Here is a 49,547-nt window from a genome sequence, read left to right as displayed (position 1 = left end):
CGAGCGGGCGGGGGTGGCCGCGCCGCTCCGCGCGCGGACGGGACCGCGGGGTCGCGGGGCGCCGCGCGCCGGCGGGGCGAGCGGGGAGGCGCGCGGAGGGCGCGGGCCGCTTGCCCATGCACGGATGGTGCGCAGGTTCGTGGCATGCACGGGCTGCCTCCCTTCACGCCGGTCGCGTCGAGCGTGCGCGTCCGCGCGGTGAACATCGCGCTCGGGCTCTGGCTCTTCGCCTCGACCTTCCTGCTCCCGCGCGACGGCGGCGTCGGGTTCAGCACCTGGCTCGTGGGGATCTGGGTCGCGACCACCGCGCTGCTCGCCCTCTACGCGCCCGCCCTGCGCTTCCTCAACACCGCCCTCGCCGGCTGGCTGCTCGTGACGACGATCTGGTTCCCGCACACGCAGGCGTGGGTGGCGTTCCACGACGCCTTCGTGGCGGGCGTGATGCTGGTGGTCTCGCTCGTGAAGACCACGCCGCTCGAGCTGCGCCCGCGCGACGCGCCGGCCTGAAGCGACCGAGCACGACCCTGCGCGCGGGCCCGCGGAGCGGCGGCCGGCGCGCGAGGCGCCCGCCCCGCTGGCGCGCCGGAGTCGTCCGGAGCGGGCGGGTGCTGTAGAACATCCCGGTGCTGACGATCACCATCTCCGAGGACGCCGCCGGGCAGCGGCTCGACAAGCTCGTGCGCAAGGCGCTCCGCGACGTGCCGCTCTCGCACGTCTACAAGATGTTCCGCACGCGCAAGGTGCGGGTGAACGGCGCGCGGGGCAAGGCGGAGCAGCTCGTGCAGGCGGGCGACACGGTCGTGATCCGCGGCGACGAGGAGCGGCTCCTCGCGCGGCCGGAGCCGGCGCGCGGCGCGGCGCGGGGGGGTGAGGTCACCTTCGGCGTGCTGCACGAGGACGCCGACGTCCTCGCGGTGGACAAGCCGGCCGGCCTCGCCGCCCACCCCGGCACCGGCATCACCGGCGCGACGCTCGTGGAGATGGCGCGCGCGCACCTCCGCACGCCCGAGGACCTGCCGCCGACCGAGTTCAAGCCCTCGCCCGCGCACCGCCTCGACCGCGACACCTCCGGCGTCGTGCTGGTCGCGAAGACGCGCAAGGCGATGGTGGGGCTCACCGAGATCTTCACCAGCGGCGAAGGGGTGAAGAAGACCTACCTCGCCCTCGTGAAGGGGAAGATGCCGCGCGAGGTCGGCACCATCGACCTGCCGCTCTCCGAGCACGAGCAGACCGCGCGCTCCAAGGCGGCGCGGGGGGTGAACCTGCAGGAGGCGCTCACCCGCTGGAAGGTCCTGTCCTCCGGCAAGGAGGCCTCGCTCCTCGCCGTCGGCATCGAGACCGGGCGCACGCACCAGATCCGCCGCCACCTCGAGGCGATCGGGCACCCGGTGCTCGGCGACAAGCGCTACGGAGACTTCCCCGCGAACCGCGCCGCGAAGCAGCGCTGGGGCCTCCGGCGCATGTTCCTCCACGCCTGGAGGCTCGAGCTCCCGCACCCGACGGGCGGGCGGCGGCTCGAGCTCGAGGCGCCGCTCCCGGAGGAGCTCGCGGAGGCGCTCTCGCGCGCGAACCTCGCGGCGCCCGGGGTGGGCCCGGGCGAGCGGGCGGGGGCCAGGGCGCCGGCCCGCCCACACGGCGAGCGTTGAACTCACCCGGACCCGGGGCTTAGATTCGCCAGCCGATGAGCGACAGCCGCGATCCGACGGTCGAAACCGGGGGCACGACGGACGCCCCCTCCCGCGTGGTCCTCGACGGGGTCCCGCCCCCCCGGCCTCTCGTCCGGCGGCTCCTCCGCTGGGCGATCTTCCTCGCCATCGTGGCGGTGAACGCCGGGGTGGTCGCCGGGATCGCGGGCTACCTGTACTTCTCGCGCAGCCTCCCGGAGCTGCCCAGGATCGCCGACTACCGGCCGCCCATCATCACCGAGCTCACGAGCGGCGACGGGCAGATCGCCGGCGAGTTCTTCGTCGAGCGGCGCAAGGTCGTCCCATACGCGCGCATCCCGCGCCAGCTCGTGCAGGCGTTCATCTCCTCGGAGGACCAGGACTTCTTCGAGCACGGCGGCATCGACTGGAAGGGGACGCTCCGCGCCGCGGTGAACACCTACGTGCTGCGGCGCCGCATCCAGGGCGGCTCCACCATCACCCAGCAGACCGCGAAGTCGCTGCTCATCAGCGCGGAGGGCTTCGAGTCGGGCACGAAGCGGAGCCTCGCCCGCAAGATCCGGGAGTTCATCCTCGCGAAGCGGCTCGAGCGCGCGTTCACGAAGGAGGAGATCCTCTGGCTGTACCTGAACGGCGTCTACCTCGGGCACCACAGCTACGGGGTCCAGACGGCGGCCGAGAACTACTACCGCAAGAACGTGGAGGAGCTCACGCTCGAGGAGGCGGCCCTCATCGCCGGGCTGCCGCAGGCGCCGTCGCGCTACTCGCCCTTCTCCCACCCGGAGGCCGCCAAGGAGCGGCGCCGCTACGTGCTGCGCCGCATGGCGGAGGAGGGCTTCATCACGCAGGAGGAGCGGCGGCGCGGCTCCGAGGCGGAGGTGAAGGTCTTCGGGGTCGACGACGTGTTCCGCGAGACGGCGCCGTTCTACGTCGAGCAGGGCCGCCGCTACGTGGTGGACCGCTACGGCAACGACCGGCTCCTCCACGACGGGCTCCGCGTGGAGCTCGCGATGGACCTCGAGAAGCAGCGCGCCGCCCAGGCGGCGATGCTCTCCGGGCTGATGGAGGTCGACCACCGCCAGGGCTACAACGGGCCGGTCGCCAACGTCGCCCCCGGGAGCGACGAGCGCAGGGAGCTCGCCAGCCGGCTCGCGCGCGCCTGGCCGAAGGGCTCGCTCGAGCCCGGCGACTACTGCGTGGGGATCGTGGCGCGGGTGGGCGCCGACGCGGCCGAGGTCGAGATCGGCGAGAACCGCGGCCTGCTCCCCGTCTCCGGCATGCGCTGGGCGCGCCGCCCGAACCCGGAGGTCTCCTACCCCGACGCGCTCATCTCCCGCCCCTCGGTGGCGGTGAAGGCGGGCGACGTCGTGCTCCTCCGCCGCGTGACGCGGGAGCAGCTGCAGAGGCGCGAGAAGGAGCTCGCGGTGGGGAAGGCCTCGGCGGTGCCGGAGGCGGAGCTGCTCTTCTCGCTCGAGCAGGAGCCCAAGCTGCAGGGCGCCCTCGTCTCGGTGGACCCGTGGACGGGCTACGTGGTGGCGATGGTGGGCGGCTACGACTTCGACGCCTCCGAGTTCAACCGCGCGTTCCAGTCCTGCCGCCAGCCGGGCTCCGCGTTCAAGCCGCTCGTCTACTCCGCCGCCATCGAGAAGCTCGACTATACGCCGGCGACGATCCTCACCGACGCGCCCATCGTCTTCCGCGACGACGAGAACAGCTGGAAGCCCCAGAACTACGGGCAGGACTTCAAGGGCGACGTGACGCTGCGCACCGCGCTCGTCAACTCGATGAACATCCCCGCGGTGAAGACCGCCGAGGCGCTCACCGCGAAGGCCGGCGCCCTCGCGCTCGCGCAGTGGGCGAAGGCGCTCGGGCTCACCACGCCGGTGAAGCTCGAGCTCGGCAGTGCGCTCGGCTCGTCCTGCGTGAACCTGTGGGAGCTCACGAACGTGTACGCGCTCTTCGCGCGCTACGGCGAGAAGCGCCCCGCCGCGCTCGTGAAGCGCGTCCTCGACCGCGACGGGAACGTGCTCGAGGATCGCGCCGACTGGCGCGACCCGTGGGTCGGGCTCGACGAGCGGCTCGCGGCGGGGTTCGCCGAGGTGACGCGCCCGCGCGAGCGGGTGATGGACGAGCGGACCGCGTACATCCTCGTGCGGCTGCTGCGCGAGGTCGCGACCGTCGGCACCGGCGCCCGGGCGGCCGCGCTCGGCAAGCCCGCCGCGGGCAAGACCGGCACGACGAACGACTCGTTCGACACCTGGTTCATGGGCTTCACCCACGACCTCGCGACCGGGGTGTGGCTGGGCTACGACGTGAACGTGACGCCGCTCGGCCGGTACGAGACCGGCGGTCACGCGGCGCTGCCCATCTGGCTCTCCTACATGCGCACCGCGCTCGAGGGCCGGCCCCAGCCGGAGTTCGCCGCGCCCCCCGGCATCGTGGAGGTGCGGATCGATCCCGAGACCGGGAAGCCGTCGGGGGACGGGCGCGGCGTGCTCGAGCCGTTCAAGCAGGGCACCGAGCCGACCGCCGTGAAGGAGGGCCAGCAGAAGGTCGAGGTGCAGGACCTGTTCATGCAGTAGCGCCCGCGGGCGAGCGGGCGCTCGCCGAGCGGCCAGGGCGGCGTGCTTCAGAAGCGCTCGTCGGTGCGGAGGCCGCCGGTCTTGGCGATGATCTCCGCCACCCCGACGAGATCGCGCCACTCCGCCGGCGAGAGCGGGACGACGGAGAGCCGTCCCTGGCGGAGGAGCGCCGAGCCCTCGAACGTGGGCTCCTGCTTCAGCGCCTCGAGCGGGACCGGCGCGGGGAGCGGCCCCACCGCCCGCACGTCAACGCAGACGGTCCCGCTCCCCTCGGGGTCGGGGTAGGCGGTGCGCACCACCACCGCCACGCCCACGGCGCGCTTCTCGCCCGAGTGGTAGATGACCGCGTGGTCGCCCGCCTGCATCGCGCGCAGGTTGGCCTGCGCCTGCGCGTTCGAGACGCCGGTCCAGGCGGTGGTGTCCTCGCGGACGAGGTCGTCCCACGCGTACGCGCTGGGCTCGGTCTTCAGGAGCCAGTAGGCCATGCGCCGGAGAGTTAGGCGCGGCGAGCCGGCGCCGCAACGACCGCGCGAAGCCTTCCGGATTCGCCCGTGTTATATGGGCGACGCATGTTCGGCCTCGGCTTCGGCGAGATCGTGATCATCGCCATCCTGGCGCTCCTCCTCCTCGGGCCCGACCGCCTGCCGGAGGCGGCCAAGACCCTCGGGAAGACGCTCCGGGAGGTCCGCAAGGCCACGGACGACATCAAGGACCAGATCGAGACCGAGCTCTACGCGGACGAGCGGAAGGCCGCGAAGCCCGCCCTGGTCCCGCCGGTCCCGGCCGCGTCGCTCCCGCCCGCCGGGCCACCGCCGCCCGCCACGACCGAAAACGTCCCGGGCCTCGAGGCCGCACTCGCCGAGCCCGCCGGCACGGCGCCCCCGCCCGCCGCGGAGGAGCCCGCCGCGGCCCCCGAGGCGCCTGCGCCCTCCAGGACCGCATGAGCTCGACCGCGCCGCAGCTCCCTCCCGCCGGCGGTGCGCCGGAGCCGGAGGGCGAGGTTCGCCTCACGTTCATGGAGCACCTCCGCGACCTGCGGAAGCGGCTCATGCACGCGCTCCTCGGCGTGCTCGTGGGCATGGTCGCGGTGGGCGGGTTCGTGGAGCCCATCTTCCACTGGCTCATGAACCCGGTGCGCGCGGCCCTGCCGAAGGAGCAGCAGGTGCTGCACTACACGAGCTCGATCGAGCCGCTCATGGTCTACCTGAAGGTGGCCGTGTACGGCGGCGTGTTCGTGGCCGCGCCGTGGGTGCTCTGGCAGGTCTGGCAGTTCATCGCCCCCGGCCTCTACCGCAAGGAGAAGCGGCTCGTCGTCCCGTTCCTGTTCTTCGGGACCCTGCTCTTCTACGTCGGCGCGGCGTTCTGCTACTTCCTCGTCATGCCCCCGGCGTTCCCCGCGATGCTCGCCATCGCCGGCGACGCGAGCCTCGTCCCGATGCTCACCATGAGCTCCACCCTCGGGCTCGTGCTCGGGATGCTGCTCGGCTTCGGCGTGGTGTTCGAGGTGCCGGTCATCATCGCGTTCCTGGCGCTCATCGGGGTGGTCTCCGCCGACACGCTCGCGAAGTACCGGCGCATCGCCATCGTGGTGAACACGCTCATCGCGGCGATCATCACGCCTACCGGCGACCCGCTGAACCTCGCCATGATGGCCGTGCCGATGATCCTGTTCTACGAGATCGGCATCGTCCTCGCGCGCATCCTCGGCAAGAAGAAGGCCGCCCCGGCCCCGTCGGTCGCGAAGGCGTAGGCGCTCACCCGGCGCGCCCGCGCGCGGACCCACCCCCATCGAAAGCCGCGCGCCGCGCCCGGCGGGGACGTAGCATCCCCGGCGTGACCTTCCACGTCCTCGCGGCGCTGTTCGCCGTCTACATGCTCGCCCGCCACGCCCCGCGCGCCGTGCGGCTCCTGCGCTCGCCGGAGGGGCGGGCCGCGGCGGCGATCCCCGTCGTGAACATCCTCCTCGCGGTGGCGATCCTGGCCTTCGCCGTGAAAGGCCTCACCGCGAGCCTTATCCCTAGATGAGGAGGCTTCGCGCATGAAGCGGGCAGGCCAGAAGGACGTCGTCATCCTCGCCGCGAAGCGGACCCCCTTCGGGACGCTCGGCGGCGCGCTCAAGGATCTGAGCGCCACCGACCTGGCCGTGCACGCGGCGACCGCGGCGATCGCCCAGGCGGGCGTCCCGGCGGAGGACTACGGCCACGTGGTGATGGGCAACGTGGCGCAGACGAGCAGCGACGCGATCTACCTCTCCCGGCACGTGGGGCTGCGCGCCGGGCTCCCGCAGCGCGTGCCCGCGCTCACCGTGAACCGGCTGTGCGGGTCGGGCTTCGAGGCGGTGATCCAGGCCGCCATGCTCATCGAGCTCGGCGAGGCGGAGGTGGTGCTCGCCGGCGGCACCGAGTCGATGAGCCAGGCGCCGCTCGTCGTGCGCGGCGCGCGCTTCGGCTTCCCGTTCGGCAAGCCGCCCGCGATGGAGGACATGCTCTGGTCGGCCGTCACCGACAGCTACGCCGGCATGCCCATGGCGCTCACCGCCGAGAAGCTCGCGGAGCAGCACGGGATCGGCCAGGACGCGGTGGACGAGCTGTCGGTGCTCTCCCAGCGGCGCTGGGCGGCGGCCCAGGAGGCGGGGCGCTTCCGCGAGGAGCTCGTCCCCGTCGAGGTGAAGGGCAAGAAGGGCAGCGTCACGTTCGACCGCGACGAGCACCCGCGCCCGGACACCACCGTCGAGGGGCTGCGCAAGCTGCCCAAGGTGTTCAAGAAGGACGGCGTCATCCACGCAGGCGCCGCGAGCGGGGTCGCCGACGGGGCGGGCGCGCTGGTGGTCGCCACCCGCGCGTACGCGGAGCGGCGCGGCGTCCGCCCGCTCGCGCGGATCGTGAACTGGGGCCACGCGGGCGTGGACCCGACCATCATGGGCATCGGCCCGGTGCCGGCGATCCAGAACGCGCTCGCGCGCGCCGGCGCCACCCTCGCGGACATCGACCTCTTCGAGGTGAACGAGGCGTTCGCCCCGCAGTACCTCGCGGTCGAGAAGGAGCTCGGGCTCCCGCGCGAGCGCACGAACGTGGACGGCGGCGCGATCGCGCTCGGCCACCCGCTCGGCGCGAGCGGCGCGCGCATCACGATGCACCTCGCGTACGAGCTCCGCCGGCGCGGCGGACGGGCGGCGATCGGGTCCGCCTGCATCGGCGGCGGGCAGGGCGTCGCGATCGTCCTCGCCCCGGTCGAGCCGTGACGCCGTCCGTCGCGTTCTTGCCCGGGCCCTCCCGGGACGATAGGGTCCAGCCCGTTCCGAGGGAGGGTACGGGATGGCGGACTTCACCGGGGTGAAGGTGTTCACGACCACGCTCGCGCGCGATCGGGAGCACATGGGAGAACACATCACGCGCTGGCTCGCCGAGCACCCCGATTACGAGGTGGTGGAGCGCGAGGTGACGCAGAGCTCCGACAAGGAGTTCCACTGCCTGTCGATCATCCTGTTCTACCGGGAACGAAGAAAGGCCTGACGCCACATGCCCACCGCCCGCCGCCGCCCCCCCGATCTCGGCAGCGTCTTCACGTTCGGCGGACGGGTCCCCGCCGCGGTGGGCTTGCTCATCGTGGCGATGGCGGTCGTCACCATCGGGAGCTGGCTCGACCGGCGGCTCCTGGCGCTCCTCGCCTTCGACCCGCCGAGCGTCGTCGGCGGCCAGGTCTGGCGCCTCCTCACCTGGGTCTTCGTCCAGGACAGCCCGCTCACCCTCTTCTTCGCGGGCTTCATGCTCTGGTGGCTCGGGCAGCAGCTCGTGTTCACGTGGGGCGAGCGGCGCTTCCTCCTGCGCTTCCTCGGGATCACCGTGGGAGCCGGCGCCCTCGCGACGCTCGTCGCGATCGTCTACCCGCCCGCCGCCATCGCCCACATCGACGCCTGGCCCACGGTGAACGCGCTGCTCGTCGTCTGGGCGCTCATGTACCCGGACCGCCCGCTCTCCTGGTTCGGAGTCGTGAACATGAGCGCCAAGATGATGGCGGCGCTCGTGGTGTTCGGGACCGTGCTCTACGCCATCGCCTACGGCGGCCCGGGCCGCTTCGTGGTGCACTTCTCCGCGCTCGCCCTGGGCTGGGTGATGTCGCGCGGCTTCTCGTTCGGCCGGTACTTTCGCAAGGCCCGGCGGAGCATGGAGGAGCGCGAGGCGCGCCGCCGCGCGAAGCACCTCAAGGTGGTCCGCCGCGACGGCAAGGACGAGCCGCCCCGCTGGATAAACTGATCTCACGGGGGACTGCGTCCCCCGCCCCCGCGGCGGAGCCGCCGGGGCCCCACCCCCGCGCGGCGGGGCCCGTGAACCTGCGCGCCCGCTGTCGGGGGTGCGCGCAGGTTCCCCGCCGGAGGGGCTTCGCCCCTCCCGCGCTTCGCGCGGGGCCCTCCCCATCGCGCGGTCTCGACACGGAACACGCGGCGGCGCCCGCCGCGCGGCGCGTCAGCTCACCACCACGTCCTTCACCGCCGCCCGGTAGACCCAGATCCGGCCGGTGTTCGTGCGCGTGTCGCCGGGGAGCATGAAGAACCCGGGGCCGTCCTCGCGATAGTCGGGGCCGAAGCCCGCCACCTGCCGGCCGTCGCGGAAGGTCACGCGGACCTTCTTGCCCTCCGCCGGCGGCGGCGCCTCGCCGGGCGGGAGCATGAAGAAGATGGCCTTCATCTTCTCCGTCGGGAGCTCGTCGGCGGCGGCGCCGGGCGCGGAGGCGAGCGCGAGCACCGGCGCGGCGAGGTCGGCGTCCTCGATGACGCCGCGCTTCACGGTGCCCTCGAGCATGTGCACGACCACGCGGTGCGAGCCCGCGGCTCGGCTCGATGACGCCGGGGCGGCGGATGCGGCGGCGACCGGGGCGGGCACCGCGGCTGACGCTGGTCTCGCCGGGGCAGGCGGAGCCGGCGGCGCCGCAGGGGCCACGCTGCGCGCCAGGACCGGCGCGGCAGGCGCCAGGGTGGGCGCGCGCGGCGCGGCGGCGGGCGGCAGCGCGCCGAAGTCGAGCGAGGGCGGCGGCGTGTCCGCCTCGTCGGCGGGGATCTCCTCGAGGATCTCCGCCCCGTCCACGGTCGGGAGCTCCTCCACGATCTCCGGCAGCCCGAGGTCGTCCGCCGCGGCCGCCGCGGGGAGCGGGTGACTCTCCGTCACGCCATCCGTGTCGAGCCCGAGGCTCGCGTCAGGGTCGCCGAGCGCAGCGGGCGCGCCGGGGCCGGCGCCCTCGGGGGGCGCGGTCTCCCACGGCGCGGGCGCCTCCGCGGTCGCCCAGGCGCCGGCGGGGTCGGCTGCGTCGAACGAGCCGCCCGAGGCGAGCGCGAAGCCCTCCTCGAGCGCGCGGTCGGCGTGCCAGTCGCCGACGCCGCCGGCCGCGAGCGGCCGGTCCGCCTCGAAGCCGCCGCCGTCCGGGGAGCCGAGCGCGGCGGCCACGTCGAAGGCGGCCGAGTCGTCGTACTCGCCGCCGAGCTCGCCCGCGGCGGGCGCGAACACCGGCGGCGGGGCGGACGGATCGAGCCCGAGCGCCGGATCGACTCCATCGCCCTCCGCGGCGAGCGTGTCGGTGCCGTCGCCGAAGGCGGGAGCGCCGCTCGCGAGCTCGTCGTAGGCGCCGAACGCGGCGCCCTCCGGTGCCTGCTCGGCCGCGGGCGCCGGATCCCAGCCCGCGGGCGGGAGCTCGCCGGCGTCCAGCCGGAGCGGCATGGTGAGGGTGGGCTCGGGCTCCGAGGCGAGGCCGAGGAGCTGGGTCGGCTCCGGCATCGCGGCGGCGTCGAGCGCGGTGGGGTCGAAGCCGGCGAGCGCGTCGTCGGGCGCGGGCGCGACCTCGAAGGCCGACTCGTCGAGCGGCTCGAGCTCGAGGGCGGGCAGCTCGCTCGCGGCGTCGCCCTCGGGCGCGGCCGCGGCGAGGTCGAGCGCCTGCGTCGGCTCGGGCGCCTCCGGCGCGAGCGCCGGATCCCACGCCGCCTCGCTGCCCGCGCCGAGGAGCTCCGCCGGAGCTGCGTCCTCGCCCGCGAGCGCGGCCGGGTCGAAGGTCCCGTCCGCCTCGCCGAGCGCGGAGAGCTCGGGCTCGGCCGGATAGGCGCCCGCGTCCCACGGTCCGGCCGCGGTCGGAGCGGCGTACGCGCCCGGCTCCCATCCCGCTGCCCCGCCCGCCGCCGCAGGATCCCAGGCGGCCGCGTTCGGGTCCCAGGGCTGGCCGGCGGCATCGACCGGGAGGGCGTTCGGGTCCCAGGGCTGGCCGGCGGCATCGACGGGGAGGGCGTTCGGGTCCCAGGGCTGCCCGGCGGCATCGACGGGGAGGGCGCTCGGATCCCAGGGCTGCCCGGCGGCATCGACGGGGGCGGCGTTCGGATCCCATGCGCCCGCGCCCTGCGGCGCCGCGCCAGGATCGCCCTCCCAGCCGAGGACGGCGGGATCGAACAGGTCCGCCAGGTCCTCAGCGGTCGCGCCGTCCTCGAGGAGCGGCGCAAGGGCGCCCTCCGGCGGAGGGGCGTCGAAGGCGACCTCGGCCGGGGCGGCGGGGGCGGGCGCGGGGAAGAACGGCTCGGGCTCCGGCTCCGGGGAGAGCTCGGGTGGCGGGGGCGGGCGGTTCCGCAGCCCCGCCGGCAGGAGCGACTCGCGCAGCCGCGCCGCCGCCGCGTTCACGTCGAACCCGCCGCGCGGCGCCCCGCCGCCGGGCTCGCCTCCCACGAGGTCGCGGAGCTGGGCGTGCCGGCGCTCCTCGTCGGGCGAGAGTCCCTTCGCGAGCCGCTTGGCCTCGAGGGTCCGGTACTCCTGCATCACGCTGCGGGGATCGGGCATCGGGTCTTCCGGGGGGGAAAGCCGGCGGGGAGGGGCCGAGCGAGACGGCGGATGATACCTCGCCGGCCGGAGCCCACAAAAGGCGACGCCTCCTTGATTTCCCCAACTCCGGCGGCCATGTATGGCGCGCTCATGAGCCCCCTGCCGGTGGTCCAGAACGGCCGCGCGAAGCCGCCCGCGGCCGGCCCCGAGGCATTCCTGCCGACCACCCCAGGCGAGGTGCGTGCCCGCGGCTGGAGCGGGCTCGACGTCCTGCTCGTGACGGGCGACGCCTACGTCGACCACCCGAGCTTCGGCGCGGCGGTGATCGGGCGCGTGCTCGAGGCGCAGGGCTACAAGGTCGGGATCGTGGCGCAGCCGGACTGGCGGAGCACCGCCGACGTCCTGCGCATGGGCCGGCCGCGGCTCTTCGTCGGGATCACCTCGGGCGCGATGGACTCGATGGTGAACCACTACACGGCGCACAAGCGCCGCCGCTCCGACGACGCGTACACGCCGCACGCCGCCGCGGGCAGGCGCCCCGACCGCGCGACCGCCGTCTACGCTCGCCTGTGCCGCGAGGCGTTCGGCGCGACGACGCCCATCGTGCTCGGCGGCATCGAGGCGTCGCTCCGGCGCATCGCCCACTACGACTACTGGGACGATCGCGTGCTGCCCTCCGTGCTCGTGCCCTCCGGCGCGGACCTGCTCGTGTACGGGCAGGGCGAGAAGCCGGTGCTGGAGATCGCGCGCCGGCTCGCCTCGGGCGAGGACATCTGCGGCCTCGTGGACGTGCCGGGCACGGCGCTCGCGGTGCCGGACCTCGCGCTCGCCCTCCTGGAGGGGCGGGCGCGCGCGACGCTCGAGCTCCCCGCCTACGAGGAGATCGCCCTCGACAAGAAGCGCTTCGCGGAGTTCAGCCGCCTCTACCACCTCGAGCACAACGGCGAGAACGCCCGCGTCCTCGTGCAGCGGCACGGCCACGGGGCGCGGACCCGCTTCGTGGTGGTGAACGAGCCGATGGCGGCGCCCTCGACCGAGGAGCTCGACCGCATCGCCGAGCTGCCCTACGTGCGCGAGGCCCACCCGTCCTACGGCGGGGCCCACATCCCAGCGCTCGAGCAGATCCGCTGGTCGATCCAGATCCTGCGCGGCTGCGCGGCGGGCTGCGCGTTCTGCTGCATCACCGAGCACCAGGGGCGCGACATCGCGAGCCGCTCGGAGGCGAGCGTGCTGCGCGAGCTCGCCACGCTCGCCTCGAAGGAGAGCTTCAAGGGCACCATCACCGACGTGGGCGGCGCGACCGCCAACATGTGGGGGATGCGCTGCACGGACGCCGAGGCGCACGCGGTGTGCCGGCGCGCCTCCTGCGTCTACCCCACCGTCTGCAAGTTCTTCGCGGTGGACCACGGCCCGCTCGTGGACCTCTACGAGAAGGCCCGCAAGGTGAAGGGCGTGAAGCACCTCTTCGTCGGCTCGGGCGTCCGCTACGACCTCGCCCAGGCGGACACGAGGAACGGCGCCCGCTACCTCAAGACCCTCGTGCAGCACCACGTCTCCGGCCAGCTCAAGGTGGCCCCCGAGCACGTCTGCGAGCCGGTGCTGAAGCTCATGAAGAAGCCGGGCGTGTCGTCGTTCGAGAAGCTGCGCAAGGACTTCGAGCGCTACTCGCGCGAGGCCGGCAAGGAGCAGTACCTCGTCCCGTACTTCATCTCCTCGCACCCGGGGTCCTCGCTCGAGCAGGCGGCGGAGCTCATGGACTACCTGCAGGACAACCGCTGGAAGCCGCAGCAGGTGCAGGACTTCATGCCGACCCCCATGACCCTCGCCTCGGACATGTACTTCTCGGGCTACCACCCGATGACGGGCGAGCCGGTGCACGTCACGCGCGACATGGACGAGAAGCGCATGCAGAAGGCGCTGCTCCGCTGGGGCGATCCGGCGAACCGTCCGCTCATCGAGAAGGCGCTCCGCAAGCTCGGGCGGCTCCGGCCCGGCGAGCGGCTCGGGCCGGGGATGCGGCCGGCGCGCGGGACCCCGAAGAGGCGCGGCCCCGGCGATGGGGCCCGCGGCCGCGGCCGCCGTGCCTAGCTTGTCGGGGTGATCCCGCACCTCCGTCTCGCCCGCGCCGCCGCGCTCTTCGTGCCCCTGGCGCTCGCCCTCGCCGCAGGCCGCGCCTTCGCGCTGCCCGCCCGCGGCGCGCCGCTCGTCTACCTCGCGCTGGGCGACTCGACCGCCGTCGGCGTGGGCGCCGCGAGCGGCGGAGGCTACCCGCAGCGGCTCGCGCGCCGCCTCGACTCGAGCGGTGTCCCGGTGAAGCTCACGGTCCTCGGGGTGAGCGGCGCGAACACCGCCGACCTCCGGCGAGATCAGCTCCCGAAGGTGATGGCGGCGCGTCCGGCGCTCGTCACCATCGGCACGGGCATCAACGACCTCATGCAGGGGCGCCCGCTCGCCGAGTTCGCCCGCGACCTCGAGATCGTCGCGGATCTCGTGCGGCGCACGAAGGCCACGGTGGTGCTGCAGACGCTCCCCGACCTCACCTTCTCGCCCGCCGGCCACGGCGCGCCGCCCTCGCTCGGCCGGCGCATCGAGGCCTACAACGCCGTCATCGCGCGCGTGGCCGAGCGGCACGGCTTCGTGCTCGCCGACGTCTACGGCAGGAGCCGCAGGGAGCTCCGCGACCGCCGGAGCGAGCTCTTCGGCAAGGACGGCTTTCACCCGTCGTCCGCCGGCTACGAGGTGTGGGCCGAGGCGATGTGGCCGGACGTCGAGCGCGCCGTGGTCCACCCGCGCGTCCAGGCCCGCCGGACGGCGGCGACCGAGCGGTAGGCCGCCGCGCGAGGGCCAGGGCCGCGCGCTCCGGCCGGCGCGCTCGACACCTTCCCTTCGCCCGCGGCCGCGCGATAGCCTCGCGCCCCCATGGACCATCCGACGGGCTCTCCCGACGCGCGCGCCGCGCGCCACCGCCGCCTCTGCGAGGCCGACCACCGCCACCTCTGGCACCCGTTCACGCAGATGCAGGACTGGCTCGCGGAGGAGCCGCTCGTCGTCGACTCGGCCGACGGCGTCCACCTCGTCGACACCCTCGGCAACCGCTACCTCGACGGCGTCTCCTCGCTCTGGTGCAACGTCCACGGGCACCGGGTGAAGGCGATCGACGACGCCATCCGCGCCCAGCTCGACCGCGTCGCCCACTCGACGCTCCTCGGCCTCGCCTCGACCGCCTCGATCGAGTGCGCCGAGGAGCTCGTGCGCCACCTGCCGCGCGGCCTCACCCGCGTGTTCTTCTCCGACGCCGGCGCCACCGCGGTGGAGATCGCGCTCAAGATGGCCTTCCAGCACCATCAGCTCCGCGGCGACGCGGCGCGCACCGAGTTCGTGGCGCTCCGCGGCGGGTACCACGGCGACACCATCGGCTCGGTGTCGGTGGGCGGCATCGACCTCTTCCACCGCATCTTCAAGCCGCTCCTCTTCGACGTGCACCACGCGCCGCAGCCGTACTGCTACCGCTGCCCGCTCGGGAAGGAGCCTGCGTCCTGCGGCATGGCCTGCGCCGACGCGGTGGAGCAGGTGTTCGCCGAGCGGCCGGGGAGGATCGCGGCGCTCGTCATGGAGCCGGTGATGCAGGGCGCGGACGGCATGATCGCGCAGCCGCCCGGCTACGTGCGGCGCATGCGGGAGATCTGCGACCGGCACGGGGCGCTCCTCGTGTGCGACGAGGTGGCGACCGGCTTCGGGCGGACCGGCACCACCTTCGCCGTCGAGCAGGACGGCGTCGTCCCCGACATCCTCACCATGGCGAAGGGGATCACGGGCGGCTACCTGCCCCTCGCCGCGACCGTCACCACGGAGCGGGTGTTCGAGTCCTTCCTCGGGCCTTATGAGGAGAAGCGGACCTTCTTCCACGGCCACACCTACGCGGGGAACCCGCTCGCCTGCGCGGCCGCGACCGCCTCGCTGCGGCTGCTGCGCGAGGAGCGCGTCATCGAGGGGCTGCCCGCGAAGATCGCGGCCCTCGCGCGCGCGCTCGAGCCGGCCGCGCGCATGGCGCACGTGGGCGAGGTCCGCCAGCGCGGGCTCATGGTCGGCCTCGAGCTCGTGCGGGACCGCGCGACCCGCGAGGAGTACGCCTACGCGCTCCGCTCCGGCCACGAGGTGATGCTGGAGGCGCGCCGGCTCGGCGCCATCCTGCGGCCGCTCGGCAACGTGGTCGTGCTCATGCCGCCGCTCGCCATGACCGAGCGGGAGCTCGAGCAGCTCGCCGCCATCGCGCTCGCGAGCATCGAGAAGGTGACGGCGAGGATCTGACCGTGCGCGGGCTCTTCGTCACCGGGACCGACACCGGCGTCGGCAAGACCGAGGTGAGCTGCGCGCTCGTCGCGGCAGCGCGGGCCGCGGGCGTGGACATGGTGGCGATGAAGCCGGCCCAGTCGGGGGTCACGCCCGGCGAGCCGAGCGACGCGGACCGGCTGCACGCGGCCAGCGGCGGCGTCGAGCCGCTCGAGGCCCTCTGCCCGTACTCCTTCGCCGCGCCGCTCGCGCCCGCCGTGGCCGCGCGCCTCGAGGGCAGGGCGGTCTCGCTCGAGGCGATCGTGGAGCGTGCCCGCGCGCTCGCGGCGCGGCACGACGCCGTGCTCGTCGAGGGCGCGGGCGGGCTCCTCGTGCCGCTCACGGAGCGGGAGACCTACGCCGACCTCGCCGTCGCGCTCGGCCTGCCGGTGCTCGTGGTCGCGCGCGCGGGGCTCGGCACCGTGAACCACACCGCCCTCACCGTCGAGGCGCTCCGCGCGCGCGGGCTCGTCCTCGCGGGCATCGTCCTCAACCGCGCGTGCGACCTCGACGATCCGTCCGTCCCGTACAATGCCGGGGAGATCGCGCGCGTGACGGGCTGTGAACTCATCGCGAGCCTGCCGTACGCGCGCGATATCGCTGAGCGCCAGCGTTTTCTGCGATCCAGGCTCGCCGGCAAGATCCAGTTTTAGGGCACGGCGCGCGAAAATTGGATCCCCTCGGCGATCGATCCTAGAGATCGCCGCGTGCCGAACGTCGTCGACCTCACGCTCGTCTCCCGCGCCCGCCACGTCCTCCAGCAGGTCCTCGAGGAGCGCGGCCTCGGCTTCTTCCTCCTCGCCTCGTCGCGCGCGCCGAAGCTCGACGCCCGCCGCATCGCCTGGGTGGTACAGGCGGCGCGCCGCAAGGCCGGCCCGCACGCGCGCCGCGATCCGAACGCCCTCTCCCGCACCCGCCGCGTGGTCCGCCGCGAGCTCATCCGCCTGCTCGCCGAGGCCATGCTCCAGGCGGGGGTGTAGAGCGGCGACGCGCGCTCCCTGGCGCCACGTCGGCGGCAGAGCGGCAGCCGTAGCCGCTCGCGAGATCCCGTTTCGGCCGGAGAGGCGGCGCGCTACTCCGCCTTGCCCCCCTGCTTCGCCACGTAGCGCAGCCGCAGGTCGGTGAGGAGGTGCTCCATGAACTGCTCCTCCTCCGGCGTGAGGTTGCCCTTCGTCTTCTCGCGGAGCATGGCGAGGATGTCGATGGACTGGTGGGCGAGGGAGAGGTCGGGCTTGCCGGGGAGGCCGGTGTCGGGGTGCGGCGCGTCGCCGAGGTGGATGAACGCGCTCGAGGCGAGCGAGAGCACGAACGTGTAGAAGTCGATCCCGCCGGCGTCCTTCTCGTCCATGGCGAACCTCCCGAGGGGCGCGCGCGAGCGTCGCGGCCCAGGCGCTCCGGAGTCTACTGGAAGTCGAAGGCGATCCGCTCGGCCGCGTAGCCGCGCTGGACGAGCAGCACGAGCTGGCCGCTCCGGCGCGCCCGCGCCGCGGCGCGGCGGAAGGCCGCGAGGGTCGAGACCTCGGTCGAGTTCACCTCCCGCACGAGGTCGCCCTGCCGGATGCCCACCTGCGCGGCGGCCGAGCGCGGGGCGACGCTCTTCACCACCAGCACCGAGCCGCCCTGGACGCGCTGCTCCCCGAGCGTGAGCCCGGTCGCGCGCGCGGCGAGCTCCGCGGCGGCCTGCGCCGAGAGCTCGACCGAGGTCACCGACACCGCCACCCGCTGCCCGCGGCGGAGCAGCTCGAGCTTCGCTGCGCCGCCGATGGGCAGATCGCGCACGCGGAAGCGGAACTCCTCGGCGCTCTGCGGCGCGAACCCCTGCACCGACTCCACCACGTCGCCCTTCCGGATGCCCGCCGCCGCGCCCGGCGAGCCGGGATCCACCGCGGTGACCACCACGCCCCCCGTCGTGCCCTCGGCCGCGCCGTCCTTCGCGGGCAGGTCGTCCACCGCGACGCCGAGGTAGCCCTCGCGCACCTCGCCGTGCTCGATGAGGTCCTCGGCGATGCGGCGGGCGCGATCGATGGGGATGGCGAAGCCGATGCCGGCGTTCCGATCGCCGAGGATGGCGGTGTTGATGCCGACGAGCCGCCCCTCGATGTCGAGGAGCGCGCCGCCGGAGTTCCCCGGGTTGATCGACGCGTCGGTCTGGATGAAGTCGAAGAGCGTCCGCTCGCCCGCCTTGAAGTTCCGGTGCACGGCGGAGACGACGCCGGTCGTGACGGTGTGCGACAGGCCGAACGGGTTGCCGATGGCGATGAGGGTCTCGCCGATGAGGAGCTCGTCCGAGCGGCCCGTGGTGACGAAGGGCAGCTTCTCCTTCGTCTCGAGCTTCAGCACGGCGAGGTCGCTCGACGGATCCGTCCCGACCACCTTCGCGATGATCTCGCGCCCGTCGAGCAGGCCCACCCGGAAGCGGGCGCCGCGCTCGACGACGTGGTTGTTCGTGAGGACGTAGCCGTCGGGCGAGACGATGACGCCCGAGCCGAGCGAGGTGACCGCGTACCCCTTGCGGTAGCGCGGGTGCTCGAAGAGGTCGCCGAAGAGGAGCTCCGCCATGGAGCTCCCCCGCGACGGCACGCGGATGCGGACGAGCTCCTCGGCGGAGACGTTCACCACCGCGCCGCGCACCTTCTCCACCGCCAGGACGACCGGCGTGCGCCGGTTCGGCGACGGCCGCTCGTCGGGGCGGGGGAGGGCGTTCGGTCGGGCGGAGGCGCCCGGGGCGATGAGGACCGCCCCGAGCGCGAGCGAGGCGAGGATCGCGCGGCGCGCGCGCACGGCTCTAGGCGGGAGGAGTCTCGCCGCCGGGGGCGGGCGACTCGGGCTCTTCGTCGACGTCGTCGAGATCGTCGAAGTCGTCGGAGTCCATCGACGCCTCGATCGGCATCGCCTGGTCCGCGAGGTCCGGCAGGGACTTCACGTGCTTCTCGTAATCCTTCTCGTCGAGGACGCCCTTGCGGACGTAGCGACTCGCGACACGCTTGTCGACGAGCTTGTTCTCGGGCTGATCGGCCATGGGTCCACCTGGAACGCGGGAGGCGGGCAAAATATGCGGCGCCTTGCGGGGCAGTCAAGCGCGTGTTAGCGCTGTCGTCATGCCCACTTCCGATGCCTCGGCGGGCGCCGCGCGGCGCGCGCGGCTCGCGGGGCTCTACGCCATCGTGGGGGGCGGGGACGCGATCGGGCAGGCGCGAGCCGCGATCGCCGGCGGCGCCGGCGTCGTGCAGGTCCGCATCAAGGACGCGCCCGCCGGCGCGGTGCTCGCCGCGGCGCGGGAGATCGTCGCCCTCGCGCGGGGGCGCGCCCTCGTCATCGTGAACGACCGGGCCGACCTCGCGCTCCTCGCCGGCGCGGACGGCGTGCACCTCGGCGACGACGATCTGCCCCCCGCGGAGGCGCGCCGGCTCGTCGGTCCGGAGCTCCTCGTGGGCCGCACCACCCGCACGCTCGAGGAGGCGCGGGCCGCCCTCGCCGAGGGGGCGGACCACGTCGGCTTCGGCCCGATCTTCGCCTCGCGCTCCAAGGCGCTCGCCGTCCCGCCGCGCGGGACGGCCCTGCTCCGCGAGATCGCCTCCGCCCTCGGCGCGCCGGTCGTCGCGATCGGCGGGATCACCCTCGCGAACGTCGGCGAGGTGGCCCGCGCCGGCGCGGCCTGCGCCGCCGTCATCGAGGCGATCTTCGGCGCGGGCGAGCCGAGCGCGAACGCCGCCCGGCTCGCGCAGGGCTTCGCGTCGGCCAACCGGCTTCGGGAGACGACGCCATGAGGTCGCGACCGCGCATCGGCCTCACCCTCGACGCGGACGAGCGGGAGGAGCGCTACTTCCTCGGCCGCGCCTACATCGAGGCGGTGCTCGCCGCGGGCGGGCTCCCCATCCTGCTCCCGCACGCCAAGGACGCCGCCGCGGCCTACCTGGCGCTCCTCGACGGGCTCGTCGTGACGGGCGGGTTCTTCGACGTGCCGCCGGAGCTCTACGGCGAGGCGCGCCGCGACGCGTGCGGCGCCACGAAGCCCGAGCGCACCGCGTTCGAGAAGGATCTGCTCGAGGCGGCGCTCGCCGCGCGCATGCCGGTGCTCGGCGTGTGCGGCGGCATGCAGCTCCTCAACGTGGTGCGGGGCGGGACGCTCTACCAGGATCTCCCCGGCGACGCCGGCATCCGCGGCCACGAGCAGCCCGCGCCGAAGGACGTCCCCTCGCACGAGGTGGCCATCCAGCCGGGCACGCACCTCGCGGCCCTCGTGGGCCCGGGCGCGCTCTCCGTGAACTCGACGCACCACCAGGCGGTCCGCGAGCCGGGCGCCGGCGTGCTCGTGTCCGCGCGCGCGGCGGACGGGATCGCCGAGGCGATCGAGCTGCCGGACCTGCCGTTCGCGCTCGGCGTGCAGTGGCACCCGGAGGCCGTTCTCCGCCACGAGCCGCGCCACGCGGCGCTGTACCGCGGGCTCGTCGCCGCGGCGCGGGATCGCCGCCGGTGAGCGCGCGCGCCGCAAGGGTCCGGGCGAGGGCGCCTGGGCCCGCGCGAGGCTCCCCTCCGCGCGTGCTCGTCGTCGCCGGCCTCGATCCCTCCGGCGGCGCCGGCCTCCTCGCCGACCTCGAGGCGATCCGCGCCGCTGGCGCGGAGGGCTGGGCCGTCGCGACCGCCCTCACCGCCCAGGGGCCGGGCGGCGCGCGAGGCTTCGAGCCCGCGAGCCCGGGGATCCTGCTCGCCCAGCTCGACGCCCTCGTGCTCGGCGCCGAGCGGCCGCGGGCGGTGAAGACCGGCATGCTCGCCACGGCGACGATCGCCCGCACCCTCGCCGTCCGGCTCGGCGAGCGCCCGCTCGAAAGGGTGCCGCTCGTCATGGACACGGTCCTCGCCGCCTCCTCCGGCGCGCCGCTCTTCCTCGCCGAGGGCCGTCCGCTCGGCGACGCGCTCGCGCCGCTCCTCTCGCGCGCGAGGCTCGTCACGCCGAACCTGCCCGAGCTCGCGGCGCTCACGGGCCTCGACGTCTCGACGGACGAGGCGGCCGTGCGCGCCGCCCGCGCACTCCCGGCGCGCGCGGTGCTCGTGAAGGGCGGGCACCGCGAGGGGGCGCCGCTCGACCTGCTCGTCACGCGCGGCAGAGTGACGCGGCTCGTGGGCCGGCGCCGGCCGGGGACCGCGCGCGGCACGGGCTGCCGGCTCGCCTCGACGATCGCTGCGCTCCTCGCGCGCGGCGCGCCGCTCGAGGAGGCGGTGCGCGGAGGTAAGCGCGCGGTGGAGCGCTACCTCGACCGCGCGGGCGCGCTAGAATGATGCGGAACCAGGGGGAGGTCATGACGGGGATTCGCTCGCGCCGCGCCCGCGCCTTCACCGCGGCGCTCCTCGCCGTGGCCCTCGTCGCCACGGCGCCGCTCCCGGCGCGCGGCCAGCAGGTGCCGGAGCAGCTGCCGGAGCAGGTGCCCTTCATCGAGCGCCGGGAGCCCGTCCGCCCGACGCGGCCGCCCCCCGATCGCAACCTCGTCCTCCTGTTCAACGTCGCCGGCCCGGCGGGGAACCCCTTCGACGGCGATCGCGGCTGGCGGCTCGAGGCGAGCATCGAGCGACGGCCGGAGGGCCGCCTCTCGTCCGCGGTGGTGATCGGCGGCGGCAGCGTGGCGGTGAAGGGCTACCCGGAGGAGTGGGCGCTCGGGTTCAGCGGCCAGGGCCGCTGGTATGCGCTCGGGGACTTCGATCGCGGCCTGTTCGTGGGCGGCGTCCTCGACTTCCGGCGCATCGGCCCGCACCTCATGTGCGGCGCGGGCCCGCTCGTGGGGTACCGCCACACCACCGCGCGGGGCGTCGCCGCCGAGGTCCACCTCGGCCTGCCGCTCCTCGCGGACTCGTTCTCGTCGGACGCCGCCGGCCGGGTGCCGCTGCGGGACGCCTGGCGGGCGATGCTGCCCGGCGTCTTCGTCGGCGTCGGCGCGGCGCTACGCACCGGGCGGCGCTGAAGGGACCGCGACTTCACGGTCCGTCGCGCCGCTTCTCCATCTCGGCGAAGTAGGTCGTCGTCTTGAAGAAGACGAGCGGGATCGTCCCGGTGGGGCCCTGGCGCTGCTTCGCCACGACGAGCTGCACCTCGAGCGTGTCGCCGCTCGCCGTGCCGGCCTGGACGTCCTTGTTGTCCTCGTCGTTGCGGTGCAGGAACATGACGATGTCGGCGTCCTGCTCGATCGCGCCCGACTCGCGCAGGTCGGAGAGCATGGGCGGCTCGCCCTTGCGCTTCTCCACGCTGCGGTTCAGCTGCGAGAGCGCCACGATGGGGCACTCGAGCTCCTTCGCGAGCGACTTGAGCGAGCGGCTGATGGTGGCGATCTCCTGCTCGCGCGACTGGGTGGCCCGGTCGGACGGGGCGTGCATGAGCTGCAGGTAGTCGATCATCACGAGGTCGAGGCCGCCGTTCTCGCGCTTCAGCTTGCGGCACTTCGAGCGGAGCTCGACCGGGGTGAGGACGAAGTTGTCGTCGAGCCAGATGGACGCGGCGCCGATCTTGTCCGCGTGCGTCGCGATCTTCTGCCAGTCGTAGGCGGAGAGCTGGCCCGCGGAGAGCCGCCGCCAGTCGAGCCGCGCCTCGGAGGCGAGCATGCGCAGCGCGAGCTGGTCGGAGGGCATCTCGAGCGAGAAGAACGCCACCTTCTTCGCCGCCTTGATGGCCGCGTGGGTCGCGATGTTGAGGGCGAAGGCGGTCTTGCCGACCGACGGGCGGGCGGCGAGGACGATGAGCGTGCCGGGCTGGAAGCCGAGGGTGTTCTTGTCGAGCGACTGGATGCCGGTGGGGACGCCGGTGATGGGGGAGAGGCCGGCCTGGACGCGCTTCTGGACCGCCTCGAGGTTCTCGATCGCCCGCATCACCGGCTCGGCGATCTTCTTCAGCGTGTCGGTGCCGGTGCCCGCCGCCGCGCCGAACACGTCCTGCTGGGCGGAGTCGAGGAACTGCTGGACGTTCGGCCCCGCCTCGTAGCCGCGCTCCACCACCCGCTGGGCGGTGAGCATCATCTGGCGCAGCCGGGCGAGCTCCTGCACCGCGCGCGCGTAGTGCTGCACGTTGGCGGTCGTGCCGATGGCGCGGGCGAGCGAGAGCGGCAGCTCGCGCGGGACGGCGCTGCCGAGCAGGCCCTTCGCGTCGAGCCGCTGCTGGACGAGGATCGGGTCGAGCGTCTTCGACTCGCGTGCGAGCTCCTCGCACACCGCGTACACGTGCTGGTGCTGGAGCAGGTAGAAGTCGCCCGACTTGATGAGGGCGGCCACCTGATCGAAGGCGGTCTCCTCGACCAGGATCGCGCCCAGCACCGCCTGCTCGGCGTCGAGGCTGTGGGGCAGGTCGCGGGCGCTGCGCAGCGGGGCGACGAGCGCCTCGGAGGCGCGTCGAACGGGATCGAGCTCGGCCATGGAACGGGCGAGAGCCTACCAGCGACCTCCGACGGGATCACCGTGGATGGCCGGTGGAAAACGTCGGAAATCCCGGGGGAGAGCGCTGTGGAGCGGCTGTGGACGGCGTGTGGACGGCTTGAATGCCGGCCGCGGCCGGACCGTCCGTCCCTTGCGCGTGGGCTGGCGCCGGCGGATCGGCCGCGCGTGCGAATCTCGGAGGCGGACGGCCTCCCACCTCGCGGCGCGGCTCCGCCCACTGCTAGAACATCCCTCCATGAAGAAGCCAGCCCTCCTCGCCCTCCTCGCCGTCGCCGCCCTCGGGACCGGCTGCGCGGGCCTCACGAACCTCGCCCGCGTCGCGTTCAAGGATCCGAAGCTCACCTTTCGGTCGGCGACCGTCGAGGCGCTCGATCTCGAGGGCGCCACCCTCGGCGTGAAGTTCGACCTCGAGAACCCGAACGGCTTCGGTCTCGACGTCGCCCGCGTCGGCTGGGGCGTCGAGGTGGAGGGGACCCGCATCGCGACCGGCGACATGCCGGGCGGGCTCGCCATCCCGGCGAACGGCGTCGCTCCGCTCACCATCCCGGTCCGCATCCGCTACCAGGACGTGCCGGGCATCGTCGGGCTGCTCACGAGCCGGCGCGACGCCATCGCCTACCGGCTCTCCGGCAAGGTGGGCGTCCGCACGCCCATCGGGGTGGTGGACCTGCCGGTCTCGCACTCCGACCGGCTCGCGCTGCCGAGCCTGCCGAGCTTCTCGCTCGAGGGCGTCTCCTTGCGCACGGCCTCCCTCACCGAGATGGCGCTCGACGTGAAGGTCCGGGTGAAGAACCCGAACGCCTTCCCGCTCCCGGCGGGCCGGCTCGACTATGCCCTCTCGCTCGCGGGCTCCGAGGTCGCGAGCGCGCGGGACTCGGCCCTCGCCCGGGTGGCCGGCGGCGCCGCACAGACGATCGCGATCCCCGTGCGCCTCAACGTCTTCCGCGCCGGGCGCGCCGCGACCGACCTCGCCCGCGGGGCGCCGGTCCGGCTCGGCCTCGCCGGGACCGCGGAGGTGGCGGGCATCCCGCTCCCGCTCGCCCTCGACGCGACCGTCCCCGTCGGGCGCTGACCGCCCGGACCCCCGCGCGGCGCGGGCGCCCGCAGGGCCGCTCCACGCGGAGCGTTTCGCTTTACGCCCCGCCACCGCGAGACTAGCCTCCGCGTCGCGAAGGGAGCGGCATGGACGCGGATCAGCTGGTCGACGTGCCGCTCACGGCGGAGGAGCTCCGGGACGCCTGGCCGGCCCTCTCCTGGGAGGAGCGGATCGAGGGGTTCCACCGGCTCGTCCGCGCCGAGGCGGACGACTTCTTCCTCGAGCTGCCCCCCGCCGACGAGGCGGCGCTGCTCCTCGCGCTGCCGCCGCCCGAGCGGCGGCTGTGGATCCGGCTCCTCGCGCCCGACGACGCCGCCGACGTCATCCAGGACACGCCGGAGGAGGAGCGCCCCCGCCTCCTCGAGCTGCTCGATCCGGTGGCGCGGCGCGAGGTGACCGCCCTCCTCGCCTACGCGGAGGACGCCGCCGGCGGCCTCATGAGCCCGCGCTTCGCGCGGCTGCGGCCGGAGATGACCGCCGACGAGGCCATCCGCTACCTGCGCCGCCAGGCGCGCGAGCAGGCGGAGACCATCTACTACGCGTACGTCCTCGATCCCGACCAGAAGCTCGTCGGCGTCGTGTCCTTCCGCGACCTCCTCACCGCGCCGCCCGACCGCCGCATCGCCGATCTGATGAAGCGCGAGGTGGTGAGCGTGCCGGACACGCTCGACCAGGAGGCCGTCGCGCGCATCATGGCCCACGAGGACGTGAACGCCATCCCGGTGGTGGACGGGCAGGGTCGCATGCAGGGCATCGTCACCGTCGACGACGTCGTCGACGTGGTGCAGCAGGAGGCCACGGAGGACATCCAGAAGATCGGCGGCATGGAGGCCCTCGACGCGCCCTACCTCGCCACGGGCTTCCTCGCCATGGTGAAGAAGCGCGCGGGCTGGCTCTCCGCCCTGTTCATCGGCGAGATGTTCACCGCCACCGCCATGGCCGGCTTCGAGGACGAGATCGGGCGCGCGGTGGTCCTCGCGCTGTTCGTGCCGCTCATCATCTCGTCGGGGGGCAACTCCGGCTCGCAGGCCTCGACGCTGGTGATCCGCGCCATGGCGCTCGGCGAGGTGGCGGTGCGGGACGCCCTGCGCGTCGCCCGGCGGGAGGTGCTCTCGGGGCTCGCCCTGGGCATCATCCTCGCCCTCATCGGCTCCCTGCGCATCTTCGCCTGGCAGGGGCTGTTCGGGACGTACGGGCCGCGCACCCCCTCCATCGCGCTCACCGTGTCGAGCTCGCTCGTGCTCGTCGTGACCTGGGGCACGCTCATGGGCTCGATGCTGCCCATTCTCATCCGCCGGCTCGGTTTCGACCCGGCGAGCGCGTCCGCGCCGTTCATCGCGACGCTCGTGGACGTCTCCGGGATCGTCATCTACTTCACCGCGGCGCGGCTCATCCTCGGGCTGTAGCCGGCCGCCGACCCCGGCCCCGCCCCCGGGCCGGCGCCCGAGCGGGCCGTTCTAACCTGTCGTGACCTCCTGTATGGGTCCGGTCTCCGGAGGCGAGCGCCTCCGCGAAGGGGGTGTCGATGAAGCCCGTCCTGCTCGTCCTCGCGCTCGCGGCGGCCCTGGGCTGCGCGTCGTCGCGCGGCGCCACGCGCCCGCACGCCGCGCGCCTCGCGGTGCCGATCGAGTACCACAAGCTCGACAACGGCCTGCGCGTCGTGCTCTCGCCGGACCGCAGCGTCCCCAAGGTCGCGGTGGGCGTCTACTACGGCATCGGCTTCCGCGTGGAGCCCAGGGACCGCACCGGCTTCGCCCACCTCTTCGAGCACATGATGTTCCAGGGCTCGCGGAACCTCGGGAAGATGGAGTTCATCAAGCTCGTGCAGTCGAACGGCGGGACGCTCAACGGCTCCACCCGCTTCGACTTCACGAACTACTACGAGGTCGTCCCCTCGAACGTGCTCGAGACCGTCCTCTGGGCGGAGGCGGACCGCATGCGCGGCCTCGCCGTCACGCAGGAGAACCTCGACAACCAGAAGGGCGTGGTCTCGAACGAGGTGAAGGTGAACGTCCTGAACCGCCCGTACGGCGGGTTCCCCTGGCTCGACCTGCCGCAGGTCGCGAACGACAACTGGTACAACGCCCACAACTTCTACGGCGACCTCGCCGACATCCAGGCGGCCACGCTCCCGGACGTCCAGAAGTTCTTCGAGACCTACTACGCGCCCAACGACGCGGTCGTGGCGCTCGCCGGCGACTTCGACCCGAAGGAGGCGCTCGGCTGGGTGAAGCGCCACTTCGCCGACATCCGTCCCGTCCCGCAGCCCCCGCGGCCGGACCTCTCCGAGCCGCGCCAGGAGCGGGAGCGGCGCGCGGAGAAGCTGGATCCGCTCGCCGAGCGGCCGGCGCTCGCGGTCGCCTGGCACGCGCCGCCGCGGAGCACGCCCGAGCACGCGGCGTTCGTGCTCCTCGATCAGATGATCCTCCAGGGGCGCGACTCGGCGCTCTACCAGAAGCTCGTGCAGGAGAAGGGGCTCACCGGCGACGTGTCGGGCGGCGTGAACCTGCTCGGGAATTCCTGGAACTACGACGGGCCCATGCTCGAGATCGCCTACCTCTTCCACGACACGGACCGGAGCGCGGACGAGCTGTTGCGCGCGGTCGACGAGGCGCTCGCGCCGTACCTCGAGAAGCCCGTGGACCCGGAGACCCTCGCGCGTGCCAAGGTGAAGGCGCGCTCCACGCTGTACTCGGAGATGGAGCAGTTCGCGGGGTTCGGCCTCGTGGACCTCCTCGCCGCGCAGGCGCTCTTCCACGACGACCCCGCCCGCGTGAACCGGATCGAGGAAGACCTCGAGGCGGTGACGCCGGCGCTCGTGCTCCAGACGGCGCGCGAGTGGCTCCGCCCGACGAACCGGACCGTGTTCCTCGTGAAGCCGAAGGAGCAGAAGGATCCGAAGGAGCAGAGGAGAGCGCCATGACCTTCCTCGCCGCCGCCCTCGCGCTCGCCGTCGCCCAGGCTCCCGCCGCGCCCGCGGCCGCTCCGCGCGAGGCGCCCCCGCCGCCGCGTCCGCCGCCCGACTTCCGCCTCCCGCGCACGCACGGCTTCACCCTCGACAACGGCCTCGCGGTCACGCTCGTCGAGATGGGCGTGCTGCCCAAGGCCACCGTCGCGCTCGTGTTCCGCGCCGGCACCGGCGACGATCCGCCCGGCAAGACCGGGCTCTCGAGCTTCCTCGCGGCCCTCCTCACCGAGGGCACGACCACCCGCAGCGCCGCCGAGATCGCCGGCGCCGCCGCGCGCTGGGGCGGGGCGATCGAGACGAACGTGACGCCGGACGAGACGATCGTCACGGGCACGGTGCTCTCGGAGTTCGCGCCCGAGCTCGTGGCGCTCGTCGCCGACGTGGCGGCGAACCCCGCCTTCCCGCAGCGCGAGGTGGAGCGCGTGCGGCAGGACACGCTGCGCTCCGTCGCCATCGCGCGCACCCAGCCGCAGGTGCTCGCCCAGGAGCGCTTCCTCGCGACGCTGTACCCGGACCACCCCTACGGCAAGCTCCTCCCCACCCCCGAGATCGTCCGCGGCTACACCGTGGACGAGGCGCGGGCGTTCCACGCCGCGAGCTACCGGGCGCGGCGAGCGCACCTCTACGTGGCCGGGCGCTTCGACCGCGCCGCGACCGAGGCGCGCATCCGCGCGGCGCTGGCCTCGCTCCCGCCCGGCGGGCCGCGCGAGCTCGCGCCGCCGCAACCCAGCTCGCGCCGCGCCGTGGAGCTCGTCGACCGCGCGGGCGCGGTCCAGTCGTCGCTCTACCTCGGGCTGCCGGTCCTCGAGCCGCGCCACCCGGACTACCTGAAGCTCGCGGTCGCGAACACGCTCCTCGGCGGCTACTTCTCCTCGCGGATCACCGCCAACATCCGCGAGGCGAAGGGCTACACCTACTCCCCCGCGAGCGCCGTCTCGGTGCGCGCCGGCACCGGCTACTGGGCGGAGGTGGCCGACGTCACCACGGCGGTCACCGGCGCCGCGATCGGCGAGGTCCTCCGCGAGGTGGAGCGGCTCCGCGCCGAGCCGCCGCGGGAGGAGGAGCTGCGCGCGGTGCAGGCGTACCTCGCCGGCACCTTCGTGCTGCAGACCTCCGATCGCGACGGCCTCATCGCGCGCCTGCGCTTCGTGGAGCTGCACGGCCTCGGCGAGAGGTGGCTCGAGGACTACGTGAGGAACGTCCGCGCCGTCACGCCCGACGACGTGCGGCGCATGGCCCAGACCTGGCTCGATCCCGCTCGCATGACGCTCGTGGTGGTGGGCGACCCGGCCCAGGTGAAGGAGCAGCTCCGGCCGTTCGGGGAGCTCGCCACGCCTCCTGGCGTTCCTGCGCCGGAGACCGCTCCGCCCGCCGCTCCGGCCGCGCCGAAGGAGGCCGCGCCCACGAAGCCAGCTCCTCCCGGCAAGCCGGCGAGACCGCGCACCTGAGCGCTCGCGTTCACTCCACCTTCGAGAGGAACTCCTTCGCCTGGTCCACGGTCTCGAAGACGTGGAAGTCGCGCCTCGCGAGGACCTTCAAGGTGTTGAACACCATGCGGTGCATGCCGGACAGGCCGGTCACCGCCGCCGCCTTCACGTGCGGCCGGTTCCCCTCGGTCAGCGAGCGGAGCGCCTCGATGAGCTTCATGTCCGCGACGACGTTCTTCGCGTTCGTGATGGTGAGGACGGAGCCGAGCGGCTGGGAGCGGACGTCCCGCGCGACCTGCGCGGCGAGCGCGACGACGCCGTCCGCGCCGAGCCCCTCGGCGTCGATGAGGTAGATGCGCTTTCCGTTGTGCTCGATGAAGCGGGCGCGGCGGCTGACGTCCATGGGGGCCTCCCAGGGCATCGAGGGTGCGGCTTCTTAGCACGGCCTCATGCGAGTTCCCGAGAGGCCGCCCCGCCGAGGTCCCGCCCCACACGTGACGAGGCGGCCGTTCGACAATCGCCGCGCGGCCGGAGCGCCGCACGCCCGGCCGGCCGACGCGGTATCGTTTGACGTCATAGGGATGGGTGCGTAGTCTGCCGGCCGTTTTGTCCGACGAGCTCGCCCCCGACATCCAGGCCTTCATGCTCGCGAGCGTGGACTCCTACGAGCAGCTCGAGATCCTGCTGCTGCTCCATCGCGAGCAGGCGGCGCCGTGGACCGCGGCCCAGGTGGCGGAGGCCCTCCAGATCTCGCTCGCGGCGGCGGCGAGCTCGCTCGACGAGCTCGCGGGACGGCGGCTCCTCACGGTGACGAGAGGGAGCGAGCGGAGCCACCGCTACGCGCCCGCGGACGCGGACACCGCCGACGTCGTCGACCGGCTGGCGCGCGCCTACGAGGAGCGCCGGGTGGCGGTCATCGACCTCATGAGCGCGAACGCGATGAGCCGGATCCGGCGCTCCGCGCTGCGCACGTTCGCGGAGGCGTTCCGGGTGACGGGGGCGAAGAAGCGAGATGGCTGAGGCGGTCTATCTCCTGTGCGCGCTCACGAGCGTGGTCTGCGCGGCGCTCCTCGTGCGGAGCTACGCCGCGACGCGGGTGCGGCTCATGCTCTGGAGCGCGCTCTGCTTCGTGGGGCTCGCGCTCAACAACGTGCTGCTCTACGTGGACCTCGTCCTCACCCCGCGCACGGACCTCTGGGTCGTCCGCACCGTGCCGGCGGTGGTGGGCATCGCCCTGCTCGTGTTCGGGCTCGTGTGGGAGTCCGAATGATGCAGTTCGTCTGGGGCGCCCTCGCCGCTGGCTGCGCCGTCGCGGGCCTGTTCTTCCTGCGCTTCTGGCGCGAGAGCCGCGATCGGCTGTTCGCCGGGTTCGCGGCGGCGTTCTTCGTGCTCGCCCTGAACTGGGCCGCCCTCGGGGTGGTGAACCCGAGCGACGAGACCCGGCACCTCACCTACCTGCTCCGGCTCGTCGCCTTCCTCATCCTCATCTGGGCGATCGTGGACAAGAACCGGCGCTCGGCGCGCTGAGCCCGGAGACGGCGGGCGGTCGCGGTCAGGCCGGCTCCGGCTCCTGCTCGGCGGGGCCGGCCGGGTCCGGCGCCACGACGCCGAGCCGCTTCATGCGCTTCCAGAGGGTGACCCGGGAGATGCCCAGCGCGTCGGCGGCGCGCGCGCGGTTTCCGCCGGTGCGCGCGAGCGCCCCCAGGATCACGTCCCGATCGGTCGCGGCCGGCGTGCGGGCCGGGAACGACCCGGCGCAGACGTCGCGCGGCAGGTGCTCGGGCGCGATCGCGAGGCCGCCGGCCTGCAGCGCGGCGAACTCCAGGACGTTCTGGAGCTCCCGCACGTTCCCGGGCCACGCGTAGGCATGGAGGAGCCTCAGCGCACCGGCCGTGGGTGGCGGCACGCCGAGGCGCGCGAGGAACCGCTCCGCGATCGGGCCCACGTCCTCCGGGTGCTCGCGGAGCGCCGGGACGCGGAGCGGGAACACCGCGAGGCGGAAGTACAGATCGGCCCGGAAGCGCCCGTCCGCGACCAGCTGCTTCAGGTCGCGGTGCGTCGCGCAGACGAGCCGCACGTCCACGGGGATGGGCTGCGAGTCGCCGACCCGCTCCACCACGCGCTGCTCGATGACGCGCAGGAGCTTCACCTGGACGGCGGGGGACACGTCCCCGATCTCGTCGAGCAGGAGCGTGCCGCCGCTCGCCTCCTGGAACCGCCCGCGCCGGTCGCGCACGGCCCCGGTGAAGGCGCCCTTCACGTGCCCGAACAGCTCGCTCTCGAGGAGGCTCTCGTTGAGCGCGGAGCAGGCGACCCTCACGAGCGGGCCCGCGGCGCGCCGGCTCTGGCGGTGGATCGCCTCAGCCACGCGCTCCTTCCCCACGCCGCTCTCGCCGAGGATCATCACCGTCGCCTCGGAGCGCGCGACGAGCGAGATCGTGCGGCGCAGCTCGCGCATGAGCGGGTGGTCGCCGAGGAGCCCGTGCCGGTCGTCGCCCTCCGCGTCCGCGCGGCCCGCCCGGTCGCCGGGGGGCGGGACCGCGCACGCGCCCTCGCGAGGCGCCGGGCCGGCCGCCTCGAGCTCCGTCACGTCCGTGAAGCTCTCGAGCGCGCCCGCGGTCCGGCCCGCCTGGTCGTGGAGCGCGACCGCGTTCTTCACGATGAGCCGGTCTCGGCCGTCCTTCGTGCGGATGGTGCAGCACTTCGTGCTCTTGCCGCGGGCCTCGATCCCACAGAGCAGCGGCCCGACGCCGCACATGCAGCCCCGCACGGCGTCCCCGGCGAGGATGGAGCAGCGGCGGCCGACGGCCTCGTCGGACGAGTAGCCCGTGATCCGCTCGGCGGCGGCGTTCCAGTAGGTGACGAGGCCCTCCTCGTCGGTCGTGAACAGCGCGTCCGGGAGCGCGTCGGCGAGCGCGCGGAGCATCTCCAGGCTGCCGAGGCCGAGGAACGGGAGGGGCGGCGTCGAGGTCATCGGATCCGGGGGCGTTGCGGGAACGTTCACCGGAAACGGCGGGTGAACGGGGCGAGACTAACAGACCGCTCGCGGTCGCCGCATCGGTCGGAAACCCGATACGCGCCCGGTACTTGGCCGTGCGGCCGTATGCCGCGGGAGCGCGCCTCGATGGCGCGTCTCTTGCGGAACGCCCCGCCGGCGCGCCGGAACGCGGCGCGAATCGAAAGGAGCAGTCCTCATCATGGAACTCACGCTTCACAAGGCGAGCCGCGCGCTCGGCCTGCTGGCGGCGCTCGCGCTCCCCGGGCTCGGGTACGCGGCGCACCCGTTCCCCATCACGCTCAAGGACGCGGCCGGCACGCCGGTCGCGACGAGCGCGCGGCCGTACAGCTCCGAGAAGAGCTGCGGCGGCTGCCACGACTTCGGGGCGATCACGCAGGGCTACCACTTCCAGCAAGGCCGCACGAACGCCGCCGGCGACCTCCAGGTCTCCGACACGTTCGCGGGCGACATCGGCGCGGGCCAGACCTACGGGATCGGCACGGGCGCCTGGTGGAAGCTCTCGGACGGCATGTACGGCAAGTGGTGACCCCCGTCGGCCGACTCGAGCCAGTTGGCTCGAAAGACGAATCGCAGCTCGACCGAGATGGACAAGACCTCCTTCTTCTTCGCGATGCAGTGCGGCGCCTGTCATCCGGGCGGCGCGGCGCTCGCCTACGACCGCGAAGGTCAGCGCTACTGGGACGGGAGCGTGTTCGGCCACAGCCGCTCCGCCAGCCCTCCCGCGGATCCGCAGCTCGACGGTGACTACGGGTTCGTGAACCCGGCCACCGGCGCGAAGGGCGCCGCGGCCTGGAACAAGACGGGCGTCGCCGAGGCGGACTGCCTGCTGTGCCATCTGCCCGGCTACAGCTGGAAGAACCGCACCGGCACCCTCGGCGCCGGCGCCGCGCTGACCGACGCGAGCGGCCAGCCGGTCGCGGCGTTCGCCGCGGCGAGCACGGCCGGGCTCGGCTTCGCGCAGGTCACGTTCGTCACGCCCGCGCCGCCGCAGCCGAAGGCGCAGACCGTGACGATCGACTACGCCGCGGGCGGCGTGAAGCCGGACGGCACCACGGCGCTCACGCTCGACAACGTCGGCACCTTCCTCGAGCGCAAGGTGCGCGACGAGAACTGCCGGCTCTGCCACGCCACGCCGGACCGGAAGAAGTCCGGCCGCTCGTGGACCGCCGACACCGACGTCCACAAGGCGGCGGGGCTGGGCTGCGTGGACTGCCACCCCGCCGGCCCGGACCACCAGATCGCCAAGGGCGACATCGTCATCGGCTCCGTCCGCGACGACCTCGACGGCGGCATGGTCGATTGCGCCGGCTGCCACCTCGAGGGCCGCGCGCCGGCCGGCATGTCCGCGCCGGATCCGACCGTGGCCCACGGGGACCTGCCCGCGATCCACCTGGAGAAGCTCGCCTGCCAGGCCTGCCACATCCGCTATCTGCAGGATGCCGCGAGCTCGGCGGACGTGACCGAGATCCCCGAGGTGTTCCTCGACATGGTCTCGACCGGCGTCCAGACGCCGGTGCTCTCGAGCGCCACCTTCGGCGGCGGCAAGAAGCTCCTCGGCAGCGATCCGCTGGACCCGTCGCGCGACCTGCCCGAGCTCGTCGCGGCGGCGGCCGAGGTCGACCCGGCCACCGGGAAGCCACACACGGAGTACCTCACGCGCTGGTACCCCTCGCTCCGGCCGTGGAAGGGGCCGTCGATGGCGGCGCAGAAGCTCGTCACCGTGAAGCCGCTCCTCACGGCGTGGTTCGGCGACTGGCTGTCGGGCGACGGGCTCGACGCGCGCATCCGCCCGATCCCGCTGCGGCTCGTGCGCAAGGCGCTCACCGGCACCGTGGCGACGCCGGCGCCCGGCGCGCCGCCGAACCCGTACGTCGGGGGGCTCGCGCTCGCCGACGACGACGGGGACGGCAAGCCGGAGCTCAACACCCGCGCGGAGATCAAGGCGTTCCTCCAGGCGATCGCGAGCGCCACGGACGTGGACGGCACGACGCCGATCGTCACCGCGAAGGCGGTGCTCGTGAAGGCGCCGCACGTCTGGTTCCTCGACGCGAGCGGCGAGGCCCAGTCCTTCGAGAGCCCGGTGGCGGAGAGCCACGACTTCGCCGTGAACCACAACGTGGTGCCGAAGCGCGATCCGCTGAGCCCCACGCTGAAGCCCGGACCGTGGGGCTCGGCCGGCTGTGCCGAGTGCCACTCTCCTCAGTCGGCGTTCTTCTTCGGCAAGCAGCTCATCGAGGTCTACGACGAGACCGGCGCGCCGCAGTACGAGCCGCACTGGGCGGCGATGGGCTACACGGCGGAGCGCGCCGCGGCGCTCACGGCCTCCGTGCCGCAGCCGCCCGCTCCTCCGCCCCCGACGACGGACACGGTGAAGAAGAGCTCCGGTGGCTGCGGCTCGAGCGGCGCGGCCGCCGCGCCCGCCGCGCTCCTCGGCCTGGCGCTGCCGCTCCTGCGGCGCCGCCGCCGCGTGACCGGCTGATCCGCTGAGAGCGGACGCGCGCAGCGCCGCCTCCTCCGAGGGGCGGCGCTGCCGCGGCCGCGCGAGCGTCACCCCGCGGGCGGCGCGCCTGGCAGCGGGGCGACTGCGGCACCGCGGCGGTCGCCTCGCGCACGAGGAAGCAGCGGGACGCGGGGCAGTTCGTGGCGCCCCGATGGTCGCGAATCAACGCGCGCTCCTGCCCGCCTTTGACCCGCGCACGGCCCATGCGCGAGCGGTGAGAAGGATGGATCCATCCGCCTCGACCGGCAGCATCCGGCGGAACCCCTCGCGCAGCGCGGCGCGGTCGTCCTCCGGGAGCGACATGACGTACGCCGGCGCCGGGCCCTGCCCGCCGAGGAACGGGGACCACACGTCGTCGAAGTCGCGAAAGTGCATGGGGACGTCGATGGCGCGCGAGGCGACGCCCGAGAGTCCCGCCGCGTCGAGCAGCGCCCGGAGCGGCGCGGGCGCGCAGATGGGAAAGCGATCGCCCTCGTCGAGGCGGGCCGCCTCGGGATGCCGTTCCTTCGCCGCGTCCCAGAACCGGCGCATGAGCTCCATCCCGGCGGCGTAGTCCCACACGTACAGCGCGATGGTGCTCCCCGGCCGTCCTGCGCGCGCCATCTCAGCGACCATGCGCGACGCGTCCGGCACGAAGTTCAGGACGAGCCCGGAGACGACGGCGTCGAACCGGGCGGATGCGACGGGCAGCGCCTGCGCGTCCCCGACTCCGAACGCGGCCCTCGCGTCCTTCACGGACCGGCGTGCGTGCGCGGCGAACCCCGTCGAGCGATCGATCCCCAGCACCGCGCTCGGCTCGGCACCTTCGGTGATCGCCTCGACGAGAGCGCCCGCGCCGCACCCGACGTCGAGCCAGCGCCGGCGAGGCGGTACGCGGAGCCAGCCGACGAACTCGCGCGCGACGAGCCGGCTCCAGCGGCCGACGTACGCCTCGTACGCCGCTCCCACCGCCCACACGTCGTGCACCGATCGCTCGTCAGGCATCTTCCAGACCCCGGGCGCCGACGCTCGGCCGTCCGGAGCATCGTCGTTTCGGAGGCGGGTGGGGGGCGCTACTCCCGGGCGGGGGTCGTTCGCGGCGCGGTCGGCCGGTGCCAATAGCCGGCGGTTCGCCCTTCGCCGTCGGCGCCAGCGGCAGCACTTGCCGGCGCTTCAGGGCGCGGTCGGTCTGGTGCCGCTCGCATCAAGACAAGCGATTCCTGAGTCGTCGACCGGCCCTAGCACTTCGGGTCCGAACCGGCGTCACGCAATAAACATCACCGTCGGCGAAATCGCTTCCTGCGCTCGCTTGACTCCAGAACACGCGACACGTACAAGGAGTGTCACCACTAATCGTGGATCGGCCGCATCGGGGCGCACCGAGCGCGAGGATGACATGATTGCATCCCTGATTGCCGTACAGTTGGCATACCTTGTCGACGCAATCTGTCCGAACGGTTCCACGAGGTCCTGCGCAATACCAGGGTGTGACTCCGCGCAGCAGACGTGTCTCGACGGTTATTGGGAAGACTGTGTATGCAGGACGTCGTGCACGCTTGGCGCAACCCGCAGTTGCACGCTGACGAGCTGCGTCTACGCTAACCAGACCTGTGGCGCCGACCCGATCTGGAACTCCAATCTGTGGGGCTCGTGTACGTGCGCATGACCTGCCCCCCGAAAACTGGACGGGTCGAAGCGTGAGTCCTCTACTGATCGTGGAGGACGGATGCGGAAGAGCAAGTTCACCGACGAGCAGATCATCAAGGTCCTGAAGGAGGTCGAGGCGGGCGCCAAGGTGCAGGACGTCGTGCGCCGCCTCGGCATCACGGAGACGACCTTCTACCGCTGGAAGGCGAAGTTCGGCGGCCTCGAGGTCAGCGAGGCGAAGCGGCTCCGGGCGCTCGAGGATGAGAACCGGAAGCTCAAGACGCTCGTCGCAGACCTCACCCTGGACAAGCAGGCCCTGCAGCACCTCCTCGGAAAAAAATGGTAGGGCCCGCCGCGCTCCGCCTCGGCGTGGAAGCGATCCGGGCGGAGTTCGCGATCACCAAGCGGCGGGCCTGCCGCGTCGTCGGGCTCGCGCCGGCGACCTACTACTACCGAGGGCGGCGCCCGGAACGCGTCGAACTCAGGGAGAAGCTCCGGGCGTTCGCCGCACAGCGACCGCGCTGGGGCTATCGGCGCCTCCACGTGCTGCTGAAGCGCGAGGGCCACGACGTGAACCACAAGCTCGTTTTCCGCCTGTACCGCTCGGAAGGCTTGGCAGTCAGGAAGAAGAAGCGCAAGCGCATCGCCGCGTCTGTGCGGGTACTCCCGCCGCCGCCGACGCGGCCGCGGCAGCAGTGGACGATGGACTTCACCCAGGACTCGCTCGCGAGCGGGCGCCAGTTCCGGACGCTGAACCTGGTCGACACCTTCACGCGGGAGTGCCTCGTCATCGAGGTCGACCACTCGCTCCCAGGAGCACGCGTCGCGCGCGTGCTCGAGCGCGTCGTCGAGCTCCACGGCAAGCCGGAGCTGATCCGCGTCGACAACGGCACCGAGTTCACGAGCCACGTCGTGGACGCCTGGTCCTATGCGCAGGGCATCAAGCTGGACTTCATCCGGCCGGGCAAGCCGACCGAGAACGGCTACATCGAGAGCTTCAACGGGAAGTTCAGGGACGAGTGCCTGAACGAGAACTGGTTCCTCAGCCTCGACGACGCTCGGAAGAAGATCGAGGCCTATCGGATCGACTACAACGAGGTGCGGCCGCACAGCTCGCTGGACAACCAGACGCCGAACGGCTTTGCTCGCAGTATCACCGGACTCACGAAGCTAGCCGTCTAGAGTCGGGGGGCAGGTCACGCATGCTACGCAGACAGCAATGCGTGCACGGATGATCTGTGGACGAATGGGCAATGCACGCATCCGGTCAAGAATATCGACGACGGAAACTCATGCACGACCGACACATGCGATCCGGCGACCGGCGGCGTCACTCACCCACCTGCTACCGGTCTGGCCTGTAGCGACAATAATGGCTGCACCCTCAATGACTCCTGCAACGCTTCCGCGCAGTGCGTCGGGACTCCAAAGCCAATCGACGACGGAAATCCATGTACGAATGACACATGCGACCCGGCGACGGGAAGCGTCAGTCACGTTGCAGCCACGGGCTTGGCATGCAGTGACGCGAATGCCTGTACGCTGAGCGACGCGTGCAACGCGTCAGGGCAGTGCGTCGGAACTGCGAAGGCGGTGGACGATGGGAATGCGTGCACGAATGACCGCTGCGATCCTGCGACGGGCGTCGTTTCGCACATCGCCGCGACGGGGTCGAGCTGCAGCGACAACAACGCCTGCACGCTTAACGATGTCTGCAACGCGTCGGCCGCGTGCGTCGGCACGCTGAAAACCGTCGACGACAGCAACCCCTGCACCGCGGATTCCTGCAACACCTCCACCGGGGTCGTAACGCACGCAGCGCTGACGGGGCAGGCGTGCAATGACGCAAATGCCTGTACGCTGAACGACTTGTGCAACGCGTCGGGGCAGTGCGTCGGTACAGCGAAGGTGGTGGACGATGGAAACGCGTGCACGACGGACGGATGCAATACCGCGACCGGCGCCGTTACGCATGTCGCCGCGACGGGGTCGAGTTGCAGCGACAACAATGCGTGCACGCTGAGCGATGTCTGCAACGCATCGGCCGTGTGCGTCGGCACGCTGAAAACCGTCGACGACGGCAACCCCTGCACCGCGGATTCCTGCAACACTTCCACAGGGATCGTAACGCACTCAGCGCTGACAAACGGGTGCTGCGCCACCGGCGTGGCCGTCACGTCGAAATGCTGCACGTCAGGGATCGCTGTGACTCCCGGCACGTCCTGCTCGGACGACGATGCCTGCAACGGGTTCGAGACGTGCAACGCCGCTGGATCGTGCGTTGCCGGCGCACCACCCGTTGTGGATGACGGGAACGCGTGCACGACGGACACCTGTGATCCCGCCAACGGAACCGTCCGCCACACGCAGGTGACGCTCGACGACGGAAACCCGTGCACGTGGGACTCATGTGACCCGACTTCGGGCGTGAGTCACACCGCCGCAACCTCGGACGCGAGCGGCGGCGCTTGCGTCGCGGGCACGTACTTCTGCTACGACAAGTATGGGCGCGTGATCAAGAAGCTGGTGTGCGTGGCGGGACAGCCCTGTATCGCGTCATGCCAGTAGCCGCGGAGACCCAGGTTCAATCAATTGCGCCCGATAAGTGAGTCCTCGGCCAACCTCGTCCCCGCAGGAGCACACATGTTCGTTGCGGCGCCGTCTCGTCGCCTCGCAATTGCGATGGTCATCGTCTTTGCGGCCTGTGGCCGTTCTCCCCGCGACGAAGAAGCGGAGCGCGCACGGGAGTTGAGCGCTCCCCGGGTTGGCGAGGCCTGGGCGGATAGACCCCACGTCGTGTTCACGAAACAGTCGCTTCTGATCACCACCCTCAACGTCCCCGTTCGTCTCCCGGCAACGCTGCCCAGCAGACCATCGCCGGACACGATACGAGTGGGAGACTCGTCAGTGGTCGTTGTCCAGGATGACGGGTCCGTGATCGCGCTCCGTGAAGGTCGAACGCGCATCGAAGCTGTGAGCGGGAAGTCCACGCTCGACGTGGAAGTACTTCCAGCACAAGCCATCGACCTATCGCCCGGGCGAGCCAGGATCGAGCGCGGAGGCACACTCGAACTTCAGCTCACGGACGTGTCCTCCGGAAAACGTCTACCCGCGAGCGCCGCCACGTGGATCACCAGTTCGCCCGAGCGCCTCGTCGTTCGCGATGGCGTCGCGTATGCGACGGGTGTTGCCGGTCCGGTAACGGTCCTGGCCAGATACGGCGACGCCGAGGCACAGGCTGAGATCGAGGTTCAGAAGGCAGTCCGGTTGGAGCTGAATCCTGCCGATGCGCGCATGCGACCTGGGGACGTGCGCCTGTTCCGGCTCGAAGGCGGCAACGCAGGCGAGCGCGTTGCGTGGTCGTCCACCGCTCCTCGCGTGCTCGCGTCGGCCGGGCAGGGACTATTTCAGGCCAGGAAGAATGGGCGTGCGCGGGTGTGCGCCGCTGCGCTGGAAGAGCGCGTCTGCGCAATCGTGGAGGTGGCGAGATGACTTCGACTGCGGCTGCCCTGGTCCTGATGGTCTCCGTCGCCAACGCTGGCCCGACCGTCGTCGAGAGCACCGGCGACCTCTCTTACGCGTATGACTTCGAGCTGCCGAAGGCGCGAGGTCGTTACCAACCCGAGCTCGCGCTCGTGTACTCCAGCGCGGACAACCGCGACGTGGGGTACGGTCACGGGTGGACGCTCACGTCGGTCTACATCGAGCGCGACACGCGAGCCGTCCCGGGCCGGAGCACGACCTGGCTCGTGTCGGGAAAGAACCGGAAGCTCCTCGTTCCATTCAATGTGCAGACGGTTTTCCGCCCCGAGGTAGAAGACGTCTTCTTCGAGGTGACAGCCCTGTCGTCGGGCGCGACGTATTCCGCGCGGGACGCGAGCGGGTCGACGTACTTCTTCGATCGAGTGTTCGGGAATCGGACGTACCTGACGCGCGTGACGGACCTCGACGGCAACGTGGTCACGTTCGGGTTCGACGTCGACAAGGAAGACCCTGTGTCGATTCAGTACAATGTGTTGCCGAATGCGCCATCGACGTTCGCCACGACCGTCCGGCTCGAGTTCGGGACCGGACTCGACGAGGCCGGAACGTCGGTACCCTCTGCGCCAAGAGCTGCAGCGGGCGGCGCTGTCAACCTCGAGTCGTCCTACACGTACATGGCTGAGCGGACATCGCGCCTCACGCGTGTTCGCGTGCTGGGAGGCGTAGGAGCCGCGCAGCGGACGATCCGAGGGTACGACGTCCGGTATACACCGGCGGGCGCGGGAGACGTCACGAGCGTCTCGCGCATCACGCAGCTGGGCGTCGACCTCACCGGCGAGCTTCCGCCCACGCGCTTCGTTTACGCGATCGCGAGCTCCTACGGGGTCGAAGCGTCGCAACCCGGAGCGCTGCCCCTGGTCCCGAAATGCTTCAAGCCGTCGGAGTCCCTTGTCGATCTGGACGGCGATGGGCGCGTCGATTTTGCCTGCTGGGGAACACTCAGCAACGGGCAAACGGGAATCTTATGGCTACGCAACGTCACGCCGATCGGAGGCGCGACCGTAGCTTTCGCAAGCAATTACACGGAGGTTTCAACGCCTGCGTGGGGCTATCTTCGTGATTTCGACGGGGATGGCGTCCCCGACATCGTGTACCCGTGGCTGAACGGGTCTGCGAACATGCACAGCATCTATCGAGGACAGGTCGGCGGGACGACGGTGACCTACTCCTCGAGCCCGATCGTTCTCGACGTCACAGCGTATTGCCCGCCGTTGAGCCAGGACCTCATACGCGGCGCCGGAACCATCGAGTGTAGAGTCATCGCGGACATGAACGGCGACGGCGTGATGGATTACGGTCGGCCGAGTGCCGAGCCGTGCTACGCGGACGCGTATCCGTTTTGTGCCTGCTCCTTTGCTCTGACCAGACTCAACGCTAACGGTACGGGAGAACTCGTGCCTTTTGCCGCGAGAAGATTCTTGCCCGGCTGTCCGCTCGAGCTGGACGCGCAGAACACGTACTCGACTCGTTCTGACACCACGCCGGCGGTCGACATCAACGGCGATGGTCTCGCCGACGCGGTGCGGAACCCGGGTACCTTCCATACGAACTCGCTGGGCTCGGCCAATTACCGGACGACAACGGGAATGTGGATCGTCGGGCTGAACGTCGGTCACGTGAACGACTTCGGGACCACGCAATATTGGGTGAACGACAGCCAGTTCAGTGGGTATGGCGACTCTCCCAATATCCGGCTTGACGCCAACTCGTCGATTTGCTCGCTGGCCACGGTAGACGATCAGGTCTACGGTTCCGCCGATCTTCTGGACTTCAATGGCGATGGCCGCCCCGACTTCTTTAATGCCGGGGGATTGAACTCGAGCCAGATCGCCTGGAATACTGGGCGCGCATTCGGTGCGCTCGTGGACGTCGTGGGACCCACGTCCGATGGAAAACAGTGGGCTCGTTGGGACGGTACGCTCGGTGGGGTATACGACTGGAAGAGCTCCCAATCGTGTTCGCCGAACTCAGGGGTATACGATTGCTGTTCAGCAGAGGTCCCGATGCTCAACTACGCCGGCGAGTTCACGGACATGAACGGCGATGGCATCCCGGACTTCCTGTGGCGGACGTTCGACCCGCCGAGCGTCTCGGCCATGCGCGGCCAGGTGACACTTCTGGATCCGAGCGCAGGCGAGCTTCCCATCGCCCGGCCGATGCTCCTCCAAAAGGTCGTCGTCCCCGACGGCGGGGAGTTCTCGATCCAGTACGTGCCGTCCACCACGTTGGCGGTTCCGCGAGCGCGGCTGAAGCCAGTCGTCTCCGCGCTGACCGTCAGCGGGGCCAACGTCGAGAAGAGCACCACTTACTACTGGTACGCGAATCCCTCGGGAGAGAAGGCCTGGTACGATCCCGCCAAGTTCGATGATCGCGGGTTCCGCGAGTCATGGTCCCAGAACGAGACGACGCGGATCGTTCGCCACACCACCTGGTCGGTGTCACACGCACTGGTGGGCCGCCCGACGCTCGTCGAGCTTGGCATCGCCTCGAACCGTGCGCTCGGAAGACCGGCGGTGTCCTCCGACGCGGGTGCTCCCCCTTCTGCTGCCGACGTGGCGTGGTTTTCTCGAGACTCATTCCAGTACCGTCTCAAGTGGCTCGGCGACGGAAGGGGCCTGGACTGCCTCGCCGCGGGAGAGCCGTCCGCGACCGACTACCCGGTGCGTGTGGTCCCGAAAAGTGTAGCGAAGGCGAACCTCTTCGGGACGACGCAGGCCACGGTCACTACCGCCGTGGATTGCGCCGACGTCGATGACGCTGGAAATTTCCTGAGGGTGGTGTCGACGCCCAGCCTTTACGGAACGCCGGGTCCGGCGCTTGTCACGACGCAGTCTTTCGTCGGAGCGACCAGCTGCGTCAACGTTCCCGCCGAGCTGACGACATCTCGGTGGAGCGGCACGAAGGAGCTCACCCGCGCGATCAAGACGTTCGACACCGACTGTCGCCTTATCGAAGAGTGGTCGCCGGACGAAAAGGGGGGGAGGACGAACCGGATAGCGTACACGTACGCCGGCCCTTTGAAGCAGCTCGATACGACGACGACGGGTGCCACCACGAAGCGCGCGGCGTATGACGCTACTTATGGGCTGTACGTAAAGCAGGAGACCACCGAAGATTCCGCGAAGACGATCAGCACGACGTACGAGTACGACGAGCCGACGGGTCTCCGGATCTCGGCGGTCGGGCCGTCCGTCACCCGTGACCTGAGCGGAGGCACGACCTCGGCGGGATTGGCTCGGTACTACCTCTACGACGCGTTCGGTCGGACCGTCGCGGTGTCGAAGCAGCCGTTCGCTACGAGTACCGACGCCTCGACGGCGGCCTATGTCCCCCGCGCCAGCGGCACCTCCTCCGTCGTTGAGGTGACGCGCTACCTCGACTCGGTGATGCCTCGCGCAGTCGAGACGTACCGGTTTGCGGTGGCAAAGGCGTTCTCCACGACTGAGGGATTCACCGATTCCGACGACGTGATGAAGTCGACCGTGTACCGCGACGGCTTGGGCCGAGTCATCCAGGTTCGCGAGCGCCTCGGCGGCGCGCCTGGCGGAGCCGCGGATGCCGCAGCCCAGGTGAACCAGGCGGTCCGTGGTGTCAAGGTCTCAAAGGCTCTAGTGCTGGACGGAGCCGGCCGTGAGCGCGCGTCGCTCGAACCGTTCTATGCGGACGGCGAATCCTTCGTGGATTACACCGTGGACGGGGCCGTTCCCGTGGTGCGGGGGACGATCACGACGTACGACGACCAACTCGCCTCGTTCGGCTACACCCGACGCGGAGCGGCCTGGTGCACTTCGTACCAGGTCATCACGGCCGGGAAGGTGCCCGGGCCGGCAGCGGATTGCGTCTCCGACTCGTCGAACACGTCGCGGTTCCGACTCGCGACGGAGACCCGGACGACGATCCGAACGATCTCCGGCGGTACCTACGGCCTCTACGTCGCGACGGAGGTGATCCCCCCGGACGTGAACGCGATCGGAGGCTCGACGCCTCGCGTGACGCTCGCCGGTCCTGGGGGTGAGCAACTCGGCTCGATCGATGGCGACGGTAACTTCACATGGATCGAGCGGGACGTGATGGGGAGGGAAGTCGCTTCGTGGCGCGAAGGCGCATCGCGGAGCATCCGAACGCCTATCCCGGTGAGCACGATCAAGTACAACCTCGCGGGACAGGTCGTCGAGACCTGGGACGCGAACTTCCCGACCGTCGCGCAGACGAATACGTATGACGAGGCAGGCAGGCTCTCGTTCGTCACGAAGGACCCCAACACAAAGGAAGGAATCGCCTACGTGTACGGGGCGGGCGGTCTCGGGCGCGTGACGGAGGTCCGCGAGGTCACGTATCCGGGAGGCGTCACGACGGAGCGAGTGCTCGCCCAGAACCACTACGACACGGGCTACGGGCCCGACTACACGTTCGTGTCCGGAAAGCTCTCCTGGACGCTCGACGGAGACGGCAATACCTTCGTCGCGTACGCGTACGACGACGCGGGGCGCGTGTCCCGCCGAGACCAGTGGTTCGGGCCGCTCGGCCAGTCGAAGCGCTTCACGGTGAACTCGACCTACGGGGCGGACGGCCGTGTGCTCGACTCCTGCGTCGTGAACCCGTTCGACGCCTCCCGGATCTTCCGCTACAAGGTCGAGTACGACTCCGCTGGGCGCCCAGTGGTGCTGTCGGGCTCGTACCGCGCAGACTGCGGGGGGACGGACATCGCTGGGACGTCGGCGAAGATCTACGAGGCCGTCCTGGGTACGAACGTTTACGGTGCGTACGATGCGCTCGGGCGCGTGCCCGTGATGAGGGCGGACGACGGCCGCGTGGTGAGCGCGCGCGTGTACGGAGCGAACAGCGGAGCGCTCGTTCGCGAGTGCAAACGGTTCTCGAACGACGTGAGCTGCGTCGGGACGTCACTCGAAGCGCAGAAGGACATTTACCGCACCGACGCGGTGGACGCGACGTACCGCGGCGCGAAGCTCGCGAGCTACTCGGACGCGGCGACCGGGACGAGGTACCAGAACGCGTATCTCTCGAGCGGCCGGCTGCAGAACGCGATGGCGACACCGACGAGCACGGTGGGCGACCTGACGCAGGACTGGACGGCGGCGTTCGTGTTCAACGGCATCGGCAATCTCGATGGCATCGCCACAACTCGCGATGCATCGAGCGGGAACGCGCGGACGGACTACTCCTGGACGGAGCGGTACGGTTACGCGTCGACGTCTTCCGGAGAGCTGCTGGACCGGGCCGTGGCCATGACGTCGTCCGGTACCGTGCCGCCGACGAGCGCTGGGACGACGGCGTACGCGTACGATCTCCTCGGCCACCTCACGTCCGTGACGCGGAGCGCCGGAGAGAGCGAGAACCTGTACTACGCTCCAGGCGGCGAGCTCCTGTACCGGCAGATCGGCGAGCGCTTCGTTTTCTATGTCGGCGAGTACGCAACGGTCACCGCGCGCGGCGCGCCGGGGTGCGGCGCGAGCTGCACGCCGCAACTGTCAACGGTCGAGCTGGACGCCCACGTCGTCTTCGCGGGGACGCGGATCGCGAGCGTGAAGCCGTCGCGGACGCTCTACTACTACCGGACGCGCCTCGGGACGGTGATCGCGACGAGCCTCAGCGGCGGAGTTGTGGGGGCGGCGTACCGCTACGACGCATATGGTGCCCTCGATGCAGTAACGAACGAGACCGAGGCGACGCGCTCAGAGCTGGGTTACACCAATGCTTTATTGTTAAGCGGATCGCTCATTTATCTGAAGACTCGTGTTTATGACACCAAGGCGCGATTGTTTATACAGTCTGACATTGTCGACCGCCTCAGGTACGCATACGTCGCCGGCGACCCAGTCAACTCGTCAGACCCGACGGGCCTCGCAGCAATTGAGAGCGCCCCTTCGATGACGGTCTCGATAATCCAGGATGGGAGCGTGTGGCGAGTCGTCGAGCGGGATAACAACACAGGACGTTTGACGGTGACCGCCTGCTACGACGCTCAATTCCCAGGGGACACGGCAAGCCGCGCAAAGTTCGCGCAGCAGATCGCGCTTCAGAGCGAGCAGGGCTCCGTGGAATATGAGCCTGCGGCCGCACCGTCCAGTCGGGAGCAAGGGACATCGTCAGTCCGCGCGACGAGCACTAATGGAGCGTCTAGGATTCCAACCACGTTCGAGGCAAGGAAACCCGGAAAATCGCCGCCCGGCAAATGGCCGGATGAAGGTCCGCCAGAGGAGGCGGTGGGCAAGAAACCGAAATGGAACCCGGAAGGCTACTGGGAAGGAAAGGGTGATCGCAAAGTGACATGGGACGATCGATCTCACGGGACAGGTGTCGATCGTGGCAAGGGAAAGCAAGACGGACACTGGGATGACGAATCTTCGAACAACAGATGGGACCGATACGGGAACCTGCTGCCGGGCTCGCCCGATCTCAAACGGGCTGAATCCCTACGGGCAGCAGAGGCAGCGGCAGCTACGATTGGGGCCGGCTATGTGATATACCGTGTCGTACGTTTCGCGCCGTCTCTGTTTCCGGCCCTATGGCCCACTATTCCTGTGAATGCCGTGGTACCCTGAGCACCTATTATGAAGCTTCCGAAGCGCTTTGAAACGCTCATTGAGTCCGGCCCCGGAGAAGTGCCGGACTTCTGTTGGCTCGCATTCGCCGTGTGCGCGCTGGGCGAGAACCCGTGCGGCTGGTCTGGATGGATCCTTGACGGTGTATTTCGGTCAGTCGTGGGCGAACAAGCACGCGACGATTCGCGCGTATCATTGCCCAGCAGCGATTCACAGACATGCCCAAGCTGCGGCGGCACGCTCTTTCGCACGGGTCACGACGTAAGGATGGACAGATCCGCCTCTCAAGACAAACGCCTGAAGCTAGGCACGGATTACGATCTTGCCGACGACGTCGAGTACGCGTAATTCGTAACTCCTCGCCGAAGCCGGTCGTGACCAAAGGGATCCCGAAACGCCCGACCCAGAGTTCCGTCGGGCGAACGATCCGGCCGAATCGCGGACCGCGACGATCACGCCTCCGGCGGTCTGCGCCCGCTTCTGCACTGAAGCCAGCGACCGCGACGTGCAGGGTAACCGCCCGGCGGCCGACGTGTTGACTGCGAACGGCTATCGCCGACCGAAGCGGAAGGCCCGATTCACGGCGTTCGCGTCGAAGCCCGCCGGGTCGAAGTACCCGCCGAGCCAGGTGACGATGCTGTCGTGCTCCTCGTCCTTCGGCGACTTGAGTACGCGACACAGTTCCTCGTAGCCAGTCGTGCCCCCGCAGTCCTCGGGAGGGCATGCGCGCTTCCCATCAACGCAGAGCGGGTAGTGGTGGCGAGGATCGGGTTCGAGAACGTCCTCGAGGTCCACGAGGTGCTCCCAGTCGTCGCCGTAGTCGTACCGATAGAGCAGGCGCGCCCCTTTGCTCGGGAGGACTGCCGCAAGCTTCACCTTTCGCTCATCCTTGAGGTCGTCGGCGTCCTCCTCGATCCCGAACATCCCGTAGCGACCCGACCAAGTCTCGAAGCAGTGGAGGTGCGAATCGGTCCACCCCATCGCGTCTTGAAGGACGGCGTGGAACTTCGCGAGCGTCATCTCGGCTGGGACAAGGAGCCGCCGCCAGACGGCGGGAGCCGTGTCCTGGAGCGTGACCTTGAGCTGGTAGATCTTCTTCTTCGTCGCGGCCATGTCCCGCAGGCGTACATGGCCTCCGCCCGCGAGGCAATCACTGAGGGGCGGCAGGTTTCCACCGGTACGGCAGCAGCTCGTCGATCCGCGAGGCCGGATGGGTCTGCACGCGGATGAGCACGTCGGCGAGGTAGTCGACCGGGTTCACGCCGTTCGCCTCGCACGTTGCGATGAGCGAGTAGAGCCCAGCGCGGTTCTCGCCGGCCTCGTTCGTGCCCACGAAGAGGAAATTCTTACGGCCGAGCGCGGCGACACGAAGCGCGCGCTCGGAGGCGTTGTTGTCGATGGGAAGGTGCGGGTCGGTGAGGAAGAGCGTCAGCGCGTCCCACTGGCCTACCGCGTAGCTGATCGCCTCGCCCATCGGTCCTTTCGGCGGGTGCCGCGGACGCTCGGCGTCGAGCCACGCCTTGAAGTTCTCCATCACCGCGCGGCTCTCGGTCTGGCGCATCTCGAGGTGCTCGGGCGTGCCGAGGAGATCGGCATCGAGTGCGGCGCGCTCGATCCTGTAAACCTCGAGGATGAAGACCATCGCCTGTATCGCGGCGTCAGGCGCGACCGACTGGCCATCGAAGAACTTTCGCCGGACGTGCGCGAGACAGCCGGCCCGGACGCGCCGGCCCGGCAAGGTGACGCGGTCGTATCCCTTGTACGCGTCGGCGACGAGCTTACCCGCGGTGCCCTCGAGCACGCGGTCGGGCGTCTCACTCGAGCGGCTCGGCGAGAAGACGTACGCGATCATCTCACGCTCGTCCTCGTCCTTTGCGATGAAGCTCCAGAGCCAGGAGCGCCGCGTCTTCCCCTTCGCCTGCACGCGGTGCGATGTCTCGTCGGCGAGGACGATCTCCTTCTCCGCGATCACATCGAGCAGCCGGTCGGAGATGGGCTTCGTGATCTCGGCGGTCCTGTGGAAGTAGTCGCCGAGCGTCGAGTCGTTCACCTGCACGCCGACTCGGCGGTACGCCTTGGCCTGGCGGTGGAGCGGCAGGGCGTCGGCGCACTTGGAGACGGCGACCTGCGCCATGAAGGTCGGGCCGACGCGCGCCTTGTCGAAGACCTTCGTCGGCCCGTCCGCCGTGATGACTGTCTCGCCGCACTTGCAGCGCAGCTTCTCCTGGATGTGGAGCTGCCGCTCGACGATGGCGGGGACGAGCTCGAAGAGCTCGCTCATCGCGCCGTCGCCGAGCTTCGAGAACTCGTGCCCGCCGCACTTCGGGCAGACCTTCTGGTCCTCGCGGACCTTGTGCTCGATCTTGCGGGTGACGAGCTGGCGCTTCTTCTCCGCGTTCTCCCGACGGGTCTGCAGGGCCGCGATGCGGTCGGCCTCAGCGCGCGCGGGGTCGCGGATCGCCGTCGCGAGCGGCGTGATCTTCTCCGACCGCTTTCCAAAGACGTGCCGCTGGAGCTTCTCGACGGTGTCCTTCACCGAGGCGAACTGCTCGCTCAACGTCGAGAGCGACTCGCTCTGAGCCTGGATCGTCTGCGCCTGGGCCGCGATGGTCTTCTGGGCGGCGTCGAGCTGGATGGCGAGGCTCTCGGCCTGCTCGCGCCACTCGCAGTCGTGGTCGCCGCTCCCCATCAACCATGTTCGATCACAATCAGATCGGCTTGTCCATGGGACGGCTGGTCGGACGATCCGCCTGGGACGGCGGCTCCCAGTGCGCGGGACGTCGGACGCGGCCGAACTCGATCCCGTCGAGCAGCATTGCGAGCTGCGTCGAGTCGATCTCGACAGCCATCGTGTCCTGCCCGATGTGCGGCAGCTTGAACTGCCCGCGCTCGAGCCGCTTGTAGAGCAGGACGAACCCGCCCTTGTCCCAGGCGAGGATCTTCACCCGATCCGCCCGCCTCGAGAGGAAGACGAACAGGTGCCCGGAGTAGGCGTCCTGCCGGAGCTCCTCCTGGACGACGCTCATCAGGCCGTCGATGGACTTCCGCATGTCTATCGGGTTCTTCCCGATGAAGATGCGGACGGACCGCGGGATGGTGATCACGGGCTACAGGGCCGCGGCGAGGGCCCGGAGGTACCTGAGATCCGTTCCCGCGGGGAAGCGGACTCGGACGCCGGACGGGAGGGCCAGCTCGAGGAGATCGTCGCCAGGGGCCGCCGCGATCACCGTGGTCCGCGGCTTCGCCGCGGACGTTACCACGCGCACCGGCAGCAGACGCGAGCCCTTCTCGGCGCTCCCCTGCGCGGGGGCTTGATCAGACGACTTCGCCGCCTCCGTCACGAGCGGACGCGATTCCTTGCGGAGCCGGTAGATCCAGTACCGCAGGTGACTGAGCGAGATCCCGCGCTCCGTCGCGAACTCGCGCTGCGTCAGGTCGCTCGACTCGAAGTCTGCGACGAGCTTCGTCCACCGCGTCCGATCCTGCTCGGCCATGCCGTCCTCCGTCGTGAACGGAGGAGCATCAGCCCGGCCGGTCAGCCCCGCCAGACGTCGATCCCCGGGCGGTTACCGTGCAGGGCCGAAGCGCGATCCCTCGGACCGAATACTGGAACTCTGGGTGGGGTCTTCTGAACCAGCACATCAACAGGCCCGGTGTTCGCGCGATTACGGGCACGTACCGAGGCAATCCGGTCACCCACTATCTCGACCCGCAGACCGGACTGAACGTCATTGCCGACCCCGCTGGAAATTACGTGAGCGGCTGGCGGCTCGGGGCGGAGCAGGTCGAAAGCGTCCTCACCAACGGGAGGCTCTTCTGATGAAGACCGAATCCGGGGTCATGCTCTCGTTGACCCATGACCAGGCGCTAGTCCTTTTCGAGTGGTTGAGCAGAGAAGACGGGGTTGTGTCCCTAAGAATGTGTGAATCGGAAGTTCGCGGAGGCTGAGAAGGAAGTGGAAGCTCCTCGGTGACCAAACACCAACGGCCTCGCTTGGCGGCGAGTCCAAGGAGCTTCCAGTGAACGAGG

At 71.3% G+C, this 49,547-nt stretch carries 45 protein-coding genes; 31 read left to right on the top strand and 14 right to left on the bottom strand.

The genetic code is table 11. From position 1 onward, the window contains the following. Window positions 1–144 precede the first annotated feature (144 nt). The 3 genes from MNZ29_RS11405 to MNZ29_RS11395 all read left to right on the top strand — a co-directional run bounded on the left by MNZ29_RS11405 (window position 145) and on the right by MNZ29_RS11395 (window position 4,246). On the top strand, window positions 145–507 hold the full coding sequence (locus tag MNZ29_RS11405; protein ID WP_242333949.1) for a hypothetical protein: 363 nt from the start codon (window positions 145–147) through the stop codon (window positions 505–507). 116 nt (window positions 508–623) lie between these two features. Then, on the top strand, window positions 624–1,646 hold the full coding sequence (locus tag MNZ29_RS11400; protein WP_242333946.1) for an RluA family pseudouridine synthase: 1,023 nt from the start codon (window positions 624–626) through the stop codon (window positions 1,644–1,646). Between the two features lie 35 nt (window positions 1,647–1,681). Then, window positions 1,682–4,246 carry a penicillin-binding protein 1A gene (locus MNZ29_RS11395; protein WP_242333944.1) on the top strand — a complete coding sequence of 855 codons (2,565 nt, stop codon included), beginning with the start codon at window positions 1,682–1,684 and terminating at the stop codon, window positions 4,244–4,246. A gap of 47 nt (window positions 4,247–4,293) precedes the next feature. Here MNZ29_RS11395 and MNZ29_RS11390 read toward each other — a convergent pair whose 3' ends face one another. After that, a complete protein-coding gene (locus tag MNZ29_RS11390; protein WP_242355260.1) occupies window positions 4,294–4,731 on the bottom strand; it encodes an EVE domain-containing protein in 438 nt (145 codons plus the stop codon). 84 nt (window positions 4,732–4,815) lie between these two features. Between MNZ29_RS11390 and tatB the strand changes: the two genes are divergently transcribed. From tatB to MNZ29_RS11360, 6 genes are all read left to right on the top strand, one after another. Then, a complete protein-coding gene (gene tatB, locus MNZ29_RS11385; RefSeq protein WP_242355258.1) occupies window positions 4,816–5,190 on the top strand; it encodes a Sec-independent protein translocase protein TatB in 375 nt (124 codons plus the stop codon). After that, complete coding sequence (gene tatC / locus MNZ29_RS11380; RefSeq protein WP_242355256.1) at window positions 5,187–5,996, top strand: twin-arginine translocase subunit TatC; 810 nt, start codon at window positions 5,187–5,189, stop codon at window positions 5,994–5,996. The genes tatB and tatC overlap by 4 nt, the downstream gene beginning before the upstream one ends. Before the next feature lie 83 nt (window positions 5,997–6,079). Then, window positions 6,080–6,271: a hypothetical protein gene (locus tag MNZ29_RS11375; RefSeq protein WP_242333932.1), complete on the top strand. Its 192-nt coding sequence runs from the start codon at window positions 6,080–6,082 to the stop codon at window positions 6,269–6,271. 13 nt (window positions 6,272–6,284) lie between these two features. Further along, window positions 6,285–7,487 carry an acetyl-CoA C-acetyltransferase gene (locus tag MNZ29_RS11370; protein ID WP_242355255.1) on the top strand — a complete coding sequence of 401 codons (1,203 nt, stop codon included), beginning with the start codon at window positions 6,285–6,287 and terminating at the stop codon, window positions 7,485–7,487. 73 nt (window positions 7,488–7,560) lie between these two features. Next, window positions 7,561–7,758: a hypothetical protein gene (locus MNZ29_RS11365; RefSeq protein WP_242333926.1), complete on the top strand. Its 198-nt coding sequence runs from the start codon at window positions 7,561–7,563 to the stop codon at window positions 7,756–7,758. Window positions 7,759–7,764: 6 nt separating this feature from the next. After that, on the top strand, window positions 7,765–8,499 hold the full coding sequence (locus MNZ29_RS11360; protein ID WP_242333924.1) for a rhomboid family intramembrane serine protease: 735 nt from the start codon (window positions 7,765–7,767) through the stop codon (window positions 8,497–8,499). Between the two features lie 210 nt (window positions 8,500–8,709). Here MNZ29_RS11360 and MNZ29_RS11355 read toward each other — a convergent pair whose 3' ends face one another. Further along, on the bottom strand, window positions 8,710–11,052 hold the full coding sequence (locus MNZ29_RS11355) for a hypothetical protein (protein ID WP_242355253.1): 2,343 nt from the start codon (window positions 11,050–11,052) through the stop codon (window positions 8,710–8,712). A 132-nt stretch (window positions 11,053–11,184) separates the two neighbouring features. On the opposite strand from MNZ29_RS11355, the gene MNZ29_RS11350 reads away from it, so the two are divergent. The 5 genes from MNZ29_RS11350 (at window position 11,185) to MNZ29_RS11330 (ending at window position 16,343) form a co-directional block, all read left to right on the top strand. Beyond that, window positions 11,185–13,122, top strand: coding sequence for a YgiQ family radical SAM protein (locus MNZ29_RS11350; protein WP_242355251.1), 1,938 nt, complete (start codon window positions 11,185–11,187; stop codon window positions 13,120–13,122). Window positions 13,123–13,131: 9 nt separating this feature from the next. Continuing rightward, window positions 13,132–13,863 (top strand): SGNH/GDSL hydrolase family protein, encoded by a 732-nt coding sequence (locus MNZ29_RS11345; protein ID WP_242355249.1) that lies wholly within the window; start codon window positions 13,132–13,134, stop codon window positions 13,861–13,863. Window positions 13,864–13,953: 90 nt separating this feature from the next. Next, window positions 13,954–15,342: an adenosylmethionine--8-amino-7-oxononanoate transaminase gene (gene bioA, locus MNZ29_RS11340; protein WP_242355247.1), complete on the top strand. Its 1,389-nt coding sequence runs from the start codon at window positions 13,954–13,956 to the stop codon at window positions 15,340–15,342. Window positions 15,343–15,344: 2 nt separating this feature from the next. Continuing rightward, window positions 15,345–16,016 (top strand): dethiobiotin synthase, encoded by a 672-nt coding sequence (gene bioD, locus MNZ29_RS11335; protein ID WP_242355245.1) that lies wholly within the window; start codon window positions 15,345–15,347, stop codon window positions 16,014–16,016. Window positions 16,017–16,070: 54 nt separating this feature from the next. Further along, window positions 16,071–16,343 carry a hypothetical protein gene (locus MNZ29_RS11330; protein WP_242339893.1) on the top strand — a complete coding sequence of 91 codons (273 nt, stop codon included), beginning with the start codon at window positions 16,071–16,073 and terminating at the stop codon, window positions 16,341–16,343. Window positions 16,344–16,435: 92 nt separating this feature from the next. Here the strand turns inward: MNZ29_RS11330 and MNZ29_RS11325 are convergent, their stop codons facing one another. The 3 genes from MNZ29_RS11325 to MNZ29_RS11315 are packed head-to-tail and all read right to left on the bottom strand — an operon-like array spanning window position 16,436 to window position 18,382. Then, window positions 16,436–16,711, bottom strand: a complete 276-nt coding sequence (locus MNZ29_RS11325) for a DUF1844 domain-containing protein (protein ID WP_242339894.1) — start codon at window positions 16,709–16,711, stop codon at window positions 16,436–16,438. A 53-nt stretch (window positions 16,712–16,764) separates the two neighbouring features. Continuing rightward, on the bottom strand, window positions 16,765–18,144 hold the full coding sequence (locus MNZ29_RS11320) for a trypsin-like peptidase domain-containing protein (protein WP_242339895.1): 1,380 nt from the start codon (window positions 18,142–18,144) through the stop codon (window positions 16,765–16,767). A gap of 4 nt (window positions 18,145–18,148) precedes the next feature. Further along, entirely contained in the window at window positions 18,149–18,382 is a 234-nt protein-coding gene (locus tag MNZ29_RS11315) for a hypothetical protein (RefSeq protein WP_242355243.1), read from the bottom strand. A 79-nt stretch (window positions 18,383–18,461) separates the two neighbouring features. On the opposite strand from MNZ29_RS11315, the gene thiE reads away from it, so the two are divergent. From thiE to MNZ29_RS11295, 4 genes are all read left to right on the top strand, one after another. Then, a complete protein-coding gene (gene thiE, locus MNZ29_RS11310; protein ID WP_242355241.1) occupies window positions 18,462–19,130 on the top strand; it encodes a thiamine phosphate synthase in 669 nt (222 codons plus the stop codon). Then, on the top strand, window positions 19,127–19,840 hold the full coding sequence (locus MNZ29_RS11305; RefSeq protein WP_242355240.1) for a gamma-glutamyl-gamma-aminobutyrate hydrolase family protein: 714 nt from the start codon (window positions 19,127–19,129) through the stop codon (window positions 19,838–19,840). Before thiE ends, MNZ29_RS11305 begins: the two co-directional genes overlap by 4 nt. A 62-nt stretch (window positions 19,841–19,902) precedes the next feature. Beyond that, the gene (locus MNZ29_RS11300; RefSeq protein ID WP_242355238.1) at window positions 19,903–20,640 is read left to right on the top strand and encodes a hydroxymethylpyrimidine/phosphomethylpyrimidine kinase; all 738 of its coding nucleotides are present in this window, start codon (window positions 19,903–19,905) and stop codon (window positions 20,638–20,640) included. Window positions 20,641–20,660: 20 nt separating this feature from the next. Further along, window positions 20,661–21,317, top strand: coding sequence for a hypothetical protein (locus MNZ29_RS11295; RefSeq protein ID WP_242355236.1), 657 nt, complete (start codon window positions 20,661–20,663; stop codon window positions 21,315–21,317). Between the two features lie 13 nt (window positions 21,318–21,330). Here MNZ29_RS11295 and dnaB read toward each other — a convergent pair whose 3' ends face one another. Next, on the bottom strand, window positions 21,331–22,755 hold the full coding sequence (dnaB, locus tag MNZ29_RS11290; RefSeq protein ID WP_242339901.1) for a replicative DNA helicase: 1,425 nt from the start codon (window positions 22,753–22,755) through the stop codon (window positions 21,331–21,333). Between the two features lie 256 nt (window positions 22,756–23,011). Between dnaB and MNZ29_RS11285 the strand changes: the two genes are divergently transcribed. From MNZ29_RS11285 to MNZ29_RS11270, 4 genes are all read left to right on the top strand, one after another. Next, window positions 23,012–23,848 carry an LEA type 2 family protein gene (locus MNZ29_RS11285; RefSeq protein ID WP_242339902.1) on the top strand — a complete coding sequence of 279 codons (837 nt, stop codon included), beginning with the start codon at window positions 23,012–23,014 and terminating at the stop codon, window positions 23,846–23,848. 110 nt (window positions 23,849–23,958) lie between these two features. Then, window positions 23,959–25,278: a magnesium transporter gene (gene mgtE / locus MNZ29_RS11280; RefSeq protein ID WP_242355234.1), complete on the top strand. Its 1,320-nt coding sequence runs from the start codon at window positions 23,959–23,961 to the stop codon at window positions 25,276–25,278. Window positions 25,279–25,397: 119 nt separating this feature from the next. Continuing rightward, a complete protein-coding gene (locus MNZ29_RS11275) occupies window positions 25,398–26,795 on the top strand; it encodes a pitrilysin family protein (protein WP_242355232.1) in 1,398 nt (465 codons plus the stop codon). After that, the gene (locus MNZ29_RS11270; RefSeq protein WP_242339905.1) at window positions 26,792–28,288 is read left to right on the top strand and encodes a pitrilysin family protein; all 1,497 of its coding nucleotides are present in this window, start codon (window positions 26,792–26,794) and stop codon (window positions 28,286–28,288) included. The genes MNZ29_RS11275 and MNZ29_RS11270 overlap by 4 nt, the downstream gene beginning before the upstream one ends. A 10-nt stretch (window positions 28,289–28,298) precedes the next feature. Here the strand turns inward: MNZ29_RS11270 and MNZ29_RS11265 are convergent, their stop codons facing one another. Further along, window positions 28,299–28,670, bottom strand: a complete 372-nt coding sequence (locus tag MNZ29_RS11265) for a hypothetical protein (protein WP_242339906.1) — start codon at window positions 28,668–28,670, stop codon at window positions 28,299–28,301. Window positions 28,671–28,852: 182 nt separating this feature from the next. Between MNZ29_RS11265 and MNZ29_RS11260 the strand changes: the two genes are divergently transcribed. The 3 genes from MNZ29_RS11260 to MNZ29_RS11250 are packed head-to-tail and all read left to right on the top strand — an operon-like array spanning window position 28,853 to window position 29,794. Beyond that, a complete protein-coding gene (locus MNZ29_RS11260; protein ID WP_242339907.1) occupies window positions 28,853–29,287 on the top strand; it encodes a hypothetical protein in 435 nt (144 codons plus the stop codon). Further along, window positions 29,280–29,537 carry a DUF5985 family protein gene (locus MNZ29_RS11255; RefSeq protein WP_242339908.1) on the top strand — a complete coding sequence of 86 codons (258 nt, stop codon included), beginning with the start codon at window positions 29,280–29,282 and terminating at the stop codon, window positions 29,535–29,537. The genes MNZ29_RS11260 and MNZ29_RS11255 overlap by 8 nt, the downstream gene beginning before the upstream one ends. After that, window positions 29,534–29,794: a DUF5985 family protein gene (locus tag MNZ29_RS11250; RefSeq protein WP_242339909.1), complete on the top strand. Its 261-nt coding sequence runs from the start codon at window positions 29,534–29,536 to the stop codon at window positions 29,792–29,794. The genes MNZ29_RS11255 and MNZ29_RS11250 overlap by 4 nt, the downstream gene beginning before the upstream one ends. A 25-nt stretch (window positions 29,795–29,819) precedes the next feature. Here the strand turns inward: MNZ29_RS11250 and MNZ29_RS11245 are convergent, their stop codons facing one another. Continuing rightward, window positions 29,820–31,241, bottom strand: a complete 1,422-nt coding sequence (locus MNZ29_RS11245; RefSeq protein WP_242339910.1) for a sigma-54-dependent Fis family transcriptional regulator — start codon at window positions 31,239–31,241, stop codon at window positions 29,820–29,822. 223 nt (window positions 31,242–31,464) lie between these two features. Between MNZ29_RS11245 and MNZ29_RS11240 the strand changes: the two genes are divergently transcribed. Beyond that, window positions 31,465–31,812: a hypothetical protein gene (locus MNZ29_RS11240; protein ID WP_242339911.1), complete on the top strand. Its 348-nt coding sequence runs from the start codon at window positions 31,465–31,467 to the stop codon at window positions 31,810–31,812. A gap of 57 nt (window positions 31,813–31,869) precedes the next feature. Beyond that, window positions 31,870–33,765 (top strand): multiheme c-type cytochrome, encoded by a 1,896-nt coding sequence (locus tag MNZ29_RS11235; RefSeq protein ID WP_242339912.1) that lies wholly within the window; start codon window positions 31,870–31,872, stop codon window positions 33,763–33,765. 183 nt (window positions 33,766–33,948) lie between these two features. Here MNZ29_RS11235 and MNZ29_RS11230 read toward each other — a convergent pair whose 3' ends face one another. Beyond that, window positions 33,949–34,770, bottom strand: coding sequence for a class I SAM-dependent methyltransferase (locus MNZ29_RS11230; protein WP_242355230.1), 822 nt, complete (start codon window positions 34,768–34,770; stop codon window positions 33,949–33,951). 721 nt (window positions 34,771–35,491) lie between these two features. On the opposite strand from MNZ29_RS11230, the gene MNZ29_RS11225 reads away from it, so the two are divergent. Then, window positions 35,492–36,594 (top strand): IS3 family transposase gene (locus MNZ29_RS11225; RefSeq protein ID WP_242341609.1). Its coding sequence is split into 2 segments (ribosomal slippage): window positions 35,492–35,747 and window positions 35,747–36,594, totalling 1,104 coding nucleotides; the frame shifts between segments, so codons are not numbered across the junction. 311 nt (window positions 36,595–36,905) lie between these two features. Here MNZ29_RS11225 and MNZ29_RS11220 read toward each other — a convergent pair. Further along, complete coding sequence (locus MNZ29_RS11220; RefSeq protein WP_242355228.1) at window positions 36,906–37,745, bottom strand: hypothetical protein; 840 nt, start codon at window positions 37,743–37,745, stop codon at window positions 36,906–36,908. Between the two features lie 601 nt (window positions 37,746–38,346). On the opposite strand from MNZ29_RS11220, the gene MNZ29_RS11215 reads away from it, so the two are divergent. Both MNZ29_RS11215 and MNZ29_RS11210 read left to right on the top strand, forming a co-directional pair. Next, window positions 38,347–38,904: a hypothetical protein gene (locus MNZ29_RS11215; RefSeq protein ID WP_242355227.1), complete on the top strand. Its 558-nt coding sequence runs from the start codon at window positions 38,347–38,349 to the stop codon at window positions 38,902–38,904. After that, window positions 38,901–45,518, top strand: coding sequence for an RHS repeat-associated core domain-containing protein (locus tag MNZ29_RS11210; RefSeq protein ID WP_242355225.1), 6,618 nt, complete (start codon window positions 38,901–38,903; stop codon window positions 45,516–45,518). The genes MNZ29_RS11215 and MNZ29_RS11210 overlap by 4 nt, the downstream gene beginning before the upstream one ends. A gap of 549 nt (window positions 45,519–46,067) precedes the next feature. On the opposite strand, the gene MNZ29_RS11205 is transcribed toward MNZ29_RS11210, so the two are convergent. The 4 genes from MNZ29_RS11205 to MNZ29_RS11190 are packed head-to-tail and all read right to left on the bottom strand — an operon-like array spanning window position 46,068 to window position 49,012. Next, window positions 46,068–46,631, bottom strand: a complete 564-nt coding sequence (locus tag MNZ29_RS11205) for a plasmid pRiA4b ORF-3 family protein (protein WP_242338719.1) — start codon at window positions 46,629–46,631, stop codon at window positions 46,068–46,070. A gap of 37 nt (window positions 46,632–46,668) precedes the next feature. After that, window positions 46,669–48,207 (bottom strand): IS66 family transposase, encoded by a 1,539-nt coding sequence (locus MNZ29_RS11200; RefSeq protein ID WP_242355223.1) that lies wholly within the window; start codon window positions 48,205–48,207, stop codon window positions 46,669–46,671. A gap of 19 nt (window positions 48,208–48,226) precedes the next feature. Further along, window positions 48,227–48,622 (bottom strand): IS66 family insertion sequence element accessory protein TnpB, encoded by a 396-nt coding sequence (gene tnpB, locus MNZ29_RS11195; protein ID WP_242338716.1) that lies wholly within the window; start codon window positions 48,620–48,622, stop codon window positions 48,227–48,229. 3 nt (window positions 48,623–48,625) lie between these two features. Continuing rightward, window positions 48,626–49,012: an IS66 family insertion sequence element accessory protein TnpB gene (locus MNZ29_RS11190; RefSeq protein ID WP_242338715.1), complete on the bottom strand. Its 387-nt coding sequence runs from the start codon at window positions 49,010–49,012 to the stop codon at window positions 48,626–48,628. Window positions 49,013–49,089: 77 nt separating this feature from the next. On the opposite strand from MNZ29_RS11190, the gene MNZ29_RS25140 reads away from it, so the two are divergent. Beyond that, complete coding sequence (locus MNZ29_RS25140; RefSeq protein WP_374109396.1) at window positions 49,090–49,338, top strand: colicin D domain-containing protein; 249 nt, start codon at window positions 49,090–49,092, stop codon at window positions 49,336–49,338. Window positions 49,339–49,547: the final 209 nt, after the last annotated feature.

The organism is Anaeromyxobacter sp. SG64, assembly GCF_022690745.1.
Taxonomy (GTDB): Bacteria; Myxococcota; Myxococcia; order Myxococcales; family Anaeromyxobacteraceae; genus Anaeromyxobacter; species Anaeromyxobacter soli.
This window is presented reverse-complemented; position numbering and strand designations above follow the sequence as displayed.

Excerpts from the sequence above, each read along its gene's own strand:
- MNZ29_RS11405 (WP_242333949.1), top strand. The coding sequence starts at position 145 with ATGCACGGGCTGCCTCCCTTCACGCCGGTCGCGTCGAGCGTGCGCGTC.
- MNZ29_RS11395 (WP_242333944.1), top strand. The coding sequence starts at position 1,682 with ATGAGCGACAGCCGCGATCCGACGGTCGAAACCGGGGGCACGACGGAC.
- MNZ29_RS11390 (WP_242355260.1), bottom strand. The coding sequence starts at position 4,731 with ATGGCCTACTGGCTCCTGAAGACCGAGCCCAGCGCGTACGCGTGGGAC.
- tatB (WP_242355258.1), top strand. The coding sequence starts at position 4,816 with ATGTTCGGCCTCGGCTTCGGCGAGATCGTGATCATCGCCATCCTGGCG.
- tatC (WP_242355256.1), top strand. The coding sequence starts at position 5,187 with ATGAGCTCGACCGCGCCGCAGCTCCCTCCCGCCGGCGGTGCGCCGGAG.
- MNZ29_RS11370 (WP_242355255.1), top strand. The coding sequence starts at position 6,285 with ATGAAGCGGGCAGGCCAGAAGGACGTCGTCATCCTCGCCGCGAAGCGG.
- MNZ29_RS11365 (WP_242333926.1), top strand. The coding sequence starts at position 7,561 with ATGGCGGACTTCACCGGGGTGAAGGTGTTCACGACCACGCTCGCGCGC.
- MNZ29_RS11360 (WP_242333924.1), top strand. The coding sequence starts at position 7,765 with ATGCCCACCGCCCGCCGCCGCCCCCCCGATCTCGGCAGCGTCTTCACG.
- MNZ29_RS11355 (WP_242355253.1), bottom strand. The coding sequence starts at position 11,052 with ATGCCCGATCCCCGCAGCGTGATGCAGGAGTACCGGACCCTCGAGGCC.
- MNZ29_RS11350 (WP_242355251.1), top strand. The coding sequence starts at position 11,185 with ATGAGCCCCCTGCCGGTGGTCCAGAACGGCCGCGCGAAGCCGCCCGCG.
- bioA (WP_242355247.1), top strand. The coding sequence starts at position 13,954 with ATGGACCATCCGACGGGCTCTCCCGACGCGCGCGCCGCGCGCCACCGC.
- MNZ29_RS11325 (WP_242339894.1), bottom strand. The coding sequence starts at position 16,711 with ATGGACGAGAAGGACGCCGGCGGGATCGACTTCTACACGTTCGTGCTC.
- MNZ29_RS11315 (WP_242355243.1), bottom strand. The coding sequence starts at position 18,382 with ATGGCCGATCAGCCCGAGAACAAGCTCGTCGACAAGCGTGTCGCGAGT.
- thiE (WP_242355241.1), top strand. The coding sequence starts at position 18,462 with ATGCCCACTTCCGATGCCTCGGCGGGCGCCGCGCGGCGCGCGCGGCTC.
- MNZ29_RS11305 (WP_242355240.1), top strand. The coding sequence starts at position 19,127 with ATGAGGTCGCGACCGCGCATCGGCCTCACCCTCGACGCGGACGAGCGG.
- MNZ29_RS11295 (WP_242355236.1), top strand. The coding sequence starts at position 20,661 with ATGACGGGGATTCGCTCGCGCCGCGCCCGCGCCTTCACCGCGGCGCTC.
- dnaB (WP_242339901.1), bottom strand. The coding sequence starts at position 22,755 with ATGGCCGAGCTCGATCCCGTTCGACGCGCCTCCGAGGCGCTCGTCGCC.
- MNZ29_RS11285 (WP_242339902.1), top strand. The coding sequence starts at position 23,012 with ATGAAGAAGCCAGCCCTCCTCGCCCTCCTCGCCGTCGCCGCCCTCGGG.
- mgtE (WP_242355234.1), top strand. The coding sequence starts at position 23,959 with ATGGACGCGGATCAGCTGGTCGACGTGCCGCTCACGGCGGAGGAGCTC.
- MNZ29_RS11275 (WP_242355232.1), top strand. The coding sequence starts at position 25,398 with ATGAAGCCCGTCCTGCTCGTCCTCGCGCTCGCGGCGGCCCTGGGCTGC.
- MNZ29_RS11270 (WP_242339905.1), top strand. The coding sequence starts at position 26,792 with ATGACCTTCCTCGCCGCCGCCCTCGCGCTCGCCGTCGCCCAGGCTCCC.
- MNZ29_RS11265 (WP_242339906.1), bottom strand. The coding sequence starts at position 28,670 with ATGGACGTCAGCCGCCGCGCCCGCTTCATCGAGCACAACGGAAAGCGC.
- MNZ29_RS11255 (WP_242339908.1), top strand. The coding sequence starts at position 29,280 with ATGGCTGAGGCGGTCTATCTCCTGTGCGCGCTCACGAGCGTGGTCTGC.
- MNZ29_RS11250 (WP_242339909.1), top strand. The coding sequence starts at position 29,534 with ATGATGCAGTTCGTCTGGGGCGCCCTCGCCGCTGGCTGCGCCGTCGCG.
- MNZ29_RS11245 (WP_242339910.1), bottom strand. The coding sequence starts at position 31,241 with ATGACCTCGACGCCGCCCCTCCCGTTCCTCGGCCTCGGCAGCCTGGAG.
- MNZ29_RS11240 (WP_242339911.1), top strand. The coding sequence starts at position 31,465 with ATGGAACTCACGCTTCACAAGGCGAGCCGCGCGCTCGGCCTGCTGGCG.
- MNZ29_RS11235 (WP_242339912.1), top strand. The coding sequence starts at position 31,870 with ATGGACAAGACCTCCTTCTTCTTCGCGATGCAGTGCGGCGCCTGTCAT.
- MNZ29_RS11230 (WP_242355230.1), bottom strand. The coding sequence starts at position 34,770 with ATGCCTGACGAGCGATCGGTGCACGACGTGTGGGCGGTGGGAGCGGCG.
- MNZ29_RS11210 (WP_242355225.1), top strand. The coding sequence starts at position 38,901 with ATGACTTCGACTGCGGCTGCCCTGGTCCTGATGGTCTCCGTCGCCAAC.
- MNZ29_RS11205 (WP_242338719.1), bottom strand. The coding sequence starts at position 46,631 with ATGGCCGCGACGAAGAAGAAGATCTACCAGCTCAAGGTCACGCTCCAG.
- MNZ29_RS11200 (WP_242355223.1), bottom strand. The coding sequence starts at position 48,207 with ATGGGGAGCGGCGACCACGACTGCGAGTGGCGCGAGCAGGCCGAGAGC.
- MNZ29_RS11190 (WP_242338715.1), bottom strand. The coding sequence starts at position 49,012 with ATGGCCGAGCAGGATCGGACGCGGTGGACGAAGCTCGTCGCAGACTTC.